The organism is Pseudomonas ulcerans, assembly GCF_036324125.1.
GTDB classification, from domain to species: Bacteria; Pseudomonadota; Gammaproteobacteria; order Pseudomonadales; family Pseudomonadaceae; genus Aquipseudomonas; species Aquipseudomonas ulcerans.
Genome location: NZ_JAZDQN010000015.1, coordinates 1 through 57,671, shown reverse-complemented (window position 1 = coordinate 57,671; position 57,671 = coordinate 1). Strand labels below are relative to the sequence as shown.

The 57,671-nt window shown below is 64.7% G+C and carries 34 protein-coding genes and 3 pseudogenes (1 of these 37 running past the window's edge); 15 read left to right on the top strand and 22 right to left on the bottom strand.

The window, feature by feature from the left end:
* Window positions 1-693: the 5' portion of a hypothetical protein gene (locus V0R59_RS15570; RefSeq protein WP_330075150.1), read on the bottom strand. The gene continues 192 nt to the left of window position 1, outside the view; 693 of the gene's 885 nt are visible here — the first part of the coding sequence; it begins with the start codon at window positions 691-693; the stop codon falls past the left edge of the window.
* Between the two features lie 202 nt (window positions 694-895).
* Here V0R59_RS15570 and V0R59_RS15565 point away from each other — a divergent pair, with 202 nt between their 5' ends.
* Complete coding sequence (locus V0R59_RS15565) at window positions 896-1,900, top strand: ABC transporter substrate-binding protein (protein WP_330075149.1); 1,005 nt, start codon at window positions 896-898, stop codon at window positions 1,898-1,900.
* 20 nt (window positions 1,901-1,920) lie between these two features.
* On the opposite strand, the gene V0R59_RS15560 is transcribed toward V0R59_RS15565, so the two are convergent.
* From V0R59_RS15560 to V0R59_RS15545, 5 genes and pseudogenes are all read right to left on the bottom strand, one after another.
* On the bottom strand, window positions 1,921-7,449 hold the full coding sequence (locus V0R59_RS15560; protein WP_330075148.1) for an NEL-type E3 ubiquitin ligase domain-containing protein: 5,529 nt from the start codon (window positions 7,447-7,449) through the stop codon (window positions 1,921-1,923).
* Between the two features lie 110 nt (window positions 7,450-7,559).
* Window positions 7,560-8,486 carry an NEL-type E3 ubiquitin ligase domain-containing protein gene (locus V0R59_RS31950; RefSeq protein WP_375547378.1) on the bottom strand — a complete coding sequence of 309 codons (927 nt, stop codon included), beginning with the start codon at window positions 8,484-8,486 and terminating at the stop codon, window positions 7,560-7,562.
* A 3,498-nt stretch (window positions 8,487-11,984) separates the two neighbouring features.
* A pseudogene (locus V0R59_RS31945) lies at window positions 11,985-13,001 on the bottom strand (dermonecrotic toxin domain-containing protein); the annotation flags it as partial.
* Between the two features lie 115 nt (window positions 13,002-13,116).
* Window positions 13,117-18,516, bottom strand: a complete 5,400-nt coding sequence (locus V0R59_RS15550; RefSeq protein ID WP_330075146.1) for a dermonecrotic toxin domain-containing protein — start codon at window positions 18,514-18,516, stop codon at window positions 13,117-13,119.
* Window positions 18,517-18,665: 149 nt separating this feature from the next.
* On the bottom strand, window positions 18,666-24,131 hold the full coding sequence (locus V0R59_RS15545; protein WP_330075145.1) for an NEL-type E3 ubiquitin ligase domain-containing protein: 5,466 nt from the start codon (window positions 24,129-24,131) through the stop codon (window positions 18,666-18,668).
* Between the two features lie 277 nt (window positions 24,132-24,408).
* Here V0R59_RS15545 and V0R59_RS15540 point away from each other — a divergent pair, with 277 nt between their 5' ends.
* The 3 genes from V0R59_RS15540 to V0R59_RS15530 all read left to right on the top strand — a co-directional run bounded on the left by V0R59_RS15540 (window position 24,409) and on the right by V0R59_RS15530 (window position 27,587).
* Window positions 24,409-25,425 (top strand): branched-chain amino acid aminotransferase, encoded by a 1,017-nt coding sequence (locus V0R59_RS15540; RefSeq protein WP_330075144.1) that lies wholly within the window; start codon window positions 24,409-24,411, stop codon window positions 25,423-25,425.
* 121 nt (window positions 25,426-25,546) lie between these two features.
* The gene (locus V0R59_RS15535; protein WP_330075143.1) at window positions 25,547-26,227 is read left to right on the top strand and encodes a response regulator transcription factor; all 681 of its coding nucleotides are present in this window, start codon (window positions 25,547-25,549) and stop codon (window positions 26,225-26,227) included.
* A complete protein-coding gene (locus V0R59_RS15530) occupies window positions 26,205-27,587 on the top strand; it encodes a sensor histidine kinase (protein ID WP_330075142.1) in 1,383 nt (460 codons plus the stop codon). The genes V0R59_RS15535 and V0R59_RS15530 overlap by 23 nt, the downstream gene beginning before the upstream one ends.
* 103 nt (window positions 27,588-27,690) lie before the next feature.
* On the opposite strand, the gene cysS is transcribed toward V0R59_RS15530, so the two are convergent.
* Together cysS and V0R59_RS15520 are read right to left on the bottom strand one after the other, a co-directional pair.
* Entirely contained in the window at window positions 27,691-29,073 is a 1,383-nt protein-coding gene (gene cysS / locus V0R59_RS15525) for a cysteine--tRNA ligase (RefSeq protein ID WP_330075141.1), read from the bottom strand.
* 9 nt (window positions 29,074-29,082) lie between these two features.
* The gene (locus tag V0R59_RS15520; protein ID WP_330075140.1) at window positions 29,083-30,783 is read right to left on the bottom strand and encodes a glutamine--tRNA ligase/YqeY domain fusion protein; all 1,701 of its coding nucleotides are present in this window, start codon (window positions 30,781-30,783) and stop codon (window positions 29,083-29,085) included.
* 239 nt (window positions 30,784-31,022) lie between these two features.
* Between V0R59_RS15520 and V0R59_RS15515 the strand changes: the two genes are divergently transcribed.
* From V0R59_RS15515 to V0R59_RS15500, 3 genes are all read left to right on the top strand, one after another.
* Window positions 31,023-31,523, top strand: a complete 501-nt coding sequence (locus V0R59_RS15515) for a peptidylprolyl isomerase (protein ID WP_330075139.1) — start codon at window positions 31,023-31,025, stop codon at window positions 31,521-31,523.
* Complete coding sequence (lpxH, locus tag V0R59_RS15510) at window positions 31,520-32,269, top strand: UDP-2,3-diacylglucosamine diphosphatase (RefSeq protein ID WP_330075138.1); 750 nt, start codon at window positions 31,520-31,522, stop codon at window positions 32,267-32,269. The genes V0R59_RS15515 and lpxH overlap by 4 nt, the downstream gene beginning before the upstream one ends.
* 398 nt (window positions 32,270-32,667) lie before the next feature.
* Window positions 32,668-32,949 carry a hypothetical protein gene (locus tag V0R59_RS15500; RefSeq protein ID WP_330075137.1) on the top strand — a complete coding sequence of 94 codons (282 nt, stop codon included), beginning with the start codon at window positions 32,668-32,670 and terminating at the stop codon, window positions 32,947-32,949.
* Window positions 32,950-33,002: 53 nt separating this feature from the next.
* Here V0R59_RS15500 and V0R59_RS15495 read toward each other — a convergent pair whose 3' ends face one another.
* From V0R59_RS15495 to V0R59_RS15455, 9 genes and pseudogenes are all read right to left on the bottom strand, one after another.
* The gene (locus V0R59_RS15495) at window positions 33,003-34,532 is read right to left on the bottom strand and encodes a DHA2 family efflux MFS transporter permease subunit (protein WP_330075136.1); all 1,530 of its coding nucleotides are present in this window, start codon (window positions 34,530-34,532) and stop codon (window positions 33,003-33,005) included.
* Window positions 34,529-35,722 carry an HlyD family secretion protein gene (locus tag V0R59_RS15490; RefSeq protein ID WP_330075135.1) on the bottom strand — a complete coding sequence of 398 codons (1,194 nt, stop codon included), beginning with the start codon at window positions 35,720-35,722 and terminating at the stop codon, window positions 34,529-34,531. Before V0R59_RS15490 ends, V0R59_RS15495 begins: the two co-directional genes overlap by 4 nt.
* 10 nt (window positions 35,723-35,732) lie before the next feature.
* Window positions 35,733-37,202 (bottom strand): efflux transporter outer membrane subunit, encoded by a 1,470-nt coding sequence (locus tag V0R59_RS15485; protein ID WP_330075134.1) that lies wholly within the window; start codon window positions 37,200-37,202, stop codon window positions 35,733-35,735.
* Window positions 37,199-37,672, bottom strand: a complete 474-nt coding sequence (locus V0R59_RS15480; protein ID WP_330075133.1) for a MarR family winged helix-turn-helix transcriptional regulator — start codon at window positions 37,670-37,672, stop codon at window positions 37,199-37,201. Before V0R59_RS15480 ends, V0R59_RS15485 begins: the two co-directional genes overlap by 4 nt.
* A gap of 223 nt (window positions 37,673-37,895) precedes the next feature.
* Entirely contained in the window at window positions 37,896-38,324 is a 429-nt protein-coding gene (locus V0R59_RS15475) for an HIT family protein (protein ID WP_330075132.1), read from the bottom strand.
* Window positions 38,325-38,328: 4 nt separating this feature from the next.
* Window positions 38,329-38,647: pseudogene (locus V0R59_RS15470) on the bottom strand (DHCW motif cupin fold protein).
* A gap of 148 nt (window positions 38,648-38,795) precedes the next feature.
* Window positions 38,796-41,255 (bottom strand): TonB-dependent siderophore receptor, encoded by a 2,460-nt coding sequence (locus tag V0R59_RS15465; RefSeq protein ID WP_330075131.1) that lies wholly within the window; start codon window positions 41,253-41,255, stop codon window positions 38,796-38,798.
* Between the two features lie 93 nt (window positions 41,256-41,348).
* Complete coding sequence (locus V0R59_RS15460; RefSeq protein ID WP_330075130.1) at window positions 41,349-42,323, bottom strand: FecR domain-containing protein; 975 nt, start codon at window positions 42,321-42,323, stop codon at window positions 41,349-41,351.
* A gap of 1 nt (window position 42,324) precedes the next feature.
* A complete protein-coding gene (locus tag V0R59_RS15455) occupies window positions 42,325-42,870 on the bottom strand; it encodes a sigma-70 family RNA polymerase sigma factor (RefSeq protein WP_330075129.1) in 546 nt (181 codons plus the stop codon).
* Between the two features lie 206 nt (window positions 42,871-43,076).
* Between V0R59_RS15455 and V0R59_RS15450 the strand changes: the two genes are divergently transcribed.
* The 6 genes from V0R59_RS15450 (at window position 43,077) to arsH (ending at window position 48,948) form a co-directional block, all read left to right on the top strand.
* The gene (locus tag V0R59_RS15450) at window positions 43,077-43,592 is read left to right on the top strand and encodes a sigma-70 family RNA polymerase sigma factor (protein WP_330075128.1); all 516 of its coding nucleotides are present in this window, start codon (window positions 43,077-43,079) and stop codon (window positions 43,590-43,592) included.
* A complete protein-coding gene (locus V0R59_RS15445; RefSeq protein WP_330075127.1) occupies window positions 43,579-44,550 on the top strand; it encodes a DUF4880 domain-containing protein in 972 nt (323 codons plus the stop codon). The genes V0R59_RS15450 and V0R59_RS15445 overlap by 14 nt, the downstream gene beginning before the upstream one ends.
* A gap of 111 nt (window positions 44,551-44,661) precedes the next feature.
* Window positions 44,662-47,064, top strand: coding sequence for a TonB-dependent siderophore receptor (locus V0R59_RS15440; RefSeq protein ID WP_330075126.1), 2,403 nt, complete (start codon window positions 44,662-44,664; stop codon window positions 47,062-47,064).
* Window positions 47,065-47,333: 269 nt separating this feature from the next.
* Window positions 47,334-47,681, top strand: a complete 348-nt coding sequence (locus V0R59_RS15435; RefSeq protein WP_330075125.1) for a metalloregulator ArsR/SmtB family transcription factor — start codon at window positions 47,334-47,336, stop codon at window positions 47,679-47,681.
* Window positions 47,682-47,741: 60 nt separating this feature from the next.
* A complete protein-coding gene (locus tag V0R59_RS15430) occupies window positions 47,742-48,212 on the top strand; it encodes an arsenate reductase ArsC (RefSeq protein WP_330075124.1) in 471 nt (156 codons plus the stop codon).
* 13 nt (window positions 48,213-48,225) lie between these two features.
* On the top strand, window positions 48,226-48,948 hold the full coding sequence (gene arsH, locus V0R59_RS15425; protein WP_330075123.1) for an arsenical resistance protein ArsH: 723 nt from the start codon (window positions 48,226-48,228) through the stop codon (window positions 48,946-48,948).
* Here the strand turns inward: arsH and V0R59_RS15420 are convergent.
* From V0R59_RS15420 to V0R59_RS15405, 4 genes are all read right to left on the bottom strand, one after another.
* The gene (locus V0R59_RS15420; protein WP_330075122.1) at window positions 48,939-49,244 is read right to left on the bottom strand and encodes a chorismate mutase; all 306 of its coding nucleotides are present in this window, start codon (window positions 49,242-49,244) and stop codon (window positions 48,939-48,941) included. The two genes, arsH and V0R59_RS15420, sit on opposite strands and share 10 nt — an antisense overlap.
* Window positions 49,245-49,385: 141 nt before the next feature.
* A complete protein-coding gene (locus tag V0R59_RS15415; RefSeq protein WP_330075121.1) occupies window positions 49,386-51,800 on the bottom strand; it encodes a TonB-dependent siderophore receptor in 2,415 nt (804 codons plus the stop codon).
* Between the two features lie 109 nt (window positions 51,801-51,909).
* Window positions 51,910-52,854 (bottom strand): FecR domain-containing protein, encoded by a 945-nt coding sequence (locus V0R59_RS15410; protein ID WP_330075120.1) that lies wholly within the window; start codon window positions 52,852-52,854, stop codon window positions 51,910-51,912.
* Window positions 52,851-53,354, bottom strand: a complete 504-nt coding sequence (locus tag V0R59_RS15405; RefSeq protein WP_330075119.1) for a sigma-70 family RNA polymerase sigma factor — start codon at window positions 53,352-53,354, stop codon at window positions 52,851-52,853. The genes V0R59_RS15410 and V0R59_RS15405 overlap by 4 nt, the downstream gene beginning before the upstream one ends.
* 321 nt (window positions 53,355-53,675) lie before the next feature.
* Between V0R59_RS15405 and V0R59_RS15400 the strand changes: the two genes are divergently transcribed.
* The gene (locus V0R59_RS15400; RefSeq protein WP_330075118.1) at window positions 53,676-54,902 is read left to right on the top strand and encodes an MFS transporter; all 1,227 of its coding nucleotides are present in this window, start codon (window positions 53,676-53,678) and stop codon (window positions 54,900-54,902) included.
* A 175-nt stretch (window positions 54,903-55,077) separates the two neighbouring features.
* Here the strand turns inward: V0R59_RS15400 and miaE are convergent.
* Window positions 55,078-55,578, bottom strand: a pseudogene (gene miaE / locus V0R59_RS15395) (tRNA isopentenyl-2-thiomethyl-A-37 hydroxylase MiaE); the annotation flags it as partial.
* Window positions 55,579-55,720: 142 nt separating this feature from the next.
* Here miaE and V0R59_RS15390 point away from each other — a divergent pair.
* Entirely contained in the window at window positions 55,721-57,322 is a 1,602-nt protein-coding gene (locus V0R59_RS15390) for a recombinase family protein (protein ID WP_330075117.1), read from the top strand.
* The last annotated feature ends 349 nt before the right edge of the window (window positions 57,323-57,671 follow it).

The following is a 57,671-nucleotide window of genomic DNA, read 5'->3' as shown; positions in this document are numbered from 1 at the left end:
CAGGCCGTTGTGCACCACCGCCGCCGGCGTATCCGGGTAGTCGTTGGGCAACAGCAACTGCGCGCGGGTCCATTGCTGGGAACCGTCGTACTTGAGCAGATGGAAGCCACCGGCGTCAGCCTTGTAGATCAGGTGGATCAGACGCTGGTAGGTGATGGCGGTCGCGTCCAGCCGGGTGGCAATGCTGTAGGTGCCATCGTGCTTCACCACCTCGGCGCGGCTCCACTCGTCGAGGTCGAGGGTGGAGCGGCACCAGAGGTTGGTGGGGCTGCCGATCACGTGATGGAAGAGCTGCAGACGCCCTTCCAGCACCGCCACCGCCGGCGTTCCAGCGACGCTCAGCGCCAGGGTGCGGGTCAGGACGAACAGGCCCGAGGCCTCGTCCAGAGTCAACAGTTCGGTAGTTCCCAAGGTCGTGGGGTAGACCACGTGCAGTTGCTCCTTGAAGACAAAGATGCAGGGCTGCGCCCGCGCGGGGATGTCGCTGACCGTGGCGGGCTCGCTCCACAGGCTGGCATTCGAGGCCCGGCTGATGAATTTGACCCCGTCCAGGTCGCGCACCCCGTCGATGTAGGCGCAGTACAGGCGGCCCTTGAAGTGCACGGCGCGACAGCCCTCCTCGGTCGCCGCGGCGGTCTCGTAGGTGTGATCGAAAATCCCGTGGGGGCTCGAGGTGGTCCATATCTTCTGCATGTAGCGCGCTCCGTCGGTCTGAAGAGGCGCACAGTTCATCAACTTCGCCAGGCGGCGTCTGTCACCGCCAGGGCCGCCAGGCCATGGGACAAGGCGCGGCGCGACACGGCAAAGCGCCGCCTGGCGCTACCGGTTTTCCAAGGGAGTCGTGTCGCGGCGTGCGCTGTCTACACTGAGCCAACCCCTCTGCGAGCCCATGCCCATGAAACGCCTGGCCCTGCTGTTCTGCACTGCCCTCCTCAGCCTGTCGGCGCTGGCCGCCCCGCGCGCGCCCATCCACTTCGGCGAAATCACCTGGGAAAGCGGCAGCTTCACCACCGAGGTGCTGCGCCTGATCGTCGAGCACGGCTACGGCTATCCCACCGACACCCTACCCGGCAGCACGGTGAGCATGGAGGTGGCGCTGGCGCGCAACGATATCCAGGTGATCGGCGAAGAATGGGCCGGCCGCAGCCCGGCCTGGGTCAAGGCCGAGCAGGCCGGCCAGGTCTTCGCCCTTGGCGACACGGTGAAGAACGCCGACGAAGGCTGGTACGTGCCGGAGTTCGTGATCAAGGGCGACGCCGAGCGCGGTATCGCGCCCATGGCCCCGGAACTGCGCAGCGTCGACGACCTCAAGCGCTACGCCAAGGTGTTCGCCGACCCCGAGAGCCCGGGCAAGGGCCGTTTTCTCAACAGCCCCAGCGGCTGGACCTCGGAAACCGTGAACAGCCAGAAGCTCAAGGCCTACGGGCTCGATGCCCTGTACAGCAACTTCCGCAGTGGTTCCGGCGCGGCACTCGATGCGGAAATCACCTCGTCGATCCGCCGCGGCAAGCCGGTGCTGTTCTACTACTGGTCACCGACCCCGTTGATGGGCCGTTTCAAACTGGTGCGCCTGAAAGAGCCGCCTTTCGACCAGCAGGCCTGGGCGACCCTGACCGACGCCAGCAATCCCGCGCCGAAAGGCAGCCGCTCGCTGCCGGCGAAATTGTCCATCGGTGTCTCCAGGGCGTTCCATGAGCAATATCCGGAACTGGTGGCGTTCTTCAGCAAGGTCGACCTGCCCATCGACACCCTCAATGCGCTGCTCGCGCGCATGAGCGAAGAGCGCCAGGACCCGGCCCTTGCAGCGCGGGCCTTCCTCAAGGACAACCCGACGATCTGGCATGCATGGCTGCCGGACGAGGCACGCGACAAGGTTGCCGCCTACCTCGCCGCCCATTGATTGATCCGGCAGCCGTCGCTTCACGGCTGTTCCAGTCGCAAGCCCTCCTGGTGGGTCAGCTCCCGGACCAGGTTGGCTTCGTCAGTGTGCCGCTGGTCGATCAGCGCCTGGATCCGCCCGCTGCTTTGCACCGGCGTGTCGTCGGGGTACTGGTCGACCAGCCCGAGCACGCTGGCCTCGAAGCGCTCGCGGATGGCGGTGAAGCGTTCCACATAGGCCTCGCGCAGGTAGTCGAGCCAGAAGTCGCGCTGCGCGGCATAGCCCAGCAGTCCCTGGCCAGACTCGCCCTCGCGCACCCGTGCCGTGGCGCTGTCCAGTTCGCCGGCATGCAGGTTGGCGGAGCCGGCGTAGAGCATCTGCTGCGGTGCCAGCGGCAGGTCCAGCTCGTTGGCCAGATGCAACCGATAGGCCAGGCGCACTTCCGCCTCGTCACGCCCGCGCGCTTCCAGCCGGGCGATATTGTCCAGTTCCTGCAGGCGGTACAGGCGGCGCATCAGCCGATACAGGGTCGGGCCACGCCGCCCGGCCTCGACGGCACGCAACGCCTGGTGGGTGAACACCAGCACTTCCATCTGGTTGAACTCAAGGCGGATGCCGTCCGGGCAGGTATCGAACTCGCGCAACTGGCGCAGCGGCTCTTCGGCCATGCCATTGAGCACCAGGCGCAGTTCCTGGTCCTCGGCGCTGGCGCCCAGCACCTGCCAGACCCGCTCCACCAGGTCGGGCCGGGTCAGGCCGTTGCGGTACTCGGCGGTATGGCGCAGGCGCCCGATCAGCAGCAGCAGGTCATCGGCATCGTCCGTGGCTTCGAGCTGCTGCCAGAGCTGGCGGCGGCTGTCGCTGACCGGGCCGGCGCGATCAAGCCAGATATCCACGCGGATCAGGTCCGCTTCCGAGGCCCCGCCGGAGCTGGCCCCGCCGGAACTGGACCAGTGGCTGCCGCCCAGGCGACGAATATGCTCCGGCAGGTCCAGGCGGAAGCTGTAGGGGCGCGTCAGCCCCTCGGACAGGTGGGCGGACACCACGGTTTCCTCGGGCAATGGATTGCCCTCCAGGGAAATCTCGCAGGTACCACTGAGGTTGTCCGCGTTCTCCAGGAGGTAGGTCGGCAACGCGGCCAGACGGTTGTGATTGAGGTTCAGGTGCTGGATATGCTCGGGCAGCAACACGTCCAGCCAGGCCGGCCAGCGGGCGATCTCCATGCGTTCCAGGGACAGGTGGCTGAACAGCCGGGCGCCGAAGGCCGCGACATCGGTGATCTCGCCCAGGCGGTTGCCGCTGAGCTCCAGGGACGTCAGCGCCGGCAGGCGCGCCAGCAGGTCGATGCTGGCCTGGCCGACCAGCAACCGGGCATCGGTCACCGACAACTGGCGCAGGCGGTTCAGGTTCGCCAGCCCCGGGGGTAAACGATCGAGGGCAAAGCCGCCGACGCCCAGGTGTTCCAGCTCATGGAAACGGCCGATCAAGCGCTCCAGCTGTTGCGCACTGCCCTGTGGCCGCATCAGTTCCAGGCGGTTGACGCGCTCGAAGAAAAACGCCGGCAAGGCTGCCGGGAAGTCCTCCAGGTGCAGGTCTTCGAGCATCAGCGTCCGCGTGGCCGAGCCGCCGTCCTGGGCCGCCCAGCTCTCCATCAGGAGATCACCCAGGACACGCCGGGCCAACAGCCGCTCGCCACTGCTGCCGACGCTCCCCAACCAGCTTTCAATGGCCCCGGACAAGGCGTCGCGCTCACGCATCATGCCCTGCACGATCGCCTCCACCCCCGGCGGGATCTCCACGTCGAAACGAAAACGCCGACCACGCCAGGTGCCGGCTCGAATACCGATCAGCGCCTGCTGCGAGAGCAGGTTGCCGCGCAGCGACACCCAGGTGCAATGCCCGGCGGTCGCCGGGTTGCGCTGCAGGTGCGGTGGCAGGCCGGTGATGTGGTTATCGCGCAAGGACAGCGCATCGATGCCGTCCAGCGCATCGCTGTCCAGCCACTCTGGCCAGTAATCCAGGCCCAGGCGGTCAAGGCCGAGATAGTCCAGTTGCAGGCTGTCGGTCAGGCGTATCGGCAAGTGACTGGTCCGGTTGCCACTCAAGTCCAGATGACGCAGTTCACTGAGGCGACCCAGTTCATCCAGCACCTCCTGGCCCACCGGCAAGTGCAGGTTGAGCAGGCGCAGTTCGGACAGGCGCGGATAGGCGCCGACCACCACCCGCGGCAGATCATGGACCGAATGGTTCTCCAGCGCGTCGATCTCCAGCGCGGTGACCCGGGGAAAGCGGCGCAGCAATTGCGCCAGGGGATCGACCAGGTGCAGCACGCCATCGGCATCCGCCGTCCTGATCACCGGCGGCAGCGAAACAGCGGACAGCTCCAGCCCTTGCACGCGTAGACGGAACAGGTCCGGCAGGCGCTCGGGAAAGTCCTCCAGCGACATCGCGAACAAGCGCAACGGCACGCCGGTACGACCGATTTCCGGGAGCAGGTTGTCGCGCCAGTGCTGCCACAGGGCAAGCTCGATCAATTGACGATCGCTCGGCGCCGGCCCCTCCCCGGCGGGTCGTGGCGAAATATCGCCCAGCGGCAGCATGCGCTGCAATTGCTCGCGCTCTTCGAGCAGCATATCCAGGCGCAGATCGATGGCATCGGCACTCAACGCGATGCCGCGCAACTGCTGCAGCAGGTCGCGGGAGAACACATCCGGCAGTTCCAGCAAGCGGATCTTGTCCAGCAGGGTGTTCTCGCCCGGCAGGGCCGCCAGGCGCCCGCGCCCGCTCAGCGGGTAGCCGGCACGGCCGTTGGCCAGGCGCATGGGCGAGCGCGCGCCCGGGCGGATCGGCTGCATGTGCAGCACCTTGCGCAGCTCCGGCCGTTGCAGCGGGCGCGCCAGAACCAGCTGGCGCAGGGCCTGGCTGTCTTCGGACGGGAGCAGGCCGAGGGCGCTACGCTGCACCGACGTCAGGGTCCCCAGCACGGCGGCGAACAGATCGACGGCCTCGCTCTCCGGCTCTTCCGCCATGCGGTAGCCATCAGCGCCCTTGACCAGCACGCGCCGATGCACCGCCACGGCCGGGCCGATGCTGTCGAGCAGCGGCCCCTCGGCACGCAGGCCACGGATCTCGATGCGGTACTGCTCGGCCCAGCCCGGCAAGTCCGCCAGGCTGTGCAGGACCAGGCGGGTGCTGTCGTTGTTCGACAGCGGCGCCAGGTACAAGCCCTCGTAGGCCCGTGCCAGGCGCACGGCCTGCAGGTAGTGGCGGGCTTCCTCGGCGAGCCTTGGCGGCACCCGCTGCTGTGCGACGAACAGCGCCCGCTCCTCGGCCGTGGCCTGCTCCAGCAGCTCATGCCCCAGTCGTCGCGGCAGGCCGGGGAAATCGCGCAGGAGCAAGGCCAGCGCCCCACCCGGGGGGTCGACCGGCCCTTGGTAAAGCATGTCGAACAGGCGCACAAAGTGTTCGCCCGCCACGGGTTCTTCAGCGGCCAGCAGCTCGCGGTGGATCTGGTACCGCGCCAGACAGTCCAGCAACAGCGCCGGCGGGCGCTGACCATCGACCAGCGCCCGGCGCAATTGCGACTCATGGCAGCCACTGATCACCAGCATGCGTTGCGCCTCGACCTCGTCCAGGCCCCGGGCCAGCGTTCCCAGGCGGCGGAACAGTTCCAGCCCCGACCACTCCCGCGGCCGATCCAGTTCATGTAGCCAGACCCCAGAGTGCTGATAGCGCAGGCCTGGCCGATAGGCATCGGCACGGCGCGGGTGGCGCAGGTAGAAGCCACCTTCGGCGCTGTGGCCCACCGCGTAGAGACGCCCGTCCAGCGGCAGCCACTGCTTGCCCTGATAGTGGTACAAGCCTTGCGCATCGGGGGTCAGTTCCGCCGGCAGGATGAGGTCGTGGGCAAATGGCCCAAGATCCTGGGTCCACAGACGCAGTCGGCCATCGTCAAGGCGGGCCGGATGCAGCATCTCGGGCATCTCGCGCACCGCCGTTCCCGGCGGCAGGCCCACCGCACCACCCAGGGCCGCGACCATGGCGAGGTTTTCCACCACATCGAACATATAGGCCCAGGCCTGCTCGCCCTCGCCCCGGGTCCACTCGCCGATGCCCTCGTAGACCTCATGGGCCAGTTGGGCGGTGGTCAGCACCATCATCGCCGCGCCGACCACCGGCACCGCGAAGCCCACGCCGTTGAGCACCAGCAGGGCATCCTGGGCGAAATACTCCAGCTTCTCCTCCAGGCTCTTGTGATCCTCTTCGGCGGTCGGGACCGCGACGTACAGGCCATCGTCCTTGAGCCTGGCGACCTTTCGTTCCAGCAGGGCCGCCAGCAACGGCCCCTCCAGCACCTCCTCGCGAAACGGCAGGCTGGCCTGGCGATCGAGCACCTCCTCGTACCATCCCCCCGGATTCCACACCTTGGGATGGAACGCCTGGCGCAGTTTCCCCTGGACCTCGGCCCGATGCCGCAACGGCAGGAACTGCTGCAAAAAGCTCGCGTAGTCCGCTTGCAGCAGACGGTCGCGCAGGTGCCCGCACATATCGTTGAAGGTCGCGAACTCCTTGAGCGGCTCGTCGGTATCGCCCGGGATGTAGAGCACCCTGCTGTCCGGCGCGCTATCCACCGCGCGGTCCAACGCGAACACGACGATGCCGCTCAGCTCGACATTCCACAGGGACAGGCCGGCGCATTCGATGGCGACCCCATCGAGGCTCGCCTGGCCCTTGTCCAGCAGGTCCAGCACCGCCTGGTACAGCGGCTGGCCGATGTGCTCCTGCATGCGAGCCAGGTGCAGGTGCAGGGACAATCCGGTCTGCTCATGGCGCTCGAAGACCCGTCGCCGCTGCTGGATTGCCGCCCGTTGCTGCGCATCGGCAGCCGCCTCGGGATCGAAGTGCTGCCCGATCAGCTCCTGGTAGCGTCGCCCGAGATCGAGCTGGCGACACAGCGCGGCGAAACGATGCGGCGCGATCGGCAATTTCTCGCCGTCCCACAGCGGTTGCCCCGCCCTGGCCTTGAAGATCTGCGCCTTGGTCAGCGGCAGGTCCATGGCGTCCGGCTCGCTTTCCCAGGCTTCGAAGTTCTGCAGGGCCATGCCGAGCAAGGGCCGGCACGCCAGGCGGAAAGCCTTGAAGCTCTCTACCGCCCAGTCCCGCGAGGCACTGAGAAAGGAGTCGTCCTTGCGCATCCTGCGCGGATGAAATAGCCAGGTCTGCCGCACATCCACCTCGACACCCAGCTCGGTCAGCAACAGGCTCTTGAGCAAGGGCTCGGCAAAGCGCTGCGGGTCGGGCAAGGCGCCCAGCCAGGCCTCGACCTGGGTCGCCAGGGCCAGGTGCTCGCGGTAATCGTCGTGCAGCCGCCCGAGTACCCCGGGCATCTGCGTGCTCGCCCGCTCCACCCAGGGCAACGCCGCCAGGCCCTGCTGATGGCTGACCCGACGTGCCTCGGGGGGCGCTTCGAGCAACCATTGCGGTGTGTGTTGCGCTATCGCCAGATAGCCTTGCTGATCTCGGCCCGACGCTGGGTCGGTCGATGCCTCGGATGCTTGCGGTACTGACATGGGAACCACCTGCTGTTGCTGATTGGGCGCTCCAGCCTAGTCAGCACGGGGGTGGCCCCGGAGGCACATAGATAACACCCGGATCGCCGTCGCGATCCGGGTGTGCGCCGCTACAGGCCGGCCCTGGCCTGCTCCAGGGTCAGGCGTTCGAGCAACCGGCGCTCATCGGCCTTGAACTTGTCTTCAAGGGCCCTGATGCGGGTCGCCGATTGCTCCCCCGACTCGTCGGGCCAGATATCCACCGTCGCCAGTACCGCCGCCTCGTAGTCATCCTTGAGCTGGCGGAATTGCTCGGCAAAGGCCTCGCGCAGATAGGCAGTCCAGAAGTCGCAATCGGCGCCGAAGCTCAACAGCCCCTGCCCGCTTTCCTCCTGTTGCAAGCGTTGCAAGGCTTGGTCCAGCTCGCCCGGGGCGATTTCCGCTTCGCTGCGAAACAGCATGCCCCGCGGCGGCACCGGCAACTCCAGTTGCCCAGCCCAGCGCAGGCGGTAGGCCAGGCGCACTTCCTCTTCGTCGCGGGTACCGGCCCGTTCACGGGCGATACGGTCCAGGGCCTGGGCGCGGAACAGGCCACGCATCAGGCGAAACAGTGTCGGACCACGGTTTTCCGTGCCCGCCTCGCGCACGGCCTGGCGGGTATGCACCTGAAGCTCCATCTGGTTGAACTCCAGGCGCAGCCCGTCCAGGCAGGTCTCCTGATGATGCAATTGCAACAAGGGCTCCTCGGCCATGCCGTTGAGGATCAGGCGCAGCTCGTCGTCCTGGTCCGCAGCAGCCAGCACGGTCCAGATCCGCGTCACCAGTTCGGCACGGGTGTTTTCCGAGCGGTAGTCGGCGCTGCGCCGCAACCGCGAAACCAGCTCCAACAGGGAACCGGCATCGCCGCGCTGGGCGATGCGCTGCCACAGCAGGCGGTTCTGCGCATCGATCTCGACATCGCCGGTCTGCCAACTGCTGAGCGGATCTTCGGGCGACGGGCCATCCTCCGCCAGTTGCGGCGAGATCTCCGAATCGGAGGTATGCACCCGAGCCTCCATCGCGGCGATGTCCTCGGGCAAGGTCATGGTGAAGGAGTACGGGCGGTTGGAATGCTGGGAAGTGAAGGCGCGGATCATGGTTTCCCGGCTCAGCGGGTTGTTGCGCAGCGAGATATCCAGGGCACCGTTGTCCACATAGCGGTTTTCCAGAAGCCTCTCCGGCAACTCCACAAGCTGGTTGTCATCCAGCCCCAGCAGTTCGATGCCCTCGGGGATCAGGGTGTCGAGCCAGGCCGGCCAGGTGGATATCTGCATTTGCGCCAGGCCGAGGTAATCCAGGAAACGGCCGTTGAACATGGACACGTCGGTGATCTGCCCAAGGCGATTGCCATCGAGTTGCAACGAAGACAGCAAGGGGATGCGACCCAGGGTGTCCATCGCCGCCTGGTCGATGGTCAGGCCCATGCGCACCAGCGCCACCTCTCGCAAGTGGGCAAGCCGGGTCAGGCCTTCGGGAACCTGCGACAAGACCTGGCGCCCGGCCACCAGGGATAGCTCCGCAAGCAAGGGAAAGCGGCCGAGGAATTCGTCCAGGTCCACCGAGGTGGTGTCGAAGCGGGTCAACTCCAGGCGCCGGACCCGGCTCGGGAAGAACGCCGGCAAGCGATCAGGAAAGTCTGCAAGCACGGCGTCCTCCAGGTACAGCAGTGCGGTGCCGGAGAGGTACAGGTCTTCGCGCCAGAAATCCAGCAACACCCTGGCGAGCCGCCGTCGGTAGGCCAGGCGTTCGGGCGGCAGGGGCCCGTCTGGGCCAGGGCGATAGGCCCACTCCTGCAAGGCGGCATGCAATTGGGTGCGCTCCTGGACAAGGTTGCCCAGGTCGGCTTCAAGCTCGATCGGAAGGTTCAGATCGAAGGCGAAGCGCCGGCGGATCTGCTCGGCAACCCGCAAGTCGAGCAGCGCCTGGCAGTTGAACTGGTTACCCCGCAGCACCACCCGCGTCGGCACCTCGACCGGCTCGGCGTCGTCGAGGATTTCCGGCGGCAGTTCCGCCAGGCGGTTGCCCATCAGCGACAACTCGCCGATCCGCGCCAGCGCCACGGTGTCCAGCCATCGCGGCCAGGCCCCCAGGTCCAGGTAGTCGAGCCCCAGGTAGTCCAGGGTCAGGCCATCCAGCACCGGGATGGGCCATTCGAGCAGGCGACAGCCGCGCAATTCCAGCCAGCGCAAATGCGTCAAGCCGGCCAGCGAACGCATGTCCTGATAGCTGATCATCAACCCGTCAAGCTCGCGCAAGCCCAGGCCACGCAGTTGCGGCCAGGCACGGGCGAGCATTTGCGGTATTCCCACCTGCCATTCGCCGCCTTGGAGGTGCAACGCGGTGATCTGCGCAAACTGCTCGGCGAAAGCCTGCAATTGCGGCTCGCGAATGAGTCGCTCGGAGGGCGCGCCGGCGCTCAGGTTCACCTCGCTCAGTACCACCGAGGCTACCCGCTGACGAAAGAACGCCGGTAACTCCGTTGGCAGATCCGCCAGATGGACCCGCCACAGGTACAGGGGCATTTCCGGGCGCCCGAGCTCCGGCAGCAGGTTGCCCCGCCAGTGTTGCCACAATGCGGCGCCGATACGCTCGCGGCTTTGCTGGTGGGACTCGCCCAGGGTCTGCCTGGCCGACTCCAGGGTCCAGCGATCCAGGCACTGCCCCAACTGCAGCCTTTCTTCGAGCAACTCGTCCAGGCGCCCGGCGATGGCCGTGCGATCCAGGCCGGCACGGTACAACGCCTGAAGGGCATCCTCGGGATACAGATCGTCCAGTTCCAGCAGGCGCAGCTTGTCCAGCAACTCGTCTTCGGTGAAAAACGGCTGGCCCCGCCCGCTGAGGGCATAGCCGATACGCCCGTCCGCCAGGCGCATGGGCGAGTGGAACCCCGGTTTCAGCGCTGGCATGCCCAGCCATTCGCGCAGGCGCTGGCGTGGTGCGACGGGCTGCTCCTGGAGCTTGCGCCGCAGCATCGGTGCATCGTCGATTGCGAGACGGGCACGGAGCGTGACCGGTAGCGCCTCGAACAGTGCCTGGCAGAACTCGCTGGGCAATTGCTGGCGCCAGACCAACGCGATCTCCGACCCTCTGCCCGTGCCGATGCCGGTAAGGCGCGGTCCATCGCTCGCGCCCTGATACAAGCCGATACGCAGGTCCTTGGGCCAATCTGGCAGTGCCTCCAGCCCATGCAGCAAAACGCGGGCGCTGTCAGGATTGGCCTCTACGTCCATATACAGCCCTTCGCAGGCCCGGGCGATGCGCACCTGCTGCTGGTAGAGCCGGGCCTCTTCCGCCAGGCGCAGGGGCACTCGGCCTGCTGCCAGTGTGTCGAGCTCGGACGACGTGGCCGCGGCGACGATTTCCTCGATGATCCCGTTGGGCAGACCGCCGAATTGCCCCCGCAACTGCTGTCCCGCCGCAGACAGGGGCGCCTGCATGCGCTCATAGCTCAGTGCGAAAAGCTCGCCCGTCGACGGGCCGGAGAGATCCTCCAGGTCGTCCAGCGAAGCCTTGCGCATGACTTCCTCCAGGCCCAGGCGGCCCAGGGTGTCGCTCAGCAGCGCCGGTGGCCGGCGCTGCTCCAGCAGGCTCTGGCGCAACTGCGCTTCGCTGACCCCGCTGATGCGCAGCGCCCGCAGGGCCATGGCTTCCGTGACCTCGGCCTCCACCGGGCCGAGGCGGCGGAACAGCTCCATGCCGCGCCAGTGCTGCGGGGTATCCAGCTCGTGCAGCCAGCCGCCATTGCCGTTATGGCGAACCGAAGGCTGGTAGGCACCGGGGCGAGAAGGGTGTTCGAGAACATGGGCCGGTGCCTCGCCAAGCAGACTGCGCACCGAGTAGTAGCGCCCGTCGAGACGCAGCCAGTCACGCCCCTCGTAACGGTAAAGTCCGTTGTCGCCCCGGTGCAATCCATCCGGCAGCTCGATGTCCCAGGCGAACGGCGTCAGGTCCGGCTTCCACAGGCGCACGCTGCCATCGCCCAGGGTCACCGGGCGCATGCTGCGCACCGCCAGCGGCAGGTTGCCGGTGAAGTGCTTCTCCGCGCCCGCCACGACCCCCAGTGCCGCCATCAGCGCCAGGTTTTCCACGACGTCCATGAAGTAGCCCCAGGCCTGCTCGCGCTCGCCCTTGGCCAGGCTGTCGAAGCCCTCGTAGACCTCGTAGCCGAGCAGCGCCGCATTGACCCCCAGCATCACCTGCCCCAGCACAGGCACGGCGAACGCCGCGACATTGAGCACGTTGAGCCCGACGTCAAGGAAATAGCGCACCTTGTCCTCGGTGGACTTGTGGTCCTGCTCGGCAGTGGGCACCGCCTGGAACAGGCCGTCGTCCTTGAGCTGGGCGATCCGCCGGCGCAGCAGGCTATCGAACAGCGGCGCGTCCAGGCCTTGCATGGCCAGGCCCAGGTCGGCCTTGCCGTCGAACTGCTCTTCATACCAACCGCCCGGATTCCACACCCGCGGGTAGAGCAGGCGCTGGATCCGCGCCATCAGGCCAGCACGCTCCCGGGCGGGCACGAAACGCAGGAAGAACGAGCGCCACGCTGGCTCTTTCAGGCGCAGGCGCAGCCAATCCTCGAAAGCTTCGAGGGAATCGAACGCCTGCAACGGCTGCTGCGGTTCTTCCGGCAGGTACACCACTACCCGCCGGCCACGCGGGAACACCACGATGCCCGGCAGTTCAACGCCCAACAGGCTCAGGCTGCTACAGCCGGAGGCCGTGCGGTTGTCGGCCACGTGCAGCAGGTCGTCGTACAGCGCCCGCTCGATCCGGCCCTGGAGCAAGGCCAGGTGCAGGGTAAGGCGAAAGCTCGACTGCTCGAATGCCTTGAACGGCGCCTGGCGGGCGCTCGCCGCAGCCTCGGCGCTCTCGCCCGCCACCGGCTCGGGTTGGAAAGTCGATTGCAACTGGCGTTGGTAGCGGCCGCCGAGGTCCAGGGTGCGGCACAGCATGGCGAAGCGCTCGGGCAGCAGGTCCACCGTCTGCCCGGGCTCCAGAATCCGCCCGCTGTCGCTGCTGAAGATCAGCGAAGGGCGCCGGCCATCGCGCAGGCCGCCCTCTTCGGCCTCGAAGGCTTCGAAGTTCTGCAAGGCGGACAGCAGCAGCGACTGGGTGGCGATCTTCACTACCTGGAAGGCGTTGGCCACCGGGTCGCCAACATCGATGCGCGCGACATCGACGCTCGCCCGCGCGGCGTTGAACAGGAAGGTGTGGCGGACATCGAGGTCGAGGCCGAAGGTGTTTTTCAGCGCCTGGCGCAGCAGCGGCTCGGCGAAGGCTTCGATGCCCGGCAACTGCTCAAGCAACGCCGATACCGCCTTGGCGTGGGTTTGGTGGAGCTGGAAATCGTCGCGCAGCGCCTGGACCACCTCGGGATAGCGGGCGCTGCTGGCCGCCAGCCAGGGCAATACCGGTGGCAACGTCCCGCGCAGGGCATGGCGCTGCTCCGGTGTGCCTTGCACAAGGTCGCGGGGCACGCGCTGGCTGACGGTCTGGTAGTGGATATCGATGGGTTCGGGTGTGTTGGCCGCCATGGGCAAGCCCTCTCGTCCTTGAATGGGGCGTTCAGGCTAATGAGCCGCAAGGATGAAAAAAACGGGTCAGGGCTACCCGGTGCATGCCCCGACCCGCATCGGCAAAAAGACCGCCTCAAGGCCTGGCCAGCGCCTGCTCGAAGGTCAGGCTTTCAAGCAGAGCCTGCTCATCGCGCTTGAACTTTTCCTCCAGCGCGGTGATTTGCGCGGCCATCTGCTCGGGCGTTTGCCCGGGGGACGTCGCGGTCACCGCCAGCACCTCGGCCTCGTAGCCATCCTTGAGCGCCTTGAAGCGCTCGGCGAAGGCTTCGCGCAGATAAGCGACCCAGAAATCGCACTGCGCGCCGAACTGCGCCAGCTGCGGCCCGGCCTCTTCCTTCAGCACCTGGTTCAGCGCCCGGCTCAATTCGCCCGGCGTCACATCGGCCACGCTGCGGAACAGCATCGAGCGCGGCGGCAACGGCAATTCCAGTTGCGCAGCCCAGCGCAGGCGGTAGGCCAGGCGCACCTCCGCTTCGTCACGGGCCATGGCCTGCTCGCGGGCGATGCGGTCCAGGGTGCTGGCGCGGAAAATCCCGCGCATCAGGCGAAACAGCGCCGGGCCGCGATTCTCCGCGCCGATCTGGCGCAGGGCCTGGCGCGTATGCACCTGCAACTCCATCTGGTTGAACTCCAGGCGGATGCCGTCGGGACAGGTCTCCTGATGGTGCAATTGCTGCAGCGGCTCCTCGGCCATGCCATTGAGGGCCAGGCGCAGCTCGACGTCCTGGTCTGCTGCCAGCAGCACGTTCCACACCCGTTCCGCCAGTTCCCCACGGGTCCCCCGGTTACGGTAATCGGCGCTGTGGCGCAGGCGGGCAATCAGTTCCAGCAACGAGCCGGCATCGCCACCCGCCACCAGCCGATTGTGCACCTGCAGGTTGCGCGCATCCTGCCCGGCGTCGCCGGTCGACCAGGGGTTGTCGGCCTCATCCTCCGACAGGGCATCCTCTTCCGCCGAAAGCCCCTCGGAGTCCGAGGAGTGGGACTCCGGCGCCATCATGAGGATGTCGTCGGGCAGGTCCATGGAGAAGGAATAGGGACGGTTGTAATGCTGCGAAGCATGCGCGCGGATCATGGTGTCGCGGGTCAGCGGGTTGTTCAGGAGGGAGATCTCCACCGCACCGTCCGGCATGCGGTGGTTTGCCAGCAGGAACTCCGGCAGCGTGGTCAGCAGGTTGTCGTCCAGGTTGAGCTGTTCGGTACCGATCGGCACCATCGCGTTGAGCCACTCGGGCCAGGTGGAAATCTGCATCTCGGCCAGGCCGAGGAAGCTCAGGTGGCGCTGGTTGAAGCCCGACATGTCGGTGATCTGCCCCAGGCGATTGCCATCGAGTTGCAGCGAAGCCAGGCTGGGAATCCGCGCCAGCACCGAGATCGCCGCCTGGTCGATGGTCAGTCCCATGCGCACCAGGGCTACCTCGCGCAGGTAAGGCATCTCGGTGAGGAACTCGGGCACGTTGGTGCGCAGCGGACGACCGGCCACCAGCGACAGCTCGACCAACTGGGGGAACTGGCGGGCGAAGCGCGCGAGCGCCGCCCGGTTGCCGGTGAAGCGGGTCAGGTCCAGGCGGGTGACACGTTCGTAGAAGAACCTCGGCAAGCGATTGGGAAAATTGCTCAGCACCAGGTCCTCCAGGCTCAGCAGCGCAACACCGCCGCCACGCAGTTCCTCGCGCCAGAACAGCAGCAGCGTCCGGGCGATGCGGTTGCGGTAGGCCACCTGGTCGACGCCCGGCACCAACGGGCCCTGCACCGGATCCCGGGCCCAGGCGCGACAGGCATCCTGCAACTGGCGGATCTCGACGACCCGGCTGTCCAGCTCCGCGTCCAGGGTCGTCGAGAGGCCCAGGTCGAAGGTGAAACGCCGCTGCAGGCGCTCGGACAGTCGCGCATCCAGCAGCGCCTGGTACTGCAGGCGATTGCCCAGCAGGACGATCCTGGTCGGTGCTTCCGTCGCCTCGGTATTGTTCAGGATGTCGGACGGCACCTCGCTTAGCCGGTTGCCCAGCAAGGACACTTCGCCAAGGCGCGCCAGTGCCTCGTTGTGCAGCCAGACGGGCCAGTTTTCCAGGCCAAGCCTGTCGAGCCCCAGGTAGTCCAGGGTCATGCCGTCCAGGGCCGACTCTCCCATCTCCATCGTGTTCATCGCCCGCAGGTCGAGCCAGCGCAACTGATCCAGGGTGGCCAGCGTGCGCATGTCCTGATGGCTGATGACGCTGCGTATTTCACGCAGGCCCAGCGCCCGCAGCCGGGGCCAGGCACGGGCGATCATCTGCGCCAGGCCGGTGCTCCACTCGCCGCGGTGGATCTCCAGCCTGGCCAGGTTGGGAAAACGCCCGGCCAGCTCCTGCACCTGGTTCTCACCGATGATCACCTGATGCGGAACGCCTTCCCGGTAGGCCACATCGTCCAGCAACAGCGACTGCACCCGGTCGCGGAAGAACGCCGGCAACTGATCCGGCAGGTCGGCCAGTTGCACCTGGGACAGGATCAGCCGCGAAGGCGGTTGCCCCAGTTCGGGCAGGATGCTGCGCCGCCAGTGTTCCCACAGCGCCAGGCCTATGCGCTCGCGGCTGTACTGGCGGCGCGCACTGAGGTTTTCATTGGCCGACTCCAGAGCCCAGCGGTCCAGGCTCGTGCGCAGTGCCTGCATCTCGTCGAGCAGGCCGTTCAGGCGCAGGTTGATCGCCGCACGGTCCAGCCCGCGGCGATAGAGGGCTTGCAGCACGTCCTCGACATACACGTCGTCCAGTTCGAGGATACGCAACTTGTCCAGCAGTTCGTCCTCGGTGAAGAAGCCCTGGCCGTTGCCGCTGAGGGGCAGGCCGATGCGTCCGTCGGCCAGGCGCATGGGCGAGCGGAACGCCGGCTTGATCGACGGCATGCCCAGCCACTCGCGCAGGCGCTGGCGCGGGGCCAGGCGTTGCGCCTGCAGCTTGCGCCACAGGGTCGCGGCGTCGGTGAGGCCAAGGCGCTCGCGGTAGACACCTGGAATGTTGTCGAACAGCACCCGGCAGAATTCCCCCGGCAGTTGCCGGTCCCAGATCACTCCGAGTTCCGGCTCCGTTCCTTCGCCGATGCCCATCAGTCGCGGGCCTTCGATCCAGCCGTCGTAGAGGCCTAAGCGCAGGTGCTTCGGCCAGTCCGGCAGGGCTTCCAGGGCATGCAGCATCAGCCGTGCGCTATCGAGGCTGATCTCCCGGTCCAGCACCAGGCCCTCGCAGGCCCGGGCGATCCGCACCTGCTGCTGGTAGAGCCGCGCCTCGTCCGCCAGGCGCAGGGGCACCCGGGCGGCGCGGGTCAACTCGTCGAGCTCCTCGGGCGTGGCGGAAGCGACGATTTCCTCGGCGATGACATGGGGCAAGGGGTGCCGGCGATGCAACACCTCTGCCGGTCGTGACAGGGGTGCCTGCGCGGCCTGGTAGTCGGCGGCGAAGGTCTCGGCGCTTGAGGTCTGCGCCAGGGCCAGGCGGCGCAGGCTGTCGGTCAGCAGTGCCGGCGGGCGCTGGCTGGCCACCAGGGTCTGGCGCAACTCGGCTTCGCTGACCCCGCTGATGCGCAGCGCCTGTCGGGCCATGTCCTCGGAGACGCTGGCCTCCAGCGGTCCCTGCCGATCGAACAGCTGCATGCCCCGCCATTGTTCCGGGGTATCGAGCTCATGCAGCCAGCCGCCGTTGCCGTTATGCCGCAGCGCGGGCTCGTAGGCCCCGGCGCGGGTCGGGTGTTCCAGGCGGTAGCCCTCTTCGCCGAGCAGGGTGCGCACCGAGTAATAGCGTCCATCCAGCGACAGCCAGCGGCGCCCCTGGAAGCTGTACAAACCTTGCGCATCGGCCTGCAACCCGGCCGGCAGGCGCACCTCGTAGGCGAAGGGCGACAGGTCTGGCTTCCAAAGTCTTACGCTGCCATCGCCCAGGGTCACCGGGCGCATGCTGCGCACCGCCAGTGGCAGGTTGCCGGGTAAACGGTGCGCCGCAGCGCCCACCACTCCTAGCGCGGCAATGATCGCCAGGTTCTCCGCGACATCCATGAAGTAACCCCAGGCCTGCTCGCGCTCACCCTTGGCCAGGCTGTCGAAGCCCTCGTAGACCTCGTAGCCGAGCAGCGCCGCATTGACCCCCAGCATCACCTGCCCCAGCACCGGCACGACGAAGGCCGCGGCATTGAGCAGGTTGAAACCCAGGCCAAGGTAATAGTCGATCTTGTCCTGGGTCGACTTGTGGTCCTGCACCGCCGTGGGCACCACGTGGAACAGGCCGTCATCCCGAAACGCCGCCATCTTGCGCTGCAACAGCACATTGAACAGCGGCGTGGCGAACACCTGCTTGCCCAGGCCCAGGGAGGCATTCGGGTCGAACTGCTCGTCGTACCAGCCACCCGGGTTCCACACCTTCGGATACAGGGTGCGCTGGAGACGCTGCATCAGGCTGGCCTGCGCCCGGGCCGGGATGAAGCGCAGGAAGTAGTTGCGCCAGGCCGGATCCTTCAGGCGCTCGCGCAGCGAGGCATGGAAGGCTTGCAGATGATCGAACACCTGCAAGGGCTGCTCCGGCTCGTCCGGCATGTAGACCACCAGGCGACCGGGCCGGAAGAACAGCACGATGCCCGTCAGTTCCACATCCCACAGGCTCAGCAGGCTGCGTTCGAGATCGCCGCTGGCCTTGCCGTTCTTTGCCACGTCCAGCAGTTCTTCGTAGCAGGCCTGGTCGATCCGCGATTGCAGGCGAGCCAGGTGCAGGGACAGCCGGAAGCTGGACTGCTCGAACAGCTTGAAGCGCCCCTGGCGATTGATCGCGGCGGCCTCGACGCTTTCTCCTGCCAGCGGCTCGGGCTGGAACAGCTGGTCGATCAGGCGCTGGTAGCGGCCGCCGAGGTCGAGGGTGCGGCACAGCGCGGCGAAGCGCTCGGGCGCCAGGTCGACATCGGTCGCCGCTTCGGTGACCTGGCCGTTGTCGCTGGTGAAGATTCGCGAGGGCCGAAGGCCGTCGCGCAGGCCGCCATCCTCGGCCTCGAACGCCTCGAAGTTCTGCAGGGCCGACAACAGCAACGACTGGGTCCCGGCCTTGACCGCCTGGAACGCCCGCACCACCGGGTCGGCAGTAGCGATATGGGACTCGGCGACCCGGGCGCGCACGGCGTTGAACAGGAAGGTCCGGCGCAGGTCGAGATCGAGGCCGAAGCTGTCCTTCAACGCCTGGCGCAGCAACGGCTCGGCGAATGCCTCCGCGCTCGGCACCCGGGCCAGGAAGCTGTCCACCACACGGGCATGCACCTGGTGCTGGCGGTATTCGTCCTGGAGGGCCGTGAGCACCGCTGGCAGTTGGGTACTGGCAGCTTCGAGCCAGGGCATCGGCGCCGGCAGTGCGCCGCGCAGGGCCTGGCGTTGCTCTGCCGGAGTTTCCAGCAAGCGCCGGGGTACACGCTGGCTGACGGTCTGGTAATGGATATCGGTGGGTTCGGGTGTGTCGGCAGTCATGGGCAAGCCCTCTCGTCCTTGAATGGGGGCGTTCAGGCTAATGAGAGGATGAATGCTTGTGAAAAGGGTTGGGCTTCCCGGTCGAGCCCCGGCAGGCCTCATCAACGGCATCACCCTTGATGAGGCCCCCGGGCCGGAAGCGGACAAATTCAGCCCTCGACCATCGAACGCTCCAGGGTCAGGTGTTCGAGCAGAGTCTGTTCATCCTTCCTGAACTGCTCTTCCAGCCCCCGGATCCGCGCCGCCGACTGCTCCGGCGTGTCGTCGGGGTAGGTGTCGATCGTGCCGATCACCGCCGCTTCGTAGCCATCCTTGATCGCCTTGAAGCGCTCGGCGTAGGCCTCGCGCAGATAGGCGCTCCAGAAATCGCAGTTGGCGGCGAAGGTCAGCAACTCCTGCCCGGCTTCTTCCAGTTGCAGCCGGGTGAAGGCCCGGTCCAGCTCTCCGGGCGCAATATTGGCGACCCTGCGAAACAGCATGCTGCGCGGCGGCAACGGCAGGTCCAGTTGCTGCGCCCAGCGCAGGCGATAGGCCAGGCGCACCTCGGCCTCGTCGCGCCCGCTGGCGTTCTCCCGGGCGATGCCGTCCAGCCGTTGCGCGCGGAACAGCCCGCGCATCAGGCGGAACAGCGCCGGTCCGCGGTTCTCCTCGGGGATCTCGCGCAGCGCCTGGCGCGTGTTGACCAGCAGTTCCATCTGGTTGAACTCCAGGCGGATACCGTCCGGACAGGTATCGTGGTTCTGCACCTGCTCCACCGGTTCCTCGGCCATGCCATTGAGGATCTGGCACAGCTCGGCATCCTGCGCGGCGGCTTCGAGTACCACCCAGACCCGGTTCACCAGCTCCAGACGGGTGCTGCTGGCGCGGTAGTCGGCGCTATGGCGCAAGCGCGCGACCATGGCCATCAGCGCCTGGGCTTCGGGGCGCGCGGAAAGCCCGGCCCAAAGGACCTCATGCTGCGCATCCTGCTCGGCATCGCCGGTTTCCCAGGTGGCCGCCGGATCCTCATCCGATACCCAATCGTCTTCCGTGCCGACGGAGTCCGCGATGTCGGAATCGGAACTGTGCCCCTCGTGCGCCATCGCGGCGATGTCCGCCGGCACGTCCATGGTGAAGGTGTAGGGCCGACCGAAGTGTTGCGAGGTATGGGCGCGGATCATGGTCTCGCGGGTCAGCGGGTTGCCATGCAGCGAAATCTCCACTGCGCCGGTGGGAGTACGGTGGTTACTCAGGACGAACTCCGGCAACTCGCTGATCTGGTTGTCGTCCAGGCCCAGCAGTTCGATACCGTTGGGCAGCATCTGTTCGAGCCAGGCCGGCCAGGTCGTGATGCCCATGCGGGAAAGACCGAGAAAACCGAGGAAATGCTGGTTGAACATGGACATGTCGTTGATCTGGCCAAGGACATTGCCATCGAGTTGCAGCGACGACAGCAGTGGCAGCCGTGCGAAAGCCTCCATGGCCGCCTGGTCGATGGTCATGCCCATGCGTACCAGCGACAGGTCGCGCAGTTGCGCCAGTTCACCGAGAAACGCGGGCACTTGCGTCAGGCCGGGCAGCCCGCCGGTCAGCGACACCTCGACCAGTCGCGGGAACTGGGTGACGAAGCGTTCGAGGGTCGGCAGTTCGGCATCGAAGCGAGTCAGCTCCAGACGATGGATGCGGGTGCGGAACCACTCCGGAAGACCGTAGGGGAAGTCGGCAAGCACGACATCCTCCAGGTGCAGCCGCGAAGCCCCGGTGATGCGCAGGGTGGTGCGCCAGTAATCCAGCAATGCCGCGGCGATGCGTTGCCGGTAGGCGCTGTGCTCGGGTGCCAGGGGCGCGGCGCCCTCCTCCGGCTGGATCCACTGCTGCAAGGCGCCGTGCAGGCGGACACGCTCCTGCACGCGCTGTTCCAGGTCGTCGTCGAGGGCCGGGGAAAGCTCCAGGTCGAACGCGTAGCGCCCGCGAAAGCGCTCCGACAGCCGCAGGTCGAGCAGCGCCTGGTAGGTGAACTGGTTGCCCTGCAGCGCCATGCGCATCGGCCTGCCCCCTTCCGGCAGCGGATCGTCGAGGATATGCAGCGGCACGTCGCTCAGGTTGTTGCCCACCAGCGACAGCTCGCCGATCCGGTCCAGCGCCAGGTTGTCCAGCCAGTGCGGCCAGACCGACAGGCCGAGCCAATCGAGACCCAGGTAATCCAGGTGGAGTCCGTTGAGCGCGGTGACCGGCATGGTATGCAGCCGGCTGCCACGCAATTCCAGCCAGCGCAAGCTGGGCAACCCGGACAGCGCACTGAGGTCATGATGGCCGATCGGCCAGGCCTGTTCGCGCAGTCCGAGGGAAGTCAGCCGCGGCCAGGCGTTGGAGATCGTCTGCGCCAGTCCCGTACCCCATTCGCCGCCGCGGATATCCAGGCTGGTGAGGAAGGGAAACTCTTCGGCCAGGGCCAGCACCGCCGGTTCGCTGATGCGCCGCTGATAATCCGTACCTTCGATCAGCATGACCTCGTCCAGCAGCAGCGTGCGCACCTGCTGGCGCAGGAACGCCGGCAGGCGCACCGGCATGTCCGCCAGTTGCACCTGGGAGAACACCAGGGCCTGGGGCTCCCGCCCGAGTTCGGGCAGCAGATTGCGCCGCCAGTAGTGCCACAGCGCCGCGCCTATCCGCTCTCGGCTGCGCTGGCGGGCTTCGCTGAGGTTTTCCCGGGAGGACTCCAGGGTCCAGCGGTCCAGCCGCATGCGCAGTTGCAGCAGCTCGTCGAGCGCCTGGTCCAGGCGCAGGTTGATGGCCATGCGATCCAGGCCGCTGCGATAGAGGCCTTGAAGAACGTCCTCGACCTGCAGGTCGTCCAGTTCCAGCATGCGCAGCTTGTCCAGCAACTCGTCTTCGGTGAAGAACGGGTTGCCGCGCCCGCTGAGGGGATAGCCGAGACGCCCGTCGGCCAGGCGCATGGGCGAACGAAACGCCGGCTTGAGCGGCTGCATGCCCAGCCATTCGCGCAGTTGGCGGCGCGCCGGCAGTGGTTGTTCGCGCAACTTGCCCAACAGCTCGGCGCCATCGGTGACCTCAAGCTGTGAACGGGTCGTCGACGGCAGCGCATCCAGCAGCGCCTGGCAGAACGCCTGCGGCGCCTGTCCCTTCCAGGCCACCGCGACGCCGTGCTCGCTACCCGCCAGCAAGCGGCCAGCGGGAGCGCCCTCGAACAGGCCGACAAGCTCTCCTGCCGGCCAGCCGGGCAGGCCTTGCATCCCGTGCAGCAGCAGACGTGCGCTGTCGAGGTTGGCCTCGCTGTCCAGGTACAGGCCTTCACAGGCCCGGGCGATCCGCACTTGCTGCAGATAGACCCGCGCCTCTTCGGCCAGACGCAGCGGCACACGGCCGGCGCGGGTCATTTCGGCCAGTTCATCACCGTTGGCCGAGGCGAGGATCTCCTCGATGACCAGGTTCGGCAAGCCACCGAACTGGCGCTTGAGCAGTTGGCCCTGGTCGGCCAGGCGCGGCTGCCGGGCCTCATAGGCGACGGCAAACGCCTCGGCCTCCAGCGCACCGGACTGGCCCAGGCTGTCGGCCAGGACCAGGCGGCGCAGGGTGTCGGTCAACAGCGCGGGCGGCCGCCGGCTGTTCACCAGGGTATGGCGCAGTTCCGCCTCGCTGACACCGCTGATGCGCAGCGCACGCAATGCCATGGCTTCGGAGATGCCGGCCTCGCGATGGCCCTGGCGGGCGAACAGTTCCATGCCGCGCCATTGTTCGGGCGTATCGGCCTCGTGCAGCCAGCCGCCATTGCCGTTGTGGCGCAGCGTCGGCTCGTAGGCCCAGGGACGCTCGGGATGCTCCAGGACATGACTACTCTCTCCGCCCATCAGCGTGCGTACCGAGTAATAGCGCCCTTCAAGCTTCAGCCAGTGACGTCCGCCATGGCTGTACAGGCCGTTCTCGCCCGGCTGCAGCCCGGCCGGCAGATCGATGTCGTAGGCGAATGGCGTCAGGTCCGGTTTCCACAGACGGACGCTGCCATCGGCAAGGGTCACCGGACGCATGCTGCGCAGCGACACCGGCAGCTTGCCGGTGAAGCGATGGGCGGCCGCCCCGGCCGCGCCCATCGCCGCCATGATCGCCAGGTTTTCCGCAACGTCCAGGAAGTAGCCCCAGGCTTGCTCGCGCTCATCCCGGGCCAGGCTGTCGAAGCCTTCGTACACCTCGTAGCCGAGCATCGCCGCGTTGACCACCAGCATGACCTGGCCCAGGCCCGGAACCACGAAGGCCGCCACGTTCAGCACATTGAGCGTGACGGAGGCGAAGTACTCCAGCTTGTCCAGGGCCGACTTGTGATCCTCGTCGGCCGTCGGCACCGCGTGGAACAGACCGTCGTCCTTGAGCACCTGGATCCTGCGCTGCAACAGGGTGTCGAACAGCGGCGTGGAGAACTCTCGCTTGCCCAGCCGCAGTACGGCATTGGGATCGAGGCGCTCCTCGTACCAGCCGCCCTCGTTCCAGACCTTCGGATACAGGGTGCGCTGGATCCGCTGCAGCACGCGCTCGCGCTGGCGAGCCGGAACGAAGCGCAGGAAGTACCGCTGCCATGCCGGCTGCTGCAGCCGATCACGCAGCGACAGATGGAAATCGCGGATGGAATGGAACTCCTGGAACGGCTGGCGCGGCTCGTCCGGCATGTACACCACCAAGCGTTCCAGCGTCGACGTAGCGGGATGGCTGCGCAGGAACAGGACGATGCCGTTCAGCTCCACATCCCACAGGCGCAGCACCGCCCGCTCCAGGGTAGCGCCGGTCTTGCCGTTGTCGGCCAGGGCCAGCAGATCGTCGTACATGTCCTGACCGATCCACGACTGCAGCCAGGCCAGGTGCAGGTTGAGACGAAAAACCGACTGGTCGAACAGCTTGAACCAGGCCTGGCGAGCACTGGCCGCCGCCTCGGCGCTTTGCTCAGGCAGCGGCTTGGGCTTGAAGGTGGCATCGATCAGGCGCTGGTAGCGGCCACCGAGGTCCAGCTCACGGCACAGGGCGGCGAAACGCTCGGGCACCAGGTTCAGGTTGAGGCCGGGCTGCGCGGCGGATCCGCTCTCGCTGAGGAATATCTGGGACGGCCGGCGGTCGTCCTGCATGCCGTCCGGCGCGGCCTCGTAGGCTTCGAAATTCTGCAGGGCCGCCTGCAACAGCGATTGGGTCGCCGCTTTCACCACCTGGAAGGCGCGCACCACCGGGTCGCCATTGTTGATATGCGCTTCACCGGCCCTGGCGCGCACGGCGTTGAACAGGAAGGTGTGGTGCACATCCAGATCCATGCCGAAGGTACTTTTCAGCGCATCGCGCAACAGCGGCTCGGCGAACGCCTCGGCGCTGGGCAATTGCCCGAGGAAACCGTCCACCACCGCACCCAGTTGCTGGTGGCGCTGGTGCTCGTCGCGCAGGCTGCGCAGCGCCTCGGGCAGGTTGACGCTGGCATTGGCCAGCCAGGGTATGGGGGCCGGCTGCACGGCACGCAAGGCCTTGCGCTCGTGCGCGGGTGCGTCCACCAGCCATTGCGGCACCCGCTGGCTGACGGTCTGGTAATGGATATCCACCGGGGTGGCGGTCTCGTCGGATGTTGCAGCGTCCTGTAGCTCGGTCATGCCGAATGCCTCTCGTCCTTGAATCGGGCATTCAGGCTAAAGGCGCGATGAGCTATTAAAAATGGCAAATTACTCATCGAAAAAGCGCGACTTCGATCAGAACTTCAAACCTTAAAAAGCCCTATGTACCACCACCTGGTACAAACGGACGACGAGAGGAACCGGCGAATCTGCCGACAGGCTTTTCCGATCCGTACGGGATGTATTATCGTGGCCCTCTTGCGCGCACTGCGCGGCCTGTAGCGAACAGGCGAATGCCAAACCGATCGAGGGTGTCATGAGTAACGAAATCAACTGGGACAAGCTGGGCTTCGACTACATCAAGACCGACAAGCGCTACCTTTCGGTATGGCGCAACGGCGAGTGGGACGCGGGCACCCTGACCGAAGACAACGTCCTGCACATCAGCGAAGGCTCCACTGCCCTGCACTACGGCCAGCAGTGCTTCGAAGGCCTCAAGGCCTATCGCTGCAAGGACGGCTCGATCAACCTGTTCCGCCCCGACCAGAACGCCGCGCGCATGGCCCGCAGCTGCGCCCGCCTGCTGATGCCGCAAGTGCCGACCGAAGCCTTCATCGAGGCCTGCAAGCAAGTGGTCAAGGCCAACGAGCGCTTCGTTCCGCCGTACGGCAAGGGTGCCCTGTACCTGCGTCCGTTTGTCATCGGCACCGGTGACAACATCGGCGTGCGCACCGCGCCGGAGTTCATCTTCTCGGTCTTCGCCATCCCGGTCGGCTCGTACTTCAAGGGCGGCATGACCCCGCACAACTTCATCATCTCCGGCTTCGACCGCGCAGCGCCACAAGGCACCGGCGCCGCCAAGGTCGGCGGCAACTACGCGGCCAGCCTGATGCCGGGCTACGACGCCAAGAAAGCCGGCTTCGCCGACGCCATCTACCTCGACCCGCTGACCCACAGCAAGATCGAGGAAGTGGGTTCGGCCAACTTCTTCGGAATCACCGCCGACAACGAATTCATCACCCCGAAATCCGCTTCCGTGCTGCCGGGCATCACCCGCCTGTCGCTGATGGAACTGGCCGCCTCGCGCCTAGGCCTGAAAGTGATCGAGGGCGACGTGCTGATCGACGAGATCGGCAAGTTCAAGGAAGCCGGCGCCTGCGGTACCGCCGCGGTGATCACCCCGATCGGCGGCATCCAGTACAACGGCAAGCTGCACGTGTTCCACAGCGAAACCGAAGTCGGCCCGGTCACCCAGAAGCTTTACGCCGAACTGACCGGCATCCAGAGCGGTGACGTCGAAGCGCCGGCGGGCTGGATCGTCAAGGTCGCCTGATCTGCCTTTCGTCGCGGGGCGCTCCTGCCCCGCGACAACTTCCCTTCATGAATTTCCTTTAACCCGGGCCTTGCCTATTCTTTGGCACAATCGAATTTCCAACCGCCGCCCAGGTAAAAGCATGCCCCGCGTACTGACAATCGAAGACGATGCCGTCACCGGCCAGGAAATCGTCGCCGAACTTTCCAGCCATGGCCTCGACGTCGACTGGGTCGACAACGGCCGCGAAGGCCTGGCCCGCGCCATCGCCGGGGGCTACGACCTGATTACCGTCGACCGCATGCTGCCGGAAGTCGACGGCCTGACCATCGTCACCACCCTGCGCAACCTGAAGATCGCCACGCCGATCCTGATGATCAGCGCCCTCTCCGACGTCGACGAACGGGTGCGCGGCCTGCGCGCCGGGGGCGACGATTACCTGACCAAGCCCTTCGCCTCCGACGAGATGGCCGCCCGGGTCGAGGTGCTGCTGCGTCGCCACAGCGTGCCGCTGACCCAGACCCGCCTGCAGGTAGCCGACCTGGAGCTGGACCTGATCAGCCACGAGGCACGCCGCGGCGAGCAGACCCTCAACCTGCTGCCCACCGAGTACAAGCTGCTGGAATTCCTCATGCGTCATGCCGGCCAGGTGATCACGCGGATGATGATCTTCGAGGAGGTCTGGGGTTATCACTTCGACCCGGGCACCAACCTGATCGATGTGCACATCGGTCGCCTGCGCAAGAAGATCGACGCGCCCGGCCAGACGCCGCTGATTCGCACCGTGCGAGGCTCCGGCTATGCCATTGCCGAACCCGCATAAGGGCTGGAGCTCGTCCACCAGCCGCCTGCTGGCGCTGTACAGTTTTCTGTTCGTGGCCTGGAGCAGCATCCTCATGGGGGTGCTGTACCTTGAGGTGTCCAGCTACCTGAACAAGCTCACCCGCCATTCCCTGATGCAACGCCAGCACCTGTTCGTGCACATGAGTGGCAAGCAACTGGACGATGCACTGATCGCCAGCCAGGCCTTCGAGGAACGCAGCTTCGACGCCTACGGGCTGTTCGACCAGCAGTTCAATCCACTGGGCGGGCAGATCCGCCAGATGCCTCCGGGCCTGGGCCTCGATGGCCGCATCCATGAACTGAAACGCTGCCTCGATGCCGACGACCCGCGCATGCCGGCGGACAGCTGCGACGGCGTGGCGCTGAAGGTGCCGGACGGACGCTGGCTGGTACTGGTGCGCGACAACGGCTCGCTGTTCGTGGTCACGCGGATCATCCTCCATGCCCTGCTCTGGGGCCTGTCGCTGACCATCATTCCCGGGATCGCCGGCTGGTACTGGCTGCGCCGACGGCCGTTGAAGCGCATCCGCGCGATCCAGGCCACCGCCGAGCAGATCGTCGCCGGCGACCTGACCCGGCGCCTGCCGCTGTCGCAACGGCGCGACGAACTGGACATGCTCGCTGCCATCGTCAACGCCATGCTCGACCGTATCGAGCGCCTGATGCATGAGGTCAAGGGCGTGTGCGACAACATCGCCCACGACCTGCGCACTCCCCTCACCCGCCTGCGGGCGCAGCTCTATCGCATTCGCCAGCAAGCCGGCGACGACGCTCCACAGGCCGAGGCGATGGAACAGGCGATCGCCGAGACCGACACCCTGATGGCGCGCTTTCGTGGGTTGCTGCGCATCAGCGAGCTGGAAGACCGCCAGCGCCGGGCCGGATTCGTCGAGCTGCAGCCGCAGGAGATCCTGGTGGAGCTGCATGACTTCTACCTGCCGCTGGCCGAGGATGGCGAGATCGCCTTGAGTCTGGAGGTGGAAGGTCCGCTGCCGCAGGTGTTCGGCGACCATGAGCTGCTGTTCGAGGCGCTGGCCAACCTGGTGGGCAATGCGATCAAGTTCACACCGGCGGGCGGCCGGGTGCGCATCGCCGCCGTGGCCGATGGAGATGGCGTGCAGATTGCGGTGGAGGACAGTGGTCCGGGGATTCCGGCGGAGGAACGCGAAACAGTGTTGAAGCGTTTCTATCGCAGCGAGGAAGGACACAAGCACGCAGGGTTCGGGTTGGGGCTGTCGATCGTCGCGGCGATCGTCGACCTGCATGGCTTTGCGCTGGAGGTGGGGGACAGCGAGCTGGGTGGGGCCCGGCTGGTGGTGCATTGTCGGGGGCAGGTCTGAAAGGCTGAGGGCCCTATCGCGGGTAAACCCGCTCCTACAGGTACCGCGGCACCTGTAGGAGCGGGTTTACCCGCGATGAGGCCGTCAAAGCCTCCGCAAGACTTCAGTCAGCCAGACGCCAGGTGGTCTCGCCCTTCTTGTCTTCCAGCACCACGCCCATGGCCGCCAGCTGGTCGCGAATCCGGTCGGACTCGGCCCAGTTCTTGTCGGTCCGCGCCTGCAGGCGCGCCTGGATCAGGGCTTCGACCTCGGCCGCATCGACCTTGCCTTCAGCACCCGCACGCAGGAAGTCGTCGGCCTCCAGTTGCAGCACGCCCAGCAGATCGCCCAGCTCACGCAGGCGCCCGGCCAGGCCGGCCGCCGCTTGCACATCGCTCTCGCGCAGGCGGTTGATCTCGCGCACCAGGTCGAACAGCACGGCACAGGCTTCCGGCGTGCCGAAGTCGTCGTTCATCGCCGCGGCAAAGCGCTCGACGAATTCCTCGCCACCCTGCGGCGCCACCCGTGGCAGGCCGCGCAGCGCGTGGTAGAAGCGCTCCAGGGCACCCTTGGAGTCGCGCAGGCTGTCCTCGGAGTAGTTGATGGCGCTGCGGTAGTGGCTCGACACCAGCAGGTAGCGCACCACCTCCGGGTGGTACTTGTCGAGCACGTCGCGGATAGTGAAGAAGTTGTTCAGCGACTTCGACATCTTCTCGCCGTTGATGCGGATCATCCCGCAGTGCATCCACGAATTGGCGTACTGCTTGCCGGTCGCGGCCTCGCTCTGGGCGATCTCGTTCTCGTGGTGCGGGAACTCCAGGTCGCTGCCGCCACCATGGATGTCGAAGCTCTCGCCCAGGCAGCAGGTGGACATCACCGAGCACTCGATGTGCCAGCCCGGACGGCCCGGGCCCCAAGGCGATTCCCAGCTCGGCTCGCCCGGCTTGACGCCTTTCCACAGGACGAAGTCCAGCGGGTCCTGCTTGGCCTCGTCCACCTCGATGCGGGCACCGATGCGCAGGTCTTCGATCTTCTTGCGCGACAGCTTGCCGTAGCCGACGAACTTGCCGACGCGGTAGTACACGTCGCCATTGCCCGGGGCGTAGGCGTAGCCCTTGTCGATCAGGGTCTGGATCATCGCGTGCATGCCGGGGATATGGTCGGTGGCACGCGGCTCCAGGTCCGGTTTGAGGATGTTCAGGCGGCGCTCGTCCTCGTGCATCGCGTCGATCATGCGCGCGGTCAGGGCGTCGAACGCCTCGCCGTTCTCGTTGGCGCGGTTGATGATCTTGTCGTCGATGTCGGTGATGTTGCGCACATAGGTCAGGTCGTAGCCGCTATAGCGCAGCCAGCGGGTGACCAGGTCGAAGGCGACCATGCTGCGGCCATGGCCCAGGTGGCAGTAGTCGTACACGGTCATGCCGCAGACGTACATGCGCACCTTGTTGCCTTCCAGCGGCTTGAATACTTCCTTGGTCTTGCTCAGGGTGTTGTAGATGGTAAGCACGAAATTTCCTCAGCTGCCCCAGGAGTCACGCAGGGACACGGTGCGGTTGAATACCGGTTGGCCTGGACGGGAGTCTTTCAGGTCGGCGCAGAAGTAGCCTTCGCGCTCGAACTGGAAGCGGTCCTCTGGCTGGGCGGCGCCCAGCGATGGCTCGGCACGACAACCACGCAGCACCTGCAGCGAATCAGGGTTGATGTTGTCGAGGAAGGTGCCGCCATCGGCGGTCTTTTCCGGATTCGCCGCCTTGAACAGACGGTCGTACAGACGCACTTCGCACTCGACGCTGCCTTCGGCCGGGACCCAGTGGATCACGCCCTTGACCTTGCGGCCCTCGGGGTTCTTGCCCAGGGTGTCCGGGTCGTAGGAGCAGCGCAGCTCGACGATGTTGCCGTCGGCGTCCTTGACCGCCTCGTCGGCGCGGATCACGTAGCTGCCACGCAGGCGCACTTCACCGGCAGGCTCCAGGCGCTTGTAGCCCTTCGGCGGCTCTTCCATGAAGTCGTCGCGATCGATGTACAGCTCGCGGGCGAACGGCAGGACGCGCACGCCCATGTCTTCCTTCGGATGGCGCGGCAGTTCGAGCTGCTCGACCTGGCCTTCCGGGTAGTTGGTGATCACCACCTTGAGCGGACGCAGCACGCACATGGCGCGCGGGGCGGTGCGGTCGAGGTCGTCGCGGATGCTGAATTCGAGCATGGACATGTCGACCACGCCGTCGGAACGGTTGGTGCCGATCATCTCGCAGAAGTTGCGGATCGACGCCGGGGTGTAGCCGCGGCGACGGAAGCCGGACAGGGTCGACATGCGCGGGTCGTCCCAGCCTTCGACGTGCTGCTCGTCCACCAGTTGCTTGAGCTTGCGCTTGCTGGTGATGGTGTAGTTCAGGTTGAGGCGGCTGAACTCATACTGGCGCGGCTTGGCCGGCACCGGCAGGTGGTCGAGGAACCACTCGTACAGCGGACGGTGGCCTTCGAACTCCAGGGTGCAGATGGAGTGGGTGATGCCTTCGATGGCGTCCGACTGGCCGTGGGTGAAGTCGTAGTTCGGGTAGATGCACCACTTGTCACCGGTCTGGTGGTGGTGGGCATGACGGATGCGGTAGAGGATCGGGTCGCGCAGGTTCATGTTCGGCGAGGCCATGTCGATCTTCGCCCGCAGCACGCGCTCGCCGTCCTTGAACTCGCCGGCCTTCATGCGCGCGAACAGGTCGAGGTTTTCCTCGACGCTGCGCTCGCGGAACGGGCTGTTGCGGCCTGGCTCGGTCAGGTTGCCGCGGTATTCCTTGGCCTGCTCCGGGGTCAGGTCGCAGACGTAGGCGTTGCCCGACTTGATCAGGTCGACGGCCCAGTCATGCAACTGGTCGAAGTATTCCGAGGCGTAGCGCACCGGGCCGGTCCACTGGAAACCGAGCCACTTGACGTCTTCCTGGATGGCGTCGATGTACTCCTGGTCCTCCTTGGCCGGGTTGGTGTCATCGAAGCGCAGGTGGCAGGCACCGCCGAATTCCTGGGCCAGGCCGAAGTTCACGCAGATCGACTTGGCGTGGCCGATGTGCAGGTAACCGTTGGGCTCTGGGGGGAAACGGGTGACGATGCTGCTGTGCTTGCCGGCGTCCAGGTCGGCCTGCACGATCGGGCGCAGGAAGTTGACGGGGACGGCAGGCGCGCCTTTGGCGGCATTGGGAGCGGTGTCGGCGGTGGGCTTGCTCATTAGGATCCTTGGCATTCCGGTGTGCGGCGCGGGTAGGCCGCGTGAAACAAAGCGCTTATCATAGCCGAAGCCGTCGCGCCGCCGACAGCACCGCGCCGACAAACCGGCCCCAATATCGGCGGTCTTCGGCAAAAAAATCCCCGCGATCAACGTATCGCCGACGCCAAAGCCGGCGTCAGGGTCTATAACGCGCTAGCGCACCCTCCTTTCCCACATGCCTTGAGAGAGCGAATTCCAGCATGGCCAAAGTCAAACTGAGCACCAACCACGGCGACATCGTCCTGCAACTGGACAGCGAAAAAGCCCCGAAAACCGTGGAAAACTTCGTCCAGTACGTGAAAGAAGGCCACTACGACGGCACCATCTTCCACCGCGTGATCAAGGGCTTCATGATCCAGGGCGGCGGTTTCGACGCCAACATGAGCCAGAAGAAGACCCGCGCCAGCATCCAGAACGAAGCCGACAACGGCCTGCCGAACAAGAAGTACTCGATCGCCATGGCCCGCACCATGGAGCCGCATTCGGCATCGGCGCAGTTCTTCATCAACGGCACCGACAACGGCTTCCTCAACCACAGCGGCAAGAACGTGCAGGGCTGGGGCTACGCGGTGTTCGGCGAAGTGACCGAAGGCCAGGAAGTGGTCGATGCGATCGAGAAGGTCGCCACCGGTTCCAAGGCTGGCCACCAGGACGTGCCGAAGGACGACGTGGTCATCGAGAAAGCCGAGATCATTGAGTGATACTGCTGATCTCCGATCTGCACCTGCAAGAAGAACGCCCGGACATCACCCGGGCGTTTCTTGATCTGCTGGTCACCCGCGCCCGGGACGCACAGGCCCTGTACATCCTCGGCGACTTCTTCGAAGCCTGGATCGGCGACGACGGCATGACGCCGTTCCAGGCCTCCATCTGCGCGGCGCTGCGCCAGCTTAGCGACAGCGGCACGCGGATCTTCCTGATGCACGGCAACCGCGACTTCCTGATCGGCAAGGCCTTCTGCAAGGCCGCCGGCTGTACCCTGCTCAAGGACCCCAGCGTGGTCGAGATGGGCGGCGAGCCGGTGCTGCTGATGCACGGCGACAGCCTGTGCACCCGCGACGAGGCCTACATGAAGCTGCGTCGCACCCTGCGCAACCCGCTGAGCCTGTGGATCCTCCGCCACCTGCCGCTGTCCACCCGGCGCAAGCTGGCACGCAAGCTGCGCAGCGAGAGCAAGGCGCAGACGCGCATGAAGGCCAACGACATCATCGATGTCACCGCCGAGGAAGTGCCACGGATCATGCTCAAGCATGGTGTGCGCACCCTGGTCCATGGCCATACCCACCGGCCGGCGATCCACAAGCTGACCCTCGACGACGGCAGCGCCGCCCGGCGCATCGTCCTCGGCGACTGGGACCGCCAGGGCTGGGCGCTGCAGGTGGATGAACAGGGCTTCCAGCTGGCCCCGTTCGATTTCGTGCCCGCGCCCAGGCTCCCCGCCGCCTGAAGGTTTCCGATGGCAACTCGCCGAAGCACTGGCGATAGCCCTCGGAGAACCGCCCCAGGTGCCTGAAGCCACACCACAATCCATCACCAGCCCGGTGACGCTGGCCTGCTCGGCCAGCAAATCGGCGGAGAGCTCCAGGCATCGCATCGAGGCAGTCGAATCCCGGGGACATGCCCAGGGACATTGTTCATCCACCGATCATGTCAAATAGCTATTCACCTACGCAAAGAAAGGTCTTAAACGGACAGACAGCAGGATTGCCGGTGCTATTTTATTGCCTCTCTGTGAACTGCTTCACACTATGGACACCGCGAACATGGATGCCGGAAACCATTGGAATAGACGGGGCGATATCCGAAAAGCCAGATGAGTAGGAACTTTATAGGGAGATAAACCGCATGACCGCTCAAGAAAAAGTCGTCGTTGGTGGCTGGACTGCTCTTCACCCGCTGGATGCCAAGGAAAAGGAAATCTTCGCGGAGGTCACCAAGCACCTCATCGGCGCGACCTACAAGGCACTGGAGGTGCGTTCTCAAGTCGTCAACGGTACCAACTACCAGTACGTCGCCGACCAGACCATCCCTGGCCACCCGCAAGTCCGCCGCGTAGCCGTCGATGTATACGCGCCGCTCAAAGGCAATCCGGTTCTCACCGGCATCAAGCCACTGCTGCTCGACTAAGTGGCTCCACTCCCGGGCGCATGGATCGCGCGCCCGGGAGTTCCCTCCTTGCCTCAATGCCCGCCTGAAGCAGGCCCCGCCTTCGCCGCGAACGGCGGCTTGGCCAGCCATACCAGCAGGATCAATCCTGCGAACACCCAGCCCATCAGGGTGAAGTAGTCCACCGTCGACATCATGTACGCCTGGCTGCTGAGCATCTGCTCCAGTTGCCGGTACGACGCGCCCCCTGCCCCACCCAGTTGCTGCAGCGCCTCGCGGGTCGCCGGCTCATAGGTGCTGATGCTTTCGCTCAGGTAGGCATGGTGCTGGTCGGCACGGCGGATCCAGATCCAGGTGGTCAGCGACGCCGCGAAGCTGCCGCCAAGGGTCCGCAGGAAAGTCGCGAGGCCAGAGCCGTCGGCGATCTGGTGCGGCGGCAGGTCCGAGAGCAGGATGCTCAGGGTCGGCATGAAGAACAGCGCCACGCCGATGCCCATGAACAGCTGCACCATGGCCACGTGCTGGAAGTCCACCTCATGGGTGAACTCGGCACGCATGAAGCAGCTCAGGCCGATCGCCAGGAACGCCAGGCCGGCCAGCAGGCGCAGGTCGAAGCGATGCGCGTACTTGCCGACGAAGGGCGACATCAGCACCGGCAGCAGGCCGATCGGCGCCACGGCCAGTCCGGCCCAGGTCGCGGTGTAGCCCATCTGCGTCTGCAACCACTGCGGCAGGATCAGGTTGATGCCGAAAAACCCGGCATAGCCGCCCACCAGCACGATGGTGCCGATGCGGAAGTTGCGATGGACGAACAGGCGCAGGTTGACCACCGGGTGCTTGTCGGTCAATTCCCAGATGATGAACACGGCGATGAACACCACCGAGACCAGGCTGCCGACGACGATGAAGCTGGACTCGAACCAGTCCAGGTCGTTGCCCTTGTCGAGGACGATCTGCAAGGCGCCGACGCCGATGATCAGGCTCAGCAGGCCGATATAGTCCATCGGCTGGCGGGCGGTCTGCACCGGCCGCGTGCGCATCTGCTGACGCACCACGGCGGCGGCGAACAGGCCGATGGGTATGTTGATGAAGAAGATCCATGGCCAGCTGTAGCTGTCGGTGATCCAGCCGCCGAGGATAGGCCCGGCGATGGGCGCCACCACCGTGACCATGGCCAGCAGCGCCAGGGCCATTCCTCGTTTCGCCGGTGGATAGACGGCGATCAGCAGGGTCTGGGTCATCGGGTACAGGGGCCCGGCGACCACGCCCTGGAGCACGCGGAAACCCACCAGTTCCGGCATCGACTGCGAGATACCGCAAAGGAACGACGCCAGGACGAACAGCAGCGTCGCCCAGATGAACAGCTTGACCTCGCCGAAGCGCCGGCTCAACCAGCCGGTCAGCGGCAGGGCGATGGCGTTGCTCACCGCGAACGAGGTGATCACCCAGGTGCCCTGCTCCGAGCTGACCCCGAGGTTGCCGGAAATGGTCGGCAACGCCACGTTGGCGATGGTGGTGTCGAGCACCTGCATGAAGGTCGCCAGGGACAGGCCGATGGTGGTCAGCAGCAGGCTCGGCGGGGTGAACGAGGCCTGGTTGCTCATCGCTGTGCAGTCTTGTCGCTGGCGCTGTTGTCGTGGATCAACCGGGCGATCAGGGTGTCGGCCTCGGCCAGTTGACGGTCATACACCTGGGTGGCGAAGGACGCCTGTTGCGGCGGTTGCTGGGCCAGGACCGGGCCGCTCTGGTCGTGCAGGTCGACGTCGACCATGGTCGACAGGCCGATGCGCAGCGGGTGCTGGGCCAGTTGCTCGGGGTTGATGTGCACCCGCACCGGCACGCGCTGGACGATCTTGATCCAGTTGCCGGTGGCGTTTTGCGCCGGCAGCAGGGCGAAGGCCGAACCGGTACCGGCGCCCAGGCTGTCGATGGTGCCGCTGAACTTCACGTCGCTGCCGTACAGGTCGGTGGTGATATCCACCGGCTGGCCGATGCGCATGTTGCGCAACTGGGTTTCCTTGAAGTTGGCGTCGATCCACAGCTGGTCCAGCGGAATCACCGCCATGGTCGCGGTGCCCGGCTGCAGGCGCTGGCCCAGTTGCACGGTGCGCTTGGCGACATAGCCGGTAACCGGTGCCACCAGGGTGGTGCGGGCATTGTTCAGGTAGGCCTGGCGCAACTCGGCGGCGGCGGCGCGCACGTCGGGGTGGGACGAGATCACGGTGTCGTCCACCAGCGCGGTGGTGGTGTTGAGCTGTTGCCTGGCATTGGCCAGGGCGCTCTGCGCCGAGGACAGGTCGTCACGGGCGTGGGACAGCTCTTCCTGGGAAATCGCCCCGCCGGCGGCGAGGGTCTTGCGGCGGTTGAAGTTTTCCTGGGCCTTCTGCAGCTCGGCCTTGCGCGCCTCGACCTGGGCCTTCTGCCCGTCGACGTTGCTGTAGAGGCCGCGTACCTGGCGCACCGCCCGGGCCAGCTTGGCCTCGGAGGACTGCAGGGCGACCTCGGCATCGCTCGGGTCGAAGCGGATCAGTTCCTGGCCGGCGTGGACCAGGTCGCCGTCGTCGGCGCCGATGCTGATCACGGTGCCGGTGATCAGCGGGGTGATTTCCACCACGTTGCCGTTGACGTAGGCGTCGTCGGTGCTTTCGCTCCAGCGCCCGTAGAGTTCGTGCCAGGCCCAGGTGCCGGCGCCGAGGGCGAGCACGATGAGCAGCAGGCCGAGCAGCCAGGTCTTGCGTTTGCGCTGGTTGTTGACGTCCTGCTCGTTGGCGGCAGTGTCCGTTGTAGTGGCCATGACGAATACCTTATGGATGACGGGAGGCCGGCGAGGTCGCCGTGGCCTGCTGTTGCTGGGTTGCCGCATCGGCCTGGAAGCCGCCGCCGAGGGCCTGCATCAGCAGGATCGAGCGGTCGATGCGTTCGGCGTTGAGTTCGGCCAGCTGGCGCTGGGCCTGCAGCAGTTGCTGCTCGATGCTCAGCACGTCGAGGAAGTTGCCGATGCCGGAGCCGTAGCGCTGCATCACCGTGTCGTAGGACTGCTGGGCGACATCGGCGGCGCGCTGCTTGGCGGCGACCTGCTCGCCGAGGGCGCGAAGCTGGTCGATGCTGTCGCTGACTTCGCCGAGGGCGTTGACCAGGCTCTTGTTGTACTGGGCCACGGCGAGGTCGTAGTCGGCGTCGCGGGCATCCAGGTCGGCACGCAGGCGGCCGCCATCGAAGATCGGCAGCGACACGGTCGGGGCGATGCTGAGGAAGCGACTCGGCGCGCCGAAGATCGCATCGCCCAGCAGCGCCTCGGTACCGGCGGCGGCGCTGAGGTTGAGGTTGGGGTAGAAGCGCGTCTTGCTGGCGTCGATCGACTTGCTCGCCGCCTCGACCCGCCAGCGCGCGGCCACCAGGTCGGGACGGCGGCCCAGCAGCTCGGCCGGCAGTACCGAAGGCAGCGCCACCGCACCAGGCTTGAGCACGCTGGGACGGGCGATCTGCCGGGCGCGGTCAGGGCCTTTACCAAGCAGCACGGCCAGGGCGATCTGCGCGCTGTGCAGTTGCTTGGCAGCAGCGATGGCCTGCTCCTCCGAGCTGGCGGCAAGGCTTTCGGTCTGTTGCAACTGGTAGTCGCTGTCGATGCCGGCGGCCAGGCGGCGCTTGCCCAGGTCGAGCATCTGTCGGGTGCGCTTGAGGTCTTCCTGGGTCAGGTCGTTGACGATATAGGCCTGGCCCAGCTGGCTGTAGGCCCGGGCCACGTCGGCGGCCAGGGTCAGGCTGGCCGCCTGGCGATCCACCTCGGCGGCGCGGGCCTGGCCCAGCGCGGCTTCCCAGGCGGCGCGCTGGCCGCCCCAGAGGTCGAAGGTGTAGTTGAAGTCGAGGCCGAGCTTGCGCACGGTCGAGTAAGTCCCGCCCTGCCCGCTCGGGTCCTGGTCGCGGGCCAGGCGCGCGCGGCTGACGCCAGCGCTGGCGTCCAGGGTCGGCATGCGTGCGGCATCCGCGGCGGACGCGGCGGCGCTGGCCTGGTGGGCACGGGCGCTGGCGATCTGCATGTCCGGACTGTCGCGCAGGGCTTCGCCGATCAGGCCATCCAGTTGGGCATCGCCGAGGCTGCGCCACCAGTCGGGTTGCGGCCAGGCGGCCGGCGACAGGGTGACGCCTTGCAGGGTCTGCTCGGCCTTGAGGTCGCTGGCGGCCAGGCGCTGGCCGCTGGTCGACAGACCATCGTAGCTGGCGCAGCCCGCGAGGCTCAGGGCGACGAACAGCAGGCTCAGGGTGGCCTTGTTCATTTCGCACCTACCCGCAGGGCGGTGACGCTGTCGCCGGCATTGATCAGGACCTTGGTCAGCAGGCTGGTAAGTGTTTCCAGCTCGCTCGGGTCGAGCACGCCGACCAGCTCATTCATCGCCTGGGCGCCGATTTCCGGCAGGCGATTGGCGAGTTTCTGGCCTTCCTGGGTCAGCGCAATGCGCACCTGGCGGCGGTCCTCGGGGCAGCGGCGACGCTCGATCAGGTCTTTCTGTTCGAGGCGGTCGAGCATGCGCGTCATCGAACCGCTGTCCAGGCTCAGGTAGCGGGACAGCTCGGCGGGGGTATCGACATCGAACTGGGCGACGATGATCAGCACCTTGAACTGCGCGGCGGTGACGCCGAAGGGTTCGAGGTGGTGGTCGAGAATGCGGTCCTTGACCAGCGCGGCGCGGCCCAGGAGCAAGCCGATGGTGCAGGTCTGGAAGTTTTCCGGGGTGAAATGTTGCATCGGGGGAGAACCCTGCTTAGGCAGTGATGTAAGTAAATATGTCTGCTTAGGCAATGATTGTCCAGGCATTTGTTAGGTTGCTTGGTATTTTGCCGATAAAAGGCCGAGCGAAGTGGTCGGGTTTTAGGAAGGTATTGCCCGGGCGGAAGCGCCCGCCCGGGATAGCCTCAAGCGTGAGGCAGTGAACGTCTCAGGGCGTCGGTATCAAGTGCAGGCATTGCAATCAGAGCAACAGCTGGGCAAGCCTCGCACGCAAATTACCGTGCAGCGCTTCATCGTAGGGAGGCGCCGACTTCCAGTCGTAAAACCAGACCGGCATCTTGCGCTTGCCCTCCGGCTCACTGGCATAGCGGGGAAACACATGGCAGTGCAACTCGGGCTCGGAGTTTCCAAGGATTTCATAGTTCACGCGAAGCGCACCCGTGGCCTGAAGCAGCGCATCTCCCAGTCGGGCCATATCGAGCAGATAGGTCGCTCTCGCTTCGATGGTCAAATCGTTCAGGCTGGGAACGACAGGGTCTGGAAGCAACAGGCAGTACCCTTCGAGAAACTGCACATCACCCATGACCGCCCAGCCCGAGGGCATCCGGCAGATCACCTTGTCATTCGCGCCACGGCGCGCAAGTTCAACACGTTCTGTAATCAGGGACATTGGCTCAATCCACGATGAACAGTTTGGCACCGGTGCTGGTCGATGACCGGTGAGCTTCCGCCATGTCGCCAACCTGATAGCTCATGCCGGGCACCAGGGTGAAGACACGACCGTCCTCCAGCTCGGTATCGAGCTGGCCTTCAAGGCACAGCAGGATATGCCCTTTCTGGCACCAGTGGTCAGCCAGGTATCCAGGGGAATACTCAACGAGCCGCACACGGATATCGGCGAACTGGCGAGTGCGCCACCACCTCTCCTGCGTGGGCGGTGGCCTCGATTGTCGACCAGTCGGTGGTCCCGAACGGAATGTCTGCCAGCTTCATCGATGCCTTCCTTTGTCCAAAGACCGGACCCTATCGGGACGGCCGCGTTATCGGTAGGCACAGATCGCTGTGGAATCAGCCATACACGCTCATTTCCCGCCAGCCTGTGTACCATCCGCCAAGGCTGATGCTGTCCGTTTCCCGCCCCTCAGAACGTGCCTTTCAACGTCACCATGTAGTTGCGCGGCTCACCGTAGTAGTTCCCGCCCGTACGGTCCCCGACCGTCGCGTAGTACACCTTGTCGAACAGGTTGTTGCCGTTGAGCGCCACTGCCCAGTGCTGGTCGATCTGGTATTGCACCCGTGCGCCCCAGATCGCGTACCCCGGCTGTTCGGTCTTGACCGTGCCGGAAAGCCTGGAGATATCGCTCTGCGCGTTGACACCAGCCCCCAGGCTCCAGCGGCTCGCGTCGCCGCTCAAGCCGTAGTCGGCCCAGGCGCGCAGCGAGTGACGCGGCACCAGGGTGTTGTAGGTGTCGCCATTGCCCACCGCCACGTTGGCGTTGCGCACCGGGCTCAGTGTTTCCGTTGCGGTATAGGTGTAGCCCGCCGTCAGTTGCAAGCGCTCGATCGGCGCACCAGTCAGTTCCATTTCCACGCCCTGGGCGCGGATCTTGCCGGAATCGACCGAGCACGAGGCGCAGATCGACTTGTCGTTCACCGCCACCGCCGCGTGTTCCTGGTAGGCGCGGAACAGGTTCAGCGAGCCATTGAGCGCGCCGTTGAACCACTCGCCCTTGATCCCAAGCTCGTAGTTCGTGCCGGTCTTGGGTTCGAGGACCTTGCCGTCGGCATCGGTGTAGGACTGCGGCTGGAAGATGTCGGCGTAGCTGGCATAGGCCGTGAGGTTGGGCGTCAAGTCGAACAGCACGGCAGCGAACGGCGTCACCTGGCCGGTCTCACGGCGTTCGTCGATCGGCGCCACGCCATAAGCATGGCTATCGTTGCTGTAGTGCCAGTCGCTGACCCGCCCGCCCAGCACCAGGGTCAAGGGCTCGGCCAGCTTCAGGCGCAGGTTGGCATAGGCGCCCTGTTGCTTGACCGTGGTCCGCGACGGATACGGCCAGCCACCGCGGTAGCTGTTGGCGATGATATAGCTGTCGCTCGGCTCGATGAAACGGGTCGGATTGAATACGTCGGAGCGCTGCTGCATGAAGGCCAGCGCCCAGAGGTCATGGCTGTGGGAGTAGCTGGTATTGGCGCCGACGGTCAGTTCGTGCTCCAGGCCCCAGGCGCGGAATTTGCCGTCCAGGTAGCCATCGAAGCCGTAGTCGACCGCATCGTAGTCGAACAGGCCGGCAATCGACTGGATCGACGAGGATGTCGCACCGGGGGTGACGTAGCCGACACCAATACCCTGCACGTACTTCATGTCCTGCTGGTTGTGGCTGTAGGCACCCGCCAGGCGCGCAGTCCAGTCGTCGTTCAGGCGGTGCTTCACATCGGCGAAGACCGAGGTGCGCTCGCTGTCCCAGTGGTTCCAGCTGGCGCCGAGGCAGGTCGAGCGCTTGAGCTTGATGTCCGAGCCGTCGCTGTAGCTCGGCAGGCCGCCAAAGCAGGGTGTGGCGTGGAGTTTTTCGTAAGCCAGGGCGATGCCGGCGGTGGTGTCGTCCGAGAAGTCATAGTCCAGCGCACCGTAGGCCAGCTGGTCTTCGCGCTTGCCATAGTCGTAGAAGTAACGACGCTTCTGCTCGGCGACCACGGCCCGGCCGCGCAGGGTGCCCGCCGCATTGAGCGGACCGCCGACATCGACCTGGCTGCGGTAGTTGTCCCAGGTCCCGCCCGACAGCGTCACGCTGGCGGTGGGGCTGGCCTGGCCGCGCTTGCGCACGAAATTGACGGCGCCCGCCGGCGTACCGGCGCCTTGCAGCATGCCGGCGGCGCCGCGCAGCAACTCCACCTGCTCGTAGAACGCCATGTCGCCGCTGAAGCTGTTGGCCTGCACATAGCTGCCACCCACGTCCAGCGGGACGCCGTCGTACTGGAAAGGCGCGTCCATCTTGAAGCCACGGGAATAGAAATACTTGCCGCCCATGGGCGAGCCCGAGACGGTGATGCCGGGCGTCTGCTCCATTACCTGGTCAATGGTGTTGAGGTTCTGGTCGTCCATGCGCTTGCGGGTCATGACCGTCACCGACTGCGGGGTTTCCTTGATGGAGTGTTCGCCCTTGCCGATGCCGATGCTACGTGCCGTGTAGGAGGTGCCGGGCTCGACCGTCGGATACAGGGCACCGGTGACGTTGGTGGCGCCCAGTTCGAGGGTGTTGCCCTCCAAGGCGCGCAGGCGGTACTGATGCGCACCCGTCATCTCGGCGGTGAGACCGGTCTGGGAGAGCAGCATGGCGAACCCTGCATCGACGTCGAAACTGCCCTGCAGGCCCTGGCTGCTGCGCCCTTCGGCGAGCTCGCTCAAACCTACCAGGTACACCCCCGACTCTGCGGCGAAGCGTGACAACACCTGGCTCAAGGGCCCGGCAGGAATCGCGTAATGCTGGCTGGCGGCGTAGACGCTCGAAGGCGCGATGGCAACCGAGGCAGCCGCAAGGCTGGCCAGGCAGACGGAAAAGCTCAGCCGTGCAGAAAACGGCGCGCGGAGTGGACGGTGCATCATGTGTTCCTTGTCCCGATGGGCGAAATGGATGTGCTGTCATCCCTTAACCCGGCGAGGCGATGAAAAGCGGAACCACGCATGCAGGAAATTTCAGTTATCAGTCGGACCGACCGTCGTCCACCACGGCAGTCGTCGCTCGACACGGATCGGCAGCGATGAGCCAAGCATCGCCAGGGCGCTGTCGAAATCCAGCAGCGGCAGGTTGCCGAACACCTTGAGCCGGGCCACTTGCGGGCTGACCGAAATGTAGCCGTGGTGGTAGCGCGACAGTTCGTCCAGCACCTCGCCCAGTTCGATATCCGCCGCCACCAGCATGCCTTCGGTCCAGGCCTGGCGGGCCAGGTCGGCACGGCCCGGAGCCTCCAGTCGATGCGTGCCGAAGGACTGTTGCTGACCTGCCGCGATCACCCGGGTCTCGCCCGTGCCTGGCAATGTCACCTCTACCGCACCCGCGAATACCGAGAGCAAGGTGCTGTCGTCGCCCACCCGCACGCTGAAGCGCGTGCCCAGGGCACGCATCCGGCCGTGGGCGGTACGCACGATGAAGGGTCGCTGGGCGTCGTGAGCGGTGTCGACCAGGATTTCGCCTACGAGCAAGTGCACCTTGCGGCTCCTCCTGCTGAAGGCGACATCGAAGGCCGTACGGGTGTTTAGCCAGACGTGGGTACCGTCGGCCAGTTGCACGGACTTCAACTCACCGGTACCGCTGCGATAGTCGGCGACCCATTCCGCCCCCCAGAGTGGCAAAGGGGTCAGGCGCCAACTGGCCCACAGCACACCCGCGCCGGCCAGCGCGGCGAAGCAGCGCAGCGCCGCCCGCCGGCGCACCCGCTGGTGTGCACCGAGCAGGCTGTCTGCGGTGCTGCGGCGCTCGGCCAGTTGCTGCAATGGCTCGAAGCGCTGGCTGATGCCACGCACGGCTTCCCAGGCCACGCGATGCATGGGGTCGGCAGCCAGCCAGTGTTGCCAGTCCTGTTGTCGGGCCGTGTCGGCGACGCCGCAGCGCAACTCCGCGTACCACTCGGCCGCTTGCTCCAGGACCTCGAAAGGCGGTTGCCGGGTCATGTCAGGCGTCTGCCTCGCCGCACAACGCCGTGACGTCTGCGGCCACTTCCAGTTGCAGGCAACCGAGCATGGCCTTGGCCACGTATTTGCGCACCATGCGATCGGACACGCCGAGTTCGCTGGCTACCTCCTTGTCGGTCATCTGGCACACCACCGCCAGGACGAATGCCTGGGCGGCCTTGTGCGGCAAGCCGATCAGCATCTGCCCGACCTCCTGCAACGCCTGCAGCACGGCCGCGCAATGCTCGGCGGAAGCGGCGAAGCCTTGCGGCTGGGCCGCCACGGCATCCAGCCAGGCCTGCTCGATTTCGCGGCGCTGCCAGAGGTTGATGCACAGGCCATTGGCGATCTTGCGCAGGTAGCCACGGGCTGCCAGTCCATTGACGAAGGTGGGCTGCGTCGGTTTGAGCAACAACCTCAGGAACGCATCGTGGGCCAGGTCGGCGGCGTCGGCACTGCAACCCAGGCGCCGGCCCAACCACTGGCGCAGCCAAGAGTGGTGCTCGTTATAGAGATGATCGAATGAAGCGCACGGCGAGGTCGACATGGCGGAAGGGAACACCTGCGAATACATGACAAAAGACAATCATTATCATCGGCGTGCGATTATTGGTTGATCGGTTGAAGAATGCAACGTGCAGAACCGGGGCCTCCATCCACAAGCGACGCCATCGGGCACCCGCATTTGCCTGAGCCGCAGACACGTGAGTAGAATTGCAAATTATTATCAATCACGTACTTTCCGGGACGACGATGCGCAGCGACGAGACACTCGGTACCGCCGACCTGGGGCTGCTCTATCGCACCCACCACTCGTGGCTGCACGGCTGGCTGAGCCGGCGCGTCGGCTGTCACGAGCACGCTGCGGACCTGGCTCAGGACACCTTCGTGCGCCTGCTCAGGTCCCGCCAGTCCAGCCCCTTGCGTGAACCCCGTGCCTACCTGAGCAGCATCGCCCGCGGGCTGATGATCGATCAGTATCGGCGTCGCGAACTCGAACGCGCCTACCTGGAAAGCATCCAGCTGCTGCCTGAACAGGAAATACCCTCGGAAGAAAGCCGTCGCTTGATCCTCGATGCGCTTGAGCGTATCGACCGCATGCTCGACCGGCTGAAACCGAGGACCCGCCAGGCCTTCCTGCTGGCCCAGATCGACGGCCTGAGCTGCCCGCAGATCGCCGAAAGACTGGGCGTTTCCCGGGCCACCGTGGAGCGCGACCTGGCCACTGCCCTGCAACATTGCTATCGCCTGCGCTATGCCGAGTCCTGAGTCGAAAGCCCTGGATCCGGCTGTTGTCGACCAGGCGATCCACTGGCTGGTGAGCCTGCGCTTCAACCACGCGGACGAACAGACCCGACGCCGATTCGAGCACTGGCTGCAGCAGCGCCCGGAGCATGCGTTGGCGTGGCGGCGGGTGGAAGGCCTCGGGGACGACTTCACCGGGCTCCCGCCGCAACTGGCCCGCAGCACTCTCAATGGCGCCCAGCGTGGCCTGCGTCGACGGGAAAGCCTCAAGCGCCTGGGCATGCTGGCCGCTGTGGGTACGGCGGCCTGGCTCAGCCGCGACTACACGCCCTTGCCGGCCCTGCTGGCCCAGCAGCACAGCGACACCGGCGAGCAACGACGCTTCCGGCTTGATGACGACAGCCTGGTCCAGCTCAACAGTGGCAGCGCGGTCGACAGCGATTTCGATGCCCGGCGACGCCTGGTCATCCTGCAGCGCGGCGAGATCATCGTGAATGTCGGCGTGGATGAACGTCCCTTCTGGGTGCGGACCCGCGACGGCCTCCTGCGCGCGCAGAGCAGCCGCCTGCTGGTGCGCGAGCGTGAAGACGGCACCCTGCTCGCCGTGCAGGGCGGCACGGTCGAGGTGTTTCCGGGACTCAGCCAACCCGTTGCCGGTGTCGAAAGCAGCCTCCAGGCCAGCAGCCAGTTGCTGTTCACCCCACGGGGCGCCCAGGCGTTCCGCGACAACGGCCTGGATGTCTGGAGCTGGGGCGACGGGGTAATCAGCGCCCACGAGATGCGTCTCGCCGACTTTGTCGAGGAACTGTCGCGCTACCGCCCCGGGGTGCTGCGCTGCGCCAGGGAAGTGGCCGATCGCCGGGTCTCCGGCACCTTCCAGCTGGCCGACAACGACCAGGTGCTGGCGCTGGTCGCGCAGTCGCTGCGCCTGCGGGTCGATTACCGGACCCGTTACTGGGTGACGCTGACGGCCGCCAGTTGAGCCTGTTTTCTCGAACGAAAAAATAATGAGGTGATTTCGCATTCTCGCTCGACCTGTAAGGAAGGCCGAAATACAGGCCAGTTTGCCGACCCCCTTCCACGGAGCGAGAACATGAGTTCGTCCCAGGTCCCACAGCGCCATCCCTTGAGCCGTGCCATGCACGCTGCCCTCCTGGGCTTGATCGTCAGCAGCCACGCGGTGCCGGCGCTGGCGCAAAATTCCGGCGCGGAGCCGCGCAACCAGGTCCAGCAATGGAACATCGCCGCCGGCCCGCTGGCCCCGGCGCTCGACCGCTTTGCCCGCGAGGCTGGAATCAGCCTGTCCTTCGATGCAGCGACCGTCGCCAACCGCACCACCCCGGGCGTAAACGGCAGCCTCGATACATCGACAGCGCTGTCATCGCTGCTGCAGGGCAGCGACCTGCAGGTCGAGCAGCAAGGCCCGAATGCCTACCTGCTGATCCCCCAATCGAAAGCCGCCGGCCCACTCGAACTCGACTCCACCGCGATCGACGACTACCGCCTGGCGCCGGTGATCGTCAATGCCAAGGTCAAGGTCAACGCAGACGACGACAGCAACTCGGTGGTCGCCAAGGAACTGTGGGTGGGCGGCAAGGTGGCCACCAGCATCCTCAACACCCCCGCCTCGGTGTCGGTGGTGACCAACAAGGAGATGGAACAGCGCAGCGTCAGCACCACGGAAGAAGCGCTGCTCTACACCCCGGGCGTGGTCAGCGACTTCTACGGTTCGGACGACCGCAACGACTACTTCCAGATCCGCGGCTTCCAGGCCACCACCTACCGCGACGGCCTGACCCTGAGCTCGATGCGCGGCGTGCGTGAAGACCCGTTCGCCTATGAGCGCATCGAGATCCTGCGCGGTGCCAACTCCACGCTGTTCGGCCCGGCCGATCCCGGTGGCTCGGTGAACTTCGTCACCAAGCAGCCGCGCTTCGAGCAGTCTGGCCAGGGCTATGTCACCTACGGCTCGTTCAACCATGTCGAGACCGGCATCGACGTCACCGATGCCCTGAACGGCAGCAAGACCGTGGCAGGCCGTCTCACCGCGAAGATGCAGAACAGCGACCGCGAGTACGACCACTCCCAGGACGACAACCGCTTCATCATGGGCGGCCTGACCTGGGCGCCGACGGACTACACCTCGGGCACGGTGATCCTCGACCACCTGAAGACCAAGAGCTCGCCCAACAGCGGCGGCTATCCGCTGGACAAGGAATACGACCGCAGCAAGTTCTTCGGCGAGCCCGGCTACAACTTCCACGATGTGGAGCGCACCAGCCTCAGCGGCAACGTGACCCATGACTTCGACAATGGCTTCGTGCTGCGCAGCAACCTGCGCTACAGCAAGCTGACCGACGACTATGGCTATGCCTACCTGAGCGACAGTGCCTCGCGGGTCGGCAGCGTGATTCCCCGCTTCGTGGTAGGTAAAGACAGCGATGCAGACCAGTTCAACGGCAACCTGATGCTGCAATACGATGCCCGCTTCGAGAACATCGACAGCAGCAGCCTGGTGGGGGTGGAATATCTCGACTCGTCGACCAAGGAAAGCTCCGTCTACAGCCCGACATCGTCCATCGACATCGCCAATCCGGTGTTCACTGGCGTTTCGCGCAACTTGGCCCCCTACTCTGTGGAAGAACGAGAGGCTACGACCAAAGCGGTATTCCTCCAGCAGAACCTGTCCTTCTACGAACGCTTCATCGTCACCGCAGGTGTGCGCAATGACTCCATGGACCTGTCCAGCAAGGAGACCGCCGGCGCTACACCGGTGAAGCAGACCGACAACTTCTCCGAAACCTCCTACCGTGGTGCGCTGACCTACATCGTCAACGACGAGGTATCCACCTACGTGAGCATGGTGGAGTCGGTCTCGCCGCCGCAGGTGGGCGTGACACCGCAGACCGGCCGGCAGTACGAAGTGGGCGTGAAGTACTCGCCGATGACCATGGATGCGATTTTCTCGGCAGCCGTATACGACCTGACCCAGGAGAACGTCACCATCGCCGTGGTGCTGCCGAACGGCGACATCGATCGGCAGACGGTGGGCGAGTCGCGCGCCCGTGGTCTCGATCTGGAAGCCAAGGCGCAACTGACCCAGGAGCTCAGCCTGGTGGGTGCCTATTCCTACATGAAGTCCGATGTCGTGCGCGGTTCGCTGAGAGATGGCACTTCGCTCAAGGGCAACGAGTTCACCGCGGCACCGCGACACACCGCTTCGCTGTGGAGCTACTACGACGTGCCCGGCACGGACGTGAGCGTCGGCCTGGGCGCGCGCTATGTCGGCGCCTACTACATGAATCCCGTCAATACCAACAAGACCGATGGCACCACCCTGTTCGACGCGGCCTTCAACTACAAGATCGCCAAGGGCACCGACCTGGCGCTGAACGTCAGCAACCTGTTCGATGAGCAGCATGTGGTGGGGTCGGGGACGGCGAACTACTACAACCCTGGGCGGGAGATCACGGCGAAAGTGAGTTACAGCTGGTAAGCCAGCGGTCTTCGAGGAAGCGCCGCAGACACTGTGGGAGCTGGCTTGCCAGCGATGGCGATGGTGAATTCACCGACGTAATCGCTGGCAAGCCAGCTCCCACAGGGTACGCGTTGCCCTCTCGACCTCTGTTATCTCAACTTCGCTGAGGTCCATGCAGCGACGTTTCCCCGCCCTTTTGATGCCCTTCCAGCCCCTTCACCAAAACGCACTTGCCAGAAATATATGGAAATACGTATATTCGACTTTCCATATGTACTGGTACCGCCATGATCACCCCGCCCGAAGTCTTCAAGAGCCTGTCCGATGAAACCCGCGCTCGCGCCACCCTGCTGATCGCCAGCCTGGGAGAACTCTGCGTCTGCGAGCTGATGTGCGCCCTGGACGACAGTCAGCCGAAGATCAGCCGCCATCTGGCCCAACTGCGCAGCAATGGCCTGCTGAAAGATCGCCGCCAGGGCCAATGGGTGTATTACCGCCTCGACCCGGAACTGCCCGCCTGGGTCCACGAGATGTTGCAAGTCACCTTGCAGGCCAACGCGCAATGGCTGGCCGACAACACCCTCCGCCTGAAGAACATGGATGGCCGCCCCGTTCGTGATTCCACCTGCTGCTGATCCTCATCAGGCACTGCGCCTGAGCCTCTGACTCTCCACCACGAAGTAAAGGAGCCCTCCATGCGAGTCCTGTTCATGTGCACGGCCAACAGCTGTCGCAGCATCCTCTCCGAAGCGCTGTTCAACCACCTGGCGCCGCCCGGTTTCGAGGCGGTCAGCTCGGGCAGTTTTCCCAAGGGACAGGTCCTGCCCCGCAGCCTGAGTACGCTGCAGCAGGCCGGCATTTCCATCGAGGGCCTGAGCAGCAAAGGCAACGAAGCGTTCGAAGACAATCCACCGGACATCGTCATCAGCGTGTGCGACAAGGCCGCCGGCGAAACCTGCCCGGTGTATTTCGGCCCGGCGCTGAAGTCGCACTGGGGGCTGGAGGACCCGTCCGAAATCGTAAGTGACGAGGCCTCGGTCAACGCCGCGTTCCTCGCCACCCTGGCTCGCATCGAGTCTCGCTGCCGAGCCTTCTTCGCTCTGCCCTTCGACAGCCTCGACCGTGCGCAGCTCAAGCATGAGCTGGACCGTATCGGAACGTTCTGAAAAGGAGGACAACATGTCCGAACAACTGCCCAACCTCGATCTCGCGCTGTTCGATTCGCAGCCAGCAACGATCCGGGCCAGCGAGCACAAACCGCGCATCCTGCTGCTGTATGGATCGACTCGCGAGCGCTCCTTCAGCCGCCTGCTGGTGGAAGAAGCCGCACGCCTGCTGGAGCATTTCGGTGCCGAGACGCGCACCTTCGACCCGTCGGGCCTGCCACTGCCGGACGATGTGCCGGTAGAGCACCCCAAGGTGCAGGAACTGCGTGACCTGGTGCAGTGGTCGGAAGGCCAGGTCTGGTGTTCGCCGGAGCGCCATGGGGCGATGTCCGCGGTGTTCAAGGCGCAGATCGACTGGATCCCCCTGGCCCTTGGCGCGGTGCGTCCCACCCAGGGCAAGACGCTGGCGGTCATGCAGGTGTGCGGTGGCTCGCAGTCGTTCAACGTGGTCAACCAGCTGCGCGTCCTTGGCCGCTGGATGCGGATGTTCACCATCCCCAACCAGTCTTCGGTGCCCAAGGCCTACCTGGAATTCGACGACGCCGGACGCATGAAGCCATCGCCGTACTACGACCGCGTGGTCGATGTGATGGAAGAACTGGTGAAGTTCACCGTCCTGCTGCGCGACCACCAGGCATGCCTGGTGGATCGTTACTCGGAGCGCAAGGAAAGCGCCGAGCAGCTATCGGCACGGGTGAACCATCGCTCGATCTGGGCCATCCGGGATCAGGTCTGAGTATCGGCGGCCAGCTTCGCATGTGTCTCCAGTTCCTCGGCAATGAACGCCGCGATCATGGCCCGGTAGACCTGTTCCACCACCGCGGGTGAAGCGCCGGATTGCCCGGCCATTTCCCGAACCTTGCCGATGACCTGTTCGACACGCGCGGGCGCGCGCACGTCGTCGGTGGTTTTCTTGAAGCCCGCCGCTTGGGCCACGAACTGGCCGCGCCTGGCGAGCAATGCAACGAGGGAGCGGTCGATTTCATCGATGTGCTGGCGGACTTCGTCCAGCGAGGTGCAACGTACTTCCATTTGCCTGGTCTCCTTGTCTGGCTGCGCACTTGGGGCGGCGCCGTGGCCTCGCGTATTCTGCGTGGCCAGCCACCCGACTGACAACGCATGCAGCGCGGCCCAGGTAGGAGCTGTGTCAGCTCGCGAGATGTGTACCGCCCCTCAGTTCTCGTACCGCAACGTAACGGCAAAGTTACGCGGCTCCCCGTAGTAGTTCCCCAGGTTCGAGTTATAGATCGCGGCGTAGTATTTCTTGTCGAACACGTTGTCGAGGTTGAGTTGGGCGCTCAGATTCCGGTTGATCTGGTAGCTCGCATTCAGCCCCACCAGGTTGTAGGCGCCCTGCTCCACCGAGCCCTTGTAGACCTTGCTCTGATGGTAGAGATCGCCACCCACGCGCCAGTCGCTCAAGTCGCCAGGCAGGCGATAGCTGCTGGCCAGTTTGAACAAGCGCCGGGGAGCGGTTTCAGAGGCATAGTCAGTACCTTTACGCGCCCCGCCCACATACTCGGGATGGCTATAGGTGTATCCCACCACCGCATTCCAGCCCTTGAGAATCTCACCCGAAGCTTCGACCTCGAACCCGCGGTTACGCACCTTGCCGCCTTCCTCGTAGCAGGTCGAGGTCCGGCCCGGCCCGCAAATCCGCGCCGCACCGGTCACCGCCTGCGGCATATGGCTCTGATCGACCTGGAACACCGCCACCGAGGTATTGAGCAACCCGTCGTAGAACTCGTTTTTCAAGCCCACTTCATAGTTGCTGCCGGTGATCGGGTCGAGCAGCTTGTTGGTGATGTCGTAGTTGTTCTGAACCTGGTAGATCTCGGTGTAACTGGCATAGACAGAGGTGCTGTCGGTCAGGTCGTAGACCACGCCAGCATAGGGAATGACCTTGCCGTTCTCCTTGAAGCGGTCTTCATAGTCAGCGGACTCGTAGTCCACCCAGCTGAAGCGACTGCCCAGGATCACATGCAGCTCGTCGGAGGGATTCAACCGGGTGGCGGCATAGAACCCTTTGTCCTTGCGCACGTTGCGGTACTGGATGCGCTCGTAGCCGTAGCTGGGCGAGACCACCTGCGAAGGGGAGAAATCGAGAATGTCGACCACGCTCGGGTTGTTGTTGTAACGCGATTCGTTGATGAACCGGTCCTTGCGTGCGTTGGCGCCGAACACCAGTTCGTGGCGCTGGCCCAGCAGGTAGAACGCGCCGTTCAGTGCCGCGTCGATGCTGATCTGCTCGTCGTCGTACTTGGTGTCGTTGGTGAACAGGCGGAACTGGTCATTGCCGATGTTGTTGCCGTAGAGCCCGAGGAAGTCCGCGTTCGACCAGGACAGGTTGGTATTGACCGTCAGTTTCCAGTCATCGTTGAACCCGTGCCTGATGTCGGCGAAGACCGTGCGATTGATCTTGTTCAGATGCGCCCAGCTCGGCGCAAAGGAGCTGGAGCGCGAGAGTGGATAGAAGCTGCCATCGAGTTGGGTCGGCAGGCCGCCCCAGTCATAGCCACCGTGATAGTCCTTTTGCAGCACGGTTCCGAGGCTGAGGGTGGTGGACTCGCTCAAGTCGGCTTCACCAATGGCGTAGAACAGCTGGTTCTCCTTGTCGGCACGGTCCACGAAGCTGTTGCCGCCGTTGTACAGCAGCACCGCCCTGCCACGCAGGGTGCCCTGTTCGTTCAGCGGCCCGCCCACGTCGATCTGGCTGTGGTAGTTGTCCCAGGAGCCTGCGCCGATTTCGGCCTTGAGCTGGTAGGTGTCCGTCGGGCGCTTGCGCACCAGGTTGATGGCTGCCGAGGGATTGCCCGCGCCCTGCCTCAGGCCGTTGGCCCCACGCACGAACTCCACGCGGTCATAGATGGCCATGTTGTTCACCGAGGTCACGTCCATCGAGTAGCTTTCGGAAATGCTGGTGGGCACGCCGTCGTATTGCAGGTCGTTGACCTGGAAGCCGCGGGAGAAATAGCGCGAGCGCTCGGTGCCGAAATCCTTGGCGGTGTTGATACCGGTGGCCGCCCTGGCGACGTCTTCCAGGGACTGCATGTTCTGGTCGTCCATCTGCTGGCGCGTGACGACGCTGACCGACTGCGGTGTTTCCCGCAGGGAGAGGTTCATCCGCGTGGCGGTGCTGGTGCTGCCGGTGGTGTAGGACTTCGAGCCCTCGGTGGTCTCGCCCAGCCCGGCGCCAGTCACGTTGGTCGGCCCCAGTTCCAGGCTGCCGTCGGTGCTGGCAGCAACCAGCACATAGCCACCGTTGGCCTGGCGCTGGGCCTGCAACCCGCTGTTGGCAAGCAGGCGCTGCAGGCCTTCTTCCACGGAATAGCTGCCAGACAGGCCGGGCGTGGTGAGTTGGCGGGTCTGTTCGGTATCGAACGACAAGGTAACCCCGGCCTGCACGCCGAAGCGGGTCAGCGCGGCGCCCAATGGACCAGCGGGAATCTGATAAGACGTGTTGGCTTGCGCCACGGCCGGGCTGGACAGCAAGGCCAGGCCGGACGCGCTGGCCAGGGTCAGGCCGAACAGGGCCGCACGGACCAGGCGGGCAAGTGGCGCGGGGGTGTCGAGGTGAAGCGGGAGCATTGAGTGATCCTTCCGTTGCTATGGCAGAAGTCGCTGTGATCGCGGCTTGTGTCATTGACGGACGAGAATGAAAATCAGCAAGGCGCCGCAGGATGTTTTTGCAAAAACCTCAAGCGGGCTCGACGCTGACCCAGTAACGCGTGAGATAGCGCACCCTGACCGGCAGGCTCTTGCCGAGGTTTTCCAGCACCGTGTCGGTGTCGTCGATGCGGAAGGTGCCGGAGATCTTCAGGTGTTTCACGGCGCTGGCACACCGCAGCACGCCGGGACGGTAGCGCCCCAGTTCGCTGATGAAGTCCCCCAGTCGCCAGCCATCCGCACTCAGCATGCCTTGCACCCAGGCGGCCGAATTGTCGGGCAAGGGGTGAATGCTATCCGTCGTGCTGTCGTCGAAACTCAGCTGTTGTCCGGCCTCCAGCCGTACGGGTTGCCCGAGAAGGTATTGCGGACGCACCTCCACCGCAGCCTCCAGTACGCCGACCTGGGTTCGCTGCTCCAGCTGGCGCACGCTGAAACGGGTGCCCAGGGCGCGCACGGTGCCGTTGGCGGTCTGCACGATGAAGGGACGCTGGGCCGGGTCCTTGGAAGTCTCGATCAGCACTTCGCCCTGGTACAAGCGGATCAGGCGCATGCCCGAGTCGAAGCAGATATCCACCGCACTGCCAGCGTTCACGTGCAATTGCGAACCGTCGTCCAGCCGCAGCGACTTGCGTTCGCGCACGCCGGTGCGCTGCTGGGCAAGCAGCGCCTGGTACGGCAACTGCTCGGTCGCCAGCCATGTGGTACCACCAGCAGCCAGCAACAGGCCAAGCAACTTGAGCACCTGGCGCCGCTGCGCCTGTGCTGCGCCGAGGCTGGAAAGTGCTGCCTCCTGGGGAATGCGCGCCCATTGCGCTTGCAATTTCTCCACCCGCGCCCAGGCCGACGCGTGCTCGGGGCTTGCCTCCAGCCAGCTTTGCCAGGCCCGGTTGCGGGCTTCGTCGCTGGCGCCGTCGTTGAGCTGCACATACCAGCTGGCAGCGGCCTCCAGCACCTTGAGGTCGGGGTTGCTCACGGGCTTTCGACCAGCAGCAGGCAGCGGGTCATGGCCCGGGTCAGGTGGTTTTTCACCGTGGTGACCGAGACCTCGAAGCGCTCGGCGACGGCACCGTAGGCCAGTCCCTCCAGTTGCACGGCAAGAAAGATGTCGCGGGTACGCGGGCCAAGCTCATCGAGCAAGCTGTCGACCTGCATCAGCATTTCGATGATCGACAGCCGCACCTCAGGCGACACCTCCACCGGCTCGGGCCGCTGCGCCAGCGCGAACAGGTACGCCTGCTCGATGGCACGGCGACGGGACTTGTCGATCAGCAGGGAGCGGGCGATGGCGCTCAGGTAACCGCGCGGCTCGCGAATCGGCAGTTCGGTGCGGGCGGTCATCACCCGCACAAAGGTGTCCTGGGCCAGGTCGGCGGCATCGGCCGTGTTGCCAAGACGCCCCCGCAGCCAGCTTCTTAGCCAGCCGTTGTTTTCGCTATAGAGCTGATGAAGCGCCGCGGAGTCGAGCGTCGACATAGGAATGCAACCGATACACAAATGGGAATTTATCGCATTGTCGAGATACAAAGGGGTTTATGCAAGGGCCGCTCTCGCCGTCATCATGAGCTGAGCCTGGCGCGCCGGGCCACCTGACCGTTCTGCCAGTTGTGGTCCCGCACGGATATTGCTGCAATGGCTTCTCCACGCCGCGCGTCGTCCGCAGCTCCCGCTTCCATCAATCCCCCTGATGATTACTATCGAACCGCCCGCCTGTCGGATTCGCAAAAGCGACTTTTATAATTTCTGCCTTTACCCCTCCCCCGCCTACCCAGGCGCCCATCCTTGGAATCCGACAACATGCCAAGCGCCAGCCAGGCCGCCAGCGGCCTACCCGAAGAAAACCCACGCAGCCTCACCCAGCAGTGGCTCGCCATCCTTTCCGTCGCCATCGGTGCCTTCGCCTTGGTCACCAGTGAATTCCTCCCGGTCGGGGTGCTCAACGACGTCGCCGCCGACCTGGGCATCAGCGCCGGCCATGCCGGGCTGATGGTCACCCTGCCCGGGATCATGGCCGCCCTCGCCGCGCCGTTGCTGTCGGTGGGCATCGGCGCCATGGACCGTCGCTACCTGCTGGTCGGCCTGACCCTGATCATGATCATCGCCAACGCCGTCGTGGCCTTCGCCGGCGATTTCAGCCTGCTGCTGTTCGGCCGCGTCCTGCTGGGTATCAGCATCGGCGGTTTCTGGGCCACCGCCATCGCCCTCAGCGGCCGCCTGGCACCGAAAGGCGTCGGTGTCGCCCAGGCCACCTCGATCATCATGGTCGGCGTGACCCTCGCCACCGTGCTCGGCGTGCCCGTCGGCACCTGGCTGAGCGGCCTGATGGGCTGGCGCATGACCTTCCTCGCCACCGCGCTGGTGGGCGTGCCGGTGCTGCTGGCGCAGGTGTTCCTGCTGCCCCGCCTGAACCCGGAAAAGGCCATTCGCATCAGCGACCTGCCGGCGCTGTTCATCAACCCGCAAGCCCGAATCGGCCTGATCGCGGTCCTGCTGATCGGCCTGGCGCACTTCGCGGCCTATACCTACGTTGCGCCATTCTTCAAGGAACGCGCAGGCTTCGACGGCCCGACCATCGGTTCGTTGCTGCTGCTCTACGGTATCGCCGGAGTCGCGGGGAACATCTTTGCCGGCTTCGCCGCCAACCGCAGCGTGCGCCACACCTTGCTGCTGGTGGCGCTGCTGATCGGCACCAGCACCTTCCTCTTCCCGCACTTCGCCACCCACCTCACCGGCGCGGCGATGCTGATCGGCCTCTGGGGCTTCGCCTTCGGCGCCTTCCCGGCCTGCGCCAGCATCTGGATGTTCGTGGTGGCGCCGAAGGACGTGGAACGCGGCATGCCGCTGTTCGTCGCGATGTTCCAGGTGATCATCGCCCTGGGCTCGTTCTTCGGCGGGCGGATCGTCGACCAGATGGGCAGCGCCGTGCTCATGAGCCTGGCCACGGCCCTGGTGGGCTGTGGTTTCGTCACGGTGCTGGTGCTGGGGCGCAAGGTCAACAACCGCCTGGCTGCCCAGACCTGCTAGGTTTTACGAAAAGTGCCTGCGCGACGATCAGGCTGCGTTGAAAACAGGCTCGGAATGCTCATTTACAACCAGTAAACTCCGCTTCCTCGCCTGTTTTCGCCTTGCCTGATCGCCGCTCGGCGACTTTTCGTAAAAACCTCAGGAAGGCGCGAAGGAACCTTCGCGCCGCAGTGAGTCAGGCCGGCACGCCGCTGTGGAAACGGAATTCCACGTCCGGCGAAAGGATCAGCTCGGCCTCGACCTCGCGCACCTTGTCCACGGTGCGCTGGATATCCTCGGCATCGCCGTACTGCAGGGCCAGCTTCAGGTAGCCCTGGTAGTGCCGCGCCTCGCTCTTGAGCAGGCCGTGGTAGAACTTGCCCAGTTCCTCGTCCAGATGCGGCACCAACGCGGCAAAACGCTCGCAGCTGCGGGCCTCGATAAAGGCACCGATCACCAGCGTGTCCACCAGCTTGGCCGGCTCATGGGCCCGGGCCACGCGGCGCAGGCCGGAGGCATAGCGACCGGCGGACACCGGGCGCAGCGGGATCTTGCGGCGCTTCATCAGACGCAGCACCTGCTCGTGATGGACCAGTTCCTCGCGGGCCAGGCGCGACATCATGTTGATCAGGTCGATATGCGCGTTGTACTTGGCGATCAGGCTGAGGGCGGTGCTGGCGGCCTTGAACTCGCTATTGTCTGCGGTGTACCTACCAACCGTGGGACCAAGTGAAATTAAAATGCTTGAATGTTTAGAAACTGGATTTTTCGTGGTGTAATTTAGACATAAAAGGCACCACCCGAACTCAACCAAACAACTTTACAACGAAGGACAATTGATGCCCTACGCAGTTGGCTATGCGCGCTTTTCTAGTATCAAACAAGGCAAAGGTACAAGTCTAGCCCGTCAAAAAGAACTGATTGCAGAATGGATAAACAACAACAAAGAATACCAAATATACCCGAAAACCTTCCAAGACCTGGGCCGATCAGCTTCAAAGGGTGATCACCTGAAACATGGCTTCGGGAAGTTGTTGCAAGCTATTGAGCAGAAAGAAATAGGAGAAGGAGACGTCATCCTCGTTGAAGCAATCGATAGGATCGGCAGGCTACCCGAACTGCAAATGTTCTCCCTAATCAACGAAATCATCAAGTCAAAGGTCAAGATCGTAACATTAGAAGATGGAGTAACGTACGGACCTGACATCAAGACAGATCAAATATGGACTCTTCTCGGGAAAGTCCAGCAGGCTTTCCATTACAGCCAATCTTTATCTAAGCGCATCAGTGCAAGTTATCGAAGACGCGAAGAAATCGCCAAAACTGGAATCATTCCCAGACGCAGAACCCCCATATGGTTAACATCTGATGGCAAACTCAAAGACGGTATAGCTTCCGCAATGAAGGATGCATTTGAAGACGCCTTGGCAGGGCTTGGCGAAAGAAGAATTCTTAGAAACTTGAAAGACAAACATTCGGCATTTGAACGTATAAACCCCAGCACCATCAGGCGATGGCTCACAAACAAGACAGCAATTGGATACTGGAAAGAACACAAAATCTACCCAGCCGTTGTTTCTGAAGAGCTGTTCTATCAGGTACAACAACGGTTCGAGGATGAATACAAACCGGCCACAGCCCCACGCACCTATTTCCTTTCAGGGCTCATTAAGTGCGGTGAGTGCGGCGCAAACATGCAAATTAAAGTAAACAAACACAGTCCATTCTCGATGCACTGTAGCACCAGATGCAAATTTGGTGACGCTCGATGCCCAAACGGGAAATCGTTTCCAGTGCCAGTTCTTATGCACATCTGCCAAGACACCGCGACATCAGCAGTGGAAACAGCCATGCAAAGAACCCAACTTACCACTCAAAGAAAAGAAATCATAGTAATTGATGGAAAGCTTCGGGAAGCAACAAAAATCATTGAAAACCTGACGCACCTACAAGCGCTTCACGGTGTTGTACCTGAACTCAATCAACAACTCACGATCGCTATCGAAAACCGCAGGACACTTGACAATAAAAAGCTGCTATTAAACATCGAGCTCGAAGAAAATCATTGCAGGTACGAAGAGGCATGGGACTACCAATACGAACTAATCGAAGACAACCCAATGCGTCTAAACGCATTACTCCAGAGTGCAAACTACAATCTAACCTGTTTTAACGACGGACGAATCAAAGCCAACACTACTGGAAATGAATTCAGCTCTTCAAGATACGCTGGGTACGACCGAAAAAAGCAAGCATACAAAGTGCTAGTTGGTGACACGATGAAATACATTTTCAATCAGCAGGGAACCATAGCACTCGGACGAGCGGCGACGCTCCGAAAGATGCTTGAAGGACAGAGGCCAGCTCAGCTAGAACAACAGGAAGGCCTGGACAGCACAGAATGTGAAATCATCGATTTCTTTAAAACCATTCCAATGTAGAGATAAAAGAAACCACGACCGCTCTGGAGCATGACTTACAAAGTACCAGATCAAACCCAAACGCCTACAGGCTGCGGCTTACACGCCTTCCCAACCCTATGATCTTTAATTCTCTTTCTGAAGAGGGACAACCTAATCAAGAAACGAATACAGAGACAAGAATAAGTAAAAAGAAATGACATTCAGAAGACGAAAGACCATCATCCAAGATCGATTCAAAGATTCCAAAATCAAGTGCGACCCAGCACATCCAACATACGAAAACATTCTAGGGAAACTCTGAAGAGGGCTTCCAGCTTTGGCAGAATGCCTGATCTCAACCGCAGAGACGCCTGATGAAGCAGATGAC

Bases quoted from the DNA above. Each gene is read 5' to 3' on its own strand.
- V0R59_RS15400 (WP_330075118.1), top strand. From the start codon at position 53,676: ATGCCAAGCGCCAGCCAGGCCGCCAGCGGCCTACCCGAAGAAAACCCA.
- V0R59_RS15475 (WP_330075132.1), bottom strand. From the start codon at position 38,324: ATGTCCCTGATTACAGAACGTGTTGAACTTGCGCGCCGTGGCGCGAAT.
- arsH (WP_330075123.1), top strand. From the start codon at position 48,226: ATGTCCGAACAACTGCCCAACCTCGATCTCGCGCTGTTCGATTCGCAG.
- V0R59_RS15530 (WP_330075142.1), top strand. From the start codon at position 26,205: ATGCCATTGCCGAACCCGCATAAGGGCTGGAGCTCGTCCACCAGCCGC.
- V0R59_RS15440 (WP_330075126.1), top strand. From the start codon at position 44,662: ATGAGTTCGTCCCAGGTCCCACAGCGCCATCCCTTGAGCCGTGCCATG.
- V0R59_RS15545 (WP_330075145.1), bottom strand. From the start codon at position 24,131: ATGACCGAGCTACAGGACGCTGCAACATCCGACGAGACCGCCACCCCG.
- V0R59_RS15480 (WP_330075133.1), bottom strand. From the start codon at position 37,672: ATGCAACATTTCACCCCGGAAAACTTCCAGACCTGCACCATCGGCTTG.
- V0R59_RS15465 (WP_330075131.1), bottom strand. From the start codon at position 41,255: ATGCACCGTCCACTCCGCGCGCCGTTTTCTGCACGGCTGAGCTTTTCC.
- V0R59_RS15515 (WP_330075139.1), top strand. From the start codon at position 31,023: ATGGCCAAAGTCAAACTGAGCACCAACCACGGCGACATCGTCCTGCAA.
- V0R59_RS15435 (WP_330075125.1), top strand. From the start codon at position 47,334: ATGATCACCCCGCCCGAAGTCTTCAAGAGCCTGTCCGATGAAACCCGC.
- V0R59_RS15450 (WP_330075128.1), top strand. From the start codon at position 43,077: ATGCGCAGCGACGAGACACTCGGTACCGCCGACCTGGGGCTGCTCTAT.
- V0R59_RS15490 (WP_330075135.1), bottom strand. From the start codon at position 35,722: ATGGCCACTACAACGGACACTGCCGCCAACGAGCAGGACGTCAACAAC.
- V0R59_RS15520 (WP_330075140.1), bottom strand. From the start codon at position 30,783: ATGAGCAAGCCCACCGCCGACACCGCTCCCAATGCCGCCAAAGGCGCG.
- V0R59_RS15445 (WP_330075127.1), top strand. From the start codon at position 43,579: ATGCCGAGTCCTGAGTCGAAAGCCCTGGATCCGGCTGTTGTCGACCAG.
- V0R59_RS15415 (WP_330075121.1), bottom strand. From the start codon at position 51,800: ATGCTCCCGCTTCACCTCGACACCCCCGCGCCACTTGCCCGCCTGGTC.
- V0R59_RS15540 (WP_330075144.1), top strand. From the start codon at position 24,409: ATGAGTAACGAAATCAACTGGGACAAGCTGGGCTTCGACTACATCAAG.
- V0R59_RS15565 (WP_330075149.1), top strand. From the start codon at position 896: ATGAAACGCCTGGCCCTGCTGTTCTGCACTGCCCTCCTCAGCCTGTCG.
- V0R59_RS15405 (WP_330075119.1), bottom strand. From the start codon at position 53,354: ATGTCGACGCTCGACTCCGCGGCGCTTCATCAGCTCTATAGCGAAAAC.
- V0R59_RS15455 (WP_330075129.1), bottom strand. From the start codon at position 42,870: ATGTCGACCTCGCCGTGCGCTTCATTCGATCATCTCTATAACGAGCAC.
- V0R59_RS15500 (WP_330075137.1), top strand. From the start codon at position 32,668: ATGACCGCTCAAGAAAAAGTCGTCGTTGGTGGCTGGACTGCTCTTCAC.
- V0R59_RS15495 (WP_330075136.1), bottom strand. From the start codon at position 34,532: ATGAGCAACCAGGCCTCGTTCACCCCGCCGAGCCTGCTGCTGACCACC.
- V0R59_RS15460 (WP_330075130.1), bottom strand. From the start codon at position 42,323: ATGACCCGGCAACCGCCTTTCGAGGTCCTGGAGCAAGCGGCCGAGTGG.
- V0R59_RS15535 (WP_330075143.1), top strand. From the start codon at position 25,547: ATGCCCCGCGTACTGACAATCGAAGACGATGCCGTCACCGGCCAGGAA.
- V0R59_RS15430 (WP_330075124.1), top strand. From the start codon at position 47,742: ATGCGAGTCCTGTTCATGTGCACGGCCAACAGCTGTCGCAGCATCCTC.
- V0R59_RS15390 (WP_330075117.1), top strand. From the start codon at position 55,721: ATGCCCTACGCAGTTGGCTATGCGCGCTTTTCTAGTATCAAACAAGGC.
- V0R59_RS15560 (WP_330075148.1), bottom strand. From the start codon at position 7,449: ATGTCAGTACCGCAAGCATCCGAGGCATCGACCGACCCAGCGTCGGGC.
- V0R59_RS15485 (WP_330075134.1), bottom strand. From the start codon at position 37,202: ATGAACAAGGCCACCCTGAGCCTGCTGTTCGTCGCCCTGAGCCTCGCG.
- V0R59_RS15420 (WP_330075122.1), bottom strand. From the start codon at position 49,244: ATGGAAGTACGTTGCACCTCGCTGGACGAAGTCCGCCAGCACATCGAT.
- V0R59_RS31950 (WP_375547378.1), bottom strand. From the start codon at position 8,486: ATGGAGGCTCGGGTGCATACCTCCGATTCGGAGATCTCGCCGCAACTG.
- V0R59_RS15550 (WP_330075146.1), bottom strand. From the start codon at position 18,516: ATGACTGCCGACACACCCGAACCCACCGATATCCATTACCAGACCGTC.